The organism is Methylobacterium sp. CM6246 (assembly GCF_054818005.1).
This window is the reverse complement of record NZ_JBTXKY010000001.1, coordinates 1493296-1549829: the sequence shown is the minus strand read 5'-3', so window position 1 is coordinate 1549829 and position 56534 is coordinate 1493296. Positions and strand designations below refer to the sequence as shown.

The 56534-nt window shown below is 68.3% G+C and carries 50 protein-coding genes and 1 pseudogene (2 of these 51 only partly in view); 31 read left to right on the top strand and 20 right to left on the bottom strand.

Annotated elements, in window-relative coordinates:
* Together ACYQPG_RS07730 and ACYQPG_RS07725 are read right to left on the bottom strand one after the other, a co-directional pair.
* On the bottom strand, positions 1-244 hold the beginning of the coding sequence (locus tag ACYQPG_RS07730) for a D-2-hydroxyacid dehydrogenase (RefSeq protein WP_147906351.1). Its footprint begins 701 nt before the window's first position; 244 of the gene's 945 nt are visible here — the first part of the coding sequence; it begins with the start codon at positions 242-244; the stop codon falls past the left edge of the window.
* Positions 245-347: 103 nt separating this feature from the next.
* Positions 348-1556 carry an aminotransferase class V-fold PLP-dependent enzyme gene (locus ACYQPG_RS07725; RefSeq protein WP_147906350.1) on the bottom strand — a complete coding sequence of 403 codons (1209 nt, stop codon included), beginning with the start codon at positions 1554-1556 and terminating at the stop codon, positions 348-350.
* 572 nt (positions 1557-2128) lie between these two features.
* On the opposite strand from ACYQPG_RS07725, the gene ACYQPG_RS07720 reads away from it, so the two are divergent.
* The 3 genes from ACYQPG_RS07720 to ACYQPG_RS07710 are packed head-to-tail and all read left to right on the top strand — an operon-like array spanning position 2129 to position 4664.
* Positions 2129-2926, top strand: coding sequence for a UDP-2,3-diacylglucosamine diphosphatase (locus tag ACYQPG_RS07720; protein ID WP_461232434.1), 798 nt, complete (start codon positions 2129-2131; stop codon positions 2924-2926).
* A gap of 11 nt (positions 2927-2937) precedes the next feature.
* Complete coding sequence (locus ACYQPG_RS07715) at positions 2938-3984, top strand: glycosyltransferase family 4 protein (RefSeq protein WP_461230671.1); 1047 nt, start codon at positions 2938-2940, stop codon at positions 3982-3984.
* A gap of 41 nt (positions 3985-4025) precedes the next feature.
* On the top strand, positions 4026-4664 hold the full coding sequence (locus ACYQPG_RS07710; RefSeq protein WP_147906348.1) for a ribonuclease HII: 639 nt from the start codon (positions 4026-4028) through the stop codon (positions 4662-4664).
* A 127-nt stretch (positions 4665-4791) separates the two neighbouring features.
* Here ACYQPG_RS07710 and ACYQPG_RS07705 read toward each other — a convergent pair whose 3' ends face one another.
* Positions 4792-7149: a membrane-bound PQQ-dependent dehydrogenase, glucose/quinate/shikimate family gene (locus ACYQPG_RS07705; protein WP_461230670.1), complete on the bottom strand. Its 2358-nt coding sequence runs from the start codon at positions 7147-7149 to the stop codon at positions 4792-4794.
* Positions 7150-7426: 277 nt separating this feature from the next.
* Positions 7427-9463 (bottom strand): methyl-accepting chemotaxis protein, encoded by a 2037-nt coding sequence (locus ACYQPG_RS07700; protein WP_461230669.1) that lies wholly within the window; start codon positions 9461-9463, stop codon positions 7427-7429.
* Between ACYQPG_RS07700 and ACYQPG_RS07695 the strand changes: the two genes are divergently transcribed.
* Complete coding sequence (locus ACYQPG_RS07695) at positions 9438-9692, top strand: hypothetical protein (protein WP_419830038.1); 255 nt, start codon at positions 9438-9440, stop codon at positions 9690-9692. The genes ACYQPG_RS07700 and ACYQPG_RS07695 overlap by 26 nt on opposite strands.
* A 204-nt stretch (positions 9693-9896) precedes the next feature.
* Here ACYQPG_RS07695 and ACYQPG_RS07690 read toward each other — a convergent pair whose 3' ends face one another.
* Complete coding sequence (locus ACYQPG_RS07690) at positions 9897-11012, bottom strand: PA0069 family radical SAM protein (protein WP_461230668.1); 1116 nt, start codon at positions 11010-11012, stop codon at positions 9897-9899.
* Positions 11013-11140: 128 nt separating this feature from the next.
* Here ACYQPG_RS07690 and ACYQPG_RS07685 point away from each other — a divergent pair, with 128 nt between their 5' ends.
* Positions 11141-11671 carry a hypothetical protein gene (locus ACYQPG_RS07685; protein ID WP_147906344.1) on the top strand — a complete coding sequence of 177 codons (531 nt, stop codon included), beginning with the start codon at positions 11141-11143 and terminating at the stop codon, positions 11669-11671.
* A gap of 139 nt (positions 11672-11810) precedes the next feature.
* Positions 11811-13265, top strand: coding sequence for an amino acid permease (locus ACYQPG_RS07680; RefSeq protein ID WP_147939030.1), 1455 nt, complete (start codon positions 11811-11813; stop codon positions 13263-13265).
* On the opposite strand, the gene moaB is transcribed toward ACYQPG_RS07680, so the two are convergent.
* A complete protein-coding gene (moaB, locus tag ACYQPG_RS07675) occupies positions 13255-13812 on the bottom strand; it encodes a molybdenum cofactor biosynthesis protein B (protein WP_147939031.1) in 558 nt (185 codons plus the stop codon). The two genes, ACYQPG_RS07680 and moaB, sit on opposite strands and share 11 nt — an antisense overlap.
* A gap of 843 nt (positions 13813-14655) precedes the next feature.
* Here moaB and ACYQPG_RS07670 point away from each other — a divergent pair.
* The 7 genes from ACYQPG_RS07670 to ACYQPG_RS07640 all read left to right on the top strand — a co-directional run bounded on the left by ACYQPG_RS07670 (position 14656) and on the right by ACYQPG_RS07640 (position 19594).
* Positions 14656-15594 (top strand): aspartate/glutamate racemase family protein, encoded by a 939-nt coding sequence (locus tag ACYQPG_RS07670; RefSeq protein WP_419829109.1) that lies wholly within the window; start codon positions 14656-14658, stop codon positions 15592-15594.
* Positions 15595-15752: 158 nt separating this feature from the next.
* Entirely contained in the window at positions 15753-16400 is a 648-nt protein-coding gene (gene maiA, locus ACYQPG_RS07665) for a maleylacetoacetate isomerase (RefSeq protein ID WP_147939032.1), read from the top strand.
* A gap of 123 nt (positions 16401-16523) precedes the next feature.
* Positions 16524-17855 carry an NAD(P)/FAD-dependent oxidoreductase gene (locus ACYQPG_RS07660; RefSeq protein ID WP_147939062.1) on the top strand — a complete coding sequence of 444 codons (1332 nt, stop codon included), beginning with the start codon at positions 16524-16526 and terminating at the stop codon, positions 17853-17855.
* A gap of 145 nt (positions 17856-18000) precedes the next feature.
* Positions 18001-18291 carry a type II toxin-antitoxin system RelE/ParE family toxin gene (locus tag ACYQPG_RS07655; protein ID WP_147939033.1) on the top strand — a complete coding sequence of 97 codons (291 nt, stop codon included), beginning with the start codon at positions 18001-18003 and terminating at the stop codon, positions 18289-18291.
* Positions 18292-18293: 2 nt separating this feature from the next.
* Positions 18294-18575, top strand: a complete 282-nt coding sequence (locus ACYQPG_RS07650) for an addiction module antidote protein (protein WP_147906338.1) — start codon at positions 18294-18296, stop codon at positions 18573-18575.
* 405 nt (positions 18576-18980) lie between these two features.
* A complete protein-coding gene (locus tag ACYQPG_RS07645; protein WP_419829108.1) occupies positions 18981-19292 on the top strand; it encodes an EthD family reductase in 312 nt (103 codons plus the stop codon).
* Positions 19289-19594, top strand: coding sequence for a hypothetical protein (locus tag ACYQPG_RS07640; protein ID WP_147939034.1), 306 nt, complete (start codon positions 19289-19291; stop codon positions 19592-19594). Before ACYQPG_RS07645 ends, ACYQPG_RS07640 begins: the two co-directional genes overlap by 4 nt.
* Before the next feature lie 7 nt (positions 19595-19601).
* Here ACYQPG_RS07640 and ACYQPG_RS07635 read toward each other — a convergent pair whose 3' ends face one another.
* The 4 genes from ACYQPG_RS07635 to ACYQPG_RS07620 all read right to left on the bottom strand — a co-directional run bounded on the left by ACYQPG_RS07635 (position 19602) and on the right by ACYQPG_RS07620 (position 26092).
* On the bottom strand, positions 19602-22925 hold the full coding sequence (locus tag ACYQPG_RS07635; protein ID WP_461230667.1) for a PAS domain-containing protein: 3324 nt from the start codon (positions 22923-22925) through the stop codon (positions 19602-19604).
* A gap of 125 nt (positions 22926-23050) precedes the next feature.
* Complete coding sequence (locus tag ACYQPG_RS07630; protein WP_461230666.1) at positions 23051-24313, bottom strand: O-antigen ligase family protein; 1263 nt, start codon at positions 24311-24313, stop codon at positions 23051-23053.
* A gap of 116 nt (positions 24314-24429) precedes the next feature.
* On the bottom strand, positions 24430-24909 hold the full coding sequence (locus tag ACYQPG_RS07625; protein WP_461230665.1) for a hypothetical protein: 480 nt from the start codon (positions 24907-24909) through the stop codon (positions 24430-24432).
* Between the two features lie 181 nt (positions 24910-25090).
* Positions 25091-26092, bottom strand: a complete 1002-nt coding sequence (locus tag ACYQPG_RS07620) for a CobW family GTP-binding protein (protein ID WP_461230664.1) — start codon at positions 26090-26092, stop codon at positions 25091-25093.
* Positions 26093-26388: 296 nt separating this feature from the next.
* On the opposite strand from ACYQPG_RS07620, the gene ACYQPG_RS07615 reads away from it, so the two are divergent.
* The 3 genes from ACYQPG_RS07615 to ACYQPG_RS07605 all read left to right on the top strand — a co-directional run bounded on the left by ACYQPG_RS07615 (position 26389) and on the right by ACYQPG_RS07605 (position 32561).
* Positions 26389-27702, top strand: coding sequence for an efflux RND transporter periplasmic adaptor subunit (locus tag ACYQPG_RS07615; protein ID WP_147906331.1), 1314 nt, complete (start codon positions 26389-26391; stop codon positions 27700-27702).
* Positions 27703-27717: 15 nt separating this feature from the next.
* A complete protein-coding gene (locus ACYQPG_RS07610) occupies positions 27718-30867 on the top strand; it encodes an efflux RND transporter permease subunit (protein WP_461230663.1) in 3150 nt (1049 codons plus the stop codon).
* 185 nt (positions 30868-31052) lie between these two features.
* Positions 31053-32561, top strand: coding sequence for an efflux transporter outer membrane subunit (locus tag ACYQPG_RS07605; protein ID WP_461230662.1), 1509 nt, complete (start codon positions 31053-31055; stop codon positions 32559-32561).
* Positions 32562-32577: 16 nt separating this feature from the next.
* Here the strand turns inward: ACYQPG_RS07605 and ACYQPG_RS07600 are convergent, their stop codons facing one another.
* The 4 genes from ACYQPG_RS07600 to ACYQPG_RS07585 all read right to left on the bottom strand — a co-directional run bounded on the left by ACYQPG_RS07600 (position 32578) and on the right by ACYQPG_RS07585 (position 36721).
* On the bottom strand, positions 32578-33369 hold the full coding sequence (locus tag ACYQPG_RS07600) for a flagellar hook basal-body protein (RefSeq protein WP_461230661.1): 792 nt from the start codon (positions 33367-33369) through the stop codon (positions 32578-32580).
* Between the two features lie 120 nt (positions 33370-33489).
* On the bottom strand, positions 33490-33957 hold the full coding sequence (locus ACYQPG_RS07595; RefSeq protein WP_461230660.1) for a secondary thiamine-phosphate synthase enzyme YjbQ: 468 nt from the start codon (positions 33955-33957) through the stop codon (positions 33490-33492).
* The gene (locus tag ACYQPG_RS07590) at positions 33954-35669 is read right to left on the bottom strand and encodes a cisplatin damage response ATP-dependent DNA ligase (protein ID WP_461230659.1); all 1716 of its coding nucleotides are present in this window, start codon (positions 35667-35669) and stop codon (positions 33954-33956) included. The genes ACYQPG_RS07595 and ACYQPG_RS07590 overlap by 4 nt, the downstream gene beginning before the upstream one ends.
* On the bottom strand, positions 35666-36721 hold the full coding sequence (locus ACYQPG_RS07585; RefSeq protein WP_461230658.1) for a ligase-associated DNA damage response exonuclease: 1056 nt from the start codon (positions 36719-36721) through the stop codon (positions 35666-35668). The genes ACYQPG_RS07590 and ACYQPG_RS07585 overlap by 4 nt, the downstream gene beginning before the upstream one ends.
* A gap of 69 nt (positions 36722-36790) precedes the next feature.
* Between ACYQPG_RS07585 and ACYQPG_RS07580 the strand changes: the two genes are divergently transcribed.
* Positions 36791-37738: a class I SAM-dependent DNA methyltransferase gene (locus ACYQPG_RS07580; RefSeq protein ID WP_461230657.1), complete on the top strand. Its 948-nt coding sequence runs from the start codon at positions 36791-36793 to the stop codon at positions 37736-37738.
* 81 nt (positions 37739-37819) lie between these two features.
* A complete protein-coding gene (locus tag ACYQPG_RS07575) occupies positions 37820-38614 on the top strand; it encodes a YoaK family protein (RefSeq protein WP_147906324.1) in 795 nt (264 codons plus the stop codon).
* Between the two features lie 103 nt (positions 38615-38717).
* Here the strand turns inward: ACYQPG_RS07575 and arfB are convergent, their stop codons facing one another.
* Both arfB and ACYQPG_RS07565 read right to left on the bottom strand, forming a co-directional pair.
* Positions 38718-39149, bottom strand: coding sequence for an alternative ribosome rescue aminoacyl-tRNA hydrolase ArfB (gene arfB, locus ACYQPG_RS07570; RefSeq protein WP_419829096.1), 432 nt, complete (start codon positions 39147-39149; stop codon positions 38718-38720).
* Positions 39150-39307: 158 nt separating this feature from the next.
* Complete coding sequence (locus ACYQPG_RS07565; protein WP_419829095.1) at positions 39308-39604, bottom strand: BolA family protein; 297 nt, start codon at positions 39602-39604, stop codon at positions 39308-39310.
* A 108-nt stretch (positions 39605-39712) separates the two neighbouring features.
* Here ACYQPG_RS07565 and ACYQPG_RS07560 point away from each other — a divergent pair, with 108 nt between their 5' ends.
* The 4 genes from ACYQPG_RS07560 to cobT all read left to right on the top strand — a co-directional run bounded on the left by ACYQPG_RS07560 (position 39713) and on the right by cobT (position 43997).
* On the top strand, positions 39713-40339 hold the full coding sequence (locus ACYQPG_RS07560) for a J domain-containing protein (protein WP_147906321.1): 627 nt from the start codon (positions 39713-39715) through the stop codon (positions 40337-40339).
* A gap of 248 nt (positions 40340-40587) precedes the next feature.
* Entirely contained in the window at positions 40588-41571 is a 984-nt protein-coding gene (gene cobS / locus ACYQPG_RS07555) for a cobaltochelatase subunit CobS (protein ID WP_147939045.1), read from the top strand.
* Positions 41572-41576: 5 nt separating this feature from the next.
* Positions 41577-42083 (top strand): DUF29 domain-containing protein, encoded by a 507-nt coding sequence (locus ACYQPG_RS07550; RefSeq protein ID WP_461230656.1) that lies wholly within the window; start codon positions 41577-41579, stop codon positions 42081-42083.
* A 6-nt stretch (positions 42084-42089) separates the two neighbouring features.
* Positions 42090-43997 (top strand): cobaltochelatase subunit CobT, encoded by a 1908-nt coding sequence (gene cobT / locus ACYQPG_RS07545; RefSeq protein ID WP_147906320.1) that lies wholly within the window; start codon positions 42090-42092, stop codon positions 43995-43997.
* A 283-nt stretch (positions 43998-44280) separates the two neighbouring features.
* Here the strand turns inward: cobT and ACYQPG_RS07540 are convergent, their stop codons facing one another.
* On the bottom strand, positions 44281-44754 hold the full coding sequence (locus tag ACYQPG_RS07540; protein ID WP_419829094.1) for a carboxymuconolactone decarboxylase family protein: 474 nt from the start codon (positions 44752-44754) through the stop codon (positions 44281-44283).
* 81 nt (positions 44755-44835) lie between these two features.
* Between ACYQPG_RS07540 and ACYQPG_RS07535 the strand changes: the two genes are divergently transcribed.
* Positions 44836-45288, top strand: coding sequence for a MarR family winged helix-turn-helix transcriptional regulator (locus tag ACYQPG_RS07535; protein WP_147906318.1), 453 nt, complete (start codon positions 44836-44838; stop codon positions 45286-45288).
* 99 nt (positions 45289-45387) lie between these two features.
* On the opposite strand, the gene rpmB is transcribed toward ACYQPG_RS07535, so the two are convergent.
* Entirely contained in the window at positions 45388-45690 is a 303-nt protein-coding gene (gene rpmB / locus ACYQPG_RS07530; protein ID WP_147853769.1) for a 50S ribosomal protein L28, read from the bottom strand.
* Positions 45691-46073: 383 nt separating this feature from the next.
* Here rpmB and ACYQPG_RS07525 point away from each other — a divergent pair, with 383 nt between their 5' ends.
* Both ACYQPG_RS07525 and ACYQPG_RS07520 read left to right on the top strand, forming a co-directional pair.
* Complete coding sequence (locus ACYQPG_RS07525) at positions 46074-46937, top strand: DUF3108 domain-containing protein (protein WP_461232433.1); 864 nt, start codon at positions 46074-46076, stop codon at positions 46935-46937.
* Between the two features lie 81 nt (positions 46938-47018).
* Positions 47019-47309: a DUF1330 domain-containing protein gene (locus ACYQPG_RS07520; RefSeq protein ID WP_147939049.1), complete on the top strand. Its 291-nt coding sequence runs from the start codon at positions 47019-47021 to the stop codon at positions 47307-47309.
* 10 nt (positions 47310-47319) lie between these two features.
* On the opposite strand, the gene ACYQPG_RS07515 is transcribed toward ACYQPG_RS07520, so the two are convergent.
* On the bottom strand, positions 47320-47676 hold the full coding sequence (locus ACYQPG_RS07515; protein WP_461230655.1) for a darcynin family protein: 357 nt from the start codon (positions 47674-47676) through the stop codon (positions 47320-47322).
* Between the two features lie 75 nt (positions 47677-47751).
* Between ACYQPG_RS07515 and ACYQPG_RS07510 the strand changes: the two are divergent.
* Positions 47752-47916, top strand: a pseudogene (locus tag ACYQPG_RS07510) (TetR family transcriptional regulator); the annotation flags it as partial.
* A gap of 485 nt (positions 47917-48401) precedes the next feature.
* Here the strand turns inward: ACYQPG_RS07510 and ACYQPG_RS07505 are convergent.
* Positions 48402-49415: a glycosyltransferase gene (locus ACYQPG_RS07505; protein ID WP_461230654.1), complete on the bottom strand. Its 1014-nt coding sequence runs from the start codon at positions 49413-49415 to the stop codon at positions 48402-48404.
* A 1207-nt stretch (positions 49416-50622) separates the two neighbouring features.
* On the opposite strand from ACYQPG_RS07505, the gene ACYQPG_RS07500 reads away from it, so the two are divergent.
* The 5 genes from ACYQPG_RS07500 to ACYQPG_RS07480 all read left to right on the top strand — a co-directional run.
* Complete coding sequence (locus ACYQPG_RS07500; protein WP_461230653.1) at positions 50623-54072, top strand: helicase-related protein; 3450 nt, start codon at positions 50623-50625, stop codon at positions 54070-54072.
* 9 nt (positions 54073-54081) lie between these two features.
* Positions 54082-54375 (top strand): RNA-binding S4 domain-containing protein, encoded by a 294-nt coding sequence (locus ACYQPG_RS07495; protein ID WP_461230652.1) that lies wholly within the window; start codon positions 54082-54084, stop codon positions 54373-54375.
* A gap of 216 nt (positions 54376-54591) precedes the next feature.
* On the top strand, positions 54592-54930 hold the full coding sequence (gene fdxA / locus ACYQPG_RS07490) for a ferredoxin FdxA (RefSeq protein ID WP_461230651.1): 339 nt from the start codon (positions 54592-54594) through the stop codon (positions 54928-54930).
* A gap of 557 nt (positions 54931-55487) precedes the next feature.
* Positions 55488-56087 carry a CarD family transcriptional regulator gene (locus ACYQPG_RS07485; RefSeq protein WP_147906310.1) on the top strand — a complete coding sequence of 200 codons (600 nt, stop codon included), beginning with the start codon at positions 55488-55490 and terminating at the stop codon, positions 56085-56087.
* Positions 56088-56410: 323 nt separating this feature from the next.
* Positions 56411-56534 carry the 5' portion of an RNA polymerase factor sigma-32 gene (locus tag ACYQPG_RS07480; RefSeq protein ID WP_007559662.1) on the top strand. It continues 752 nt past the right edge of the window, so 124 of the gene's 876 nt are visible here — the first part of the coding sequence; the start codon lies at positions 56411-56413; its stop codon lies off the right edge, out of view.

Here is a 56534-nt window from a genome sequence, read left to right as displayed (position 1 = left end):
CCTTGTCGACCACGTCGGTGCCGGTGGCGGCCACCGCGATGAGCTTCAGGTCGGGGAGCTGCTTCAGGGTCTCGGCCCGCATCGGGACCTTGTTGATCAGCGCGATCTCGGCGCCCTGGAGGCGGGACACCGTGTCCTCCGGCGTCCAGGTCGATTCGTGCTCGACGTAATCGTGCGGGAAGTTGAACGGTCGGACCGTCGCGTCGAGGGACTCACGGTCCAGGAACACGATCTTCTTGGTCATAGATCCCCTCTCGGGCAACGGGCGACTTCCTCGGGATTCTTGTTCTTACTTGCGCGCCGGGGCGGGGCCGGCAACCCGGCCCCGCCCCGGCAGCGTGCATCAATCACGCCTTGTGAAGCGGATTCTCGCGCAGGTAGCTGGAGGCGGCGGCGACGCCGGAGCCCGGCGTGACCTTGATGCCGCAATCGATCATGGCCATCTCGGCGCCCGCGATGGCACCCAGCAGCGACAGCTCGTTCAGGTCGCCCAGGTGGCCGATACGGAACACCTTGCCGGCGACTTTCGACAGGCCGGCACCCAGCGAGAGGTTGTAGCGCTCGTAGGCGTGGCTGATCACCTTGGCGGCGTCGGCGCCCTCCGGGACCACGATCGCCGTGACCGTGTCGGAGTTCCACTTCGGCTCCTTGGCGCAGGTCTTGAGGCCCCATGCCGCCACCGCCTGACGAGTCGCCTCGGCGAGCACGTGATGGCGGTGGTAGACGTTCTCCAGCCCCTCCTCCTTCACGATCGCCAGGGCCTCGCGCAGGCCGTAGAGCAGCGGCAGGACGGGGGTGTAGGGGAAGTAGCCGGTGGCGTTGGCGGCCAGCTGGTCCTTCCAGGCGAAGTAGGCGTGGCCGAGCCGGTCGTTCCGGCCGGTGCCGCCCTCGGCGATCTTAAGCGCCTTCGGGCTGATGCAGATCAGGCCGAGGCCGGCCGGGAGCATGAAACCCTTCTGCGAGCCCGCGATGGCGCAGTCGACGCCCCATTCGTCCATCTTGAACGGCAGCGAGCCGATCGACGAAATGCCGTCCACGAACAGCAGCGCCGGGTGGCCGGCGGCGTCGATCGCCTTGCGCACCGCGCCGATATCGCTGGTGACGCCCGTTGCGGTCTCGTTGTGGACCACCATCACGGCCTTGATGGCGTGATCCTTGTCGGCGCGCAGGGCCTCCCCGATCTTCTGCGGATCAGCGCCGGCGCCCCAGTCCTCGTCCTGGACGATCACGTCGAGGCCGAGGCGCTGGGCCATGTCGACCCAGAGGTGGCTGAACTGGCCGTAGCGGGAGGTGAGCACCTTGTCGCCGCGGCACAGGGTATTGGACAGCGCCGATTCCCAGATGCCGGTGCCCGAGGACGGGAACAGGATGACGGTTCCGGCGGTCGAGCCGAACACCATCTTGGAATCCTGCAGCAGCGGCTTCACCAGCTCGGGAAAGCTCGGCGAGCGGTGATCCTCGGACGGCACGTGCATCGCGCGCAGGACGCGATCCGGGATGTTCGTGGGGCCCGGGATGAAGAGATGGTTGCGACCGGGGCGCCGGGTTGCGGCCATGGTGTTTCCTCCAAAAACTCTGTTGCGCCCGGGCGGACCCGCGCTGGTTTGTTCAAACGTTCTCGGCGCCTTCGGCGGCCTTCTCGAGCTTCCTGCACGCGGTGCCGGCGGGCGCGGCACGGGCCGCAACTCCCCCGAACGCCATCCGTGTCATCCGTGGATCGGGGGGCTCAGCGGAGCGGCAGGCGGCGTCTTGCCGCTCGCGTCGCGGCGCGCCCCCGCGCCGGTCGCCTCCGAAATGCCGTCCCGGTCTACGGCGCCTCGTCTCAAGGCACCCTGGCCGCCCTCGCCGCCTTCCTATACGCGTCCGGCCCGGCTCACGCCGATCCACCGGTCGTCTGGTATTATGAGGCGGCGAAGCTGGGAAGCAAAACCGGAAAAACTTCGGGATCTCGGTAAAAAAATTTTTTGTGCATCGCAACGTCAGCTATCGGAACTTGAGAACTTCCGTTGCGGCGCACCAAGGCACCCCACAGCGATTCAGTACCGCGTCATCAAACTGAGACGTGATCGCGCTCTGGATCCCGGCACCGTTCGACCGCCGGGAGGGTGACGTGGCCGAGGATGAGGAGATGCCGGTCCGGGTCCGGACGCTGTTCCTGTCCGACCTGCATCTCGGGACGCGCGGCTGCCAGGCCGGCCTCCTTCTGTCGTTCCTGAGGGATTACGACGCCGACACGGTCTACCTGGTCGGGGACATCGTGGACGGCTGGCAGCTGCGCTCCGGCTGGTACTGGCCGCAGGCGCACAACGACGTCGTCCAGAAGCTTCTGCGCAAGGTCCGCAAGGGCACCAGGATCGTCTACCTGCCGGGCAACCACGACGAGTTCCTGCGGGACTACGTGGGCACGAATTTCGGCGGCATCGAGATCGCCGAGACCGCGATCCACGAGGCGGCCGACGGGCGGCGCTACCTGGTCATCCACGGCGACCAGTTCGACATGGTGGTGCGGCACTCGCCCTGGCTCGCCCATCTGGGCGACGGCGCCTACACCCTGGCGCTGACTCTCAACACCGTGATCAACCGGATCCGGCGGCGGGCCGGCCTGTCCTATTGGTCGCTGTCGGCCTGGGCGAAGCTGCGGGTGAAGAACGCCGTCAGCTTCATTGGCCGGTTCGAGACCATCCTGGCCGAGGAGGCACGCCGCCAGGGCGCGAACGGGGTGATCTGCGGGCACATACACCACGCCGCCGACCGGGCGATTGGCGACCTGCGGTACCTGAACACCGGCGACTGGGTCGAATCCTGCACCGGCCTGATCGAGCATTACGACGGCCGGATCGAGGTGCTGCATTATCCCAGCATCCTGCGGGCCCGCGAGGCCGAAGCTGCGCCGCGGCCGGTGGACGGCCGGCGCGCGGTGGCGTGAGGACCCCACGCGTGAAGCTCCTCATCGCCAGCGACGCCTGGCATCCGCAGGTCAACGGCGTGGTCCGCTCCCTGGAGCAGATGGTCCGCCGGGCGCCCGAGCACGGCTTCGAGACGGCCCTGCTCTCGGTGGCCGATTTCCGCTCCCTGCCCCTGCCGGGCTACCCGGAGATCCGCCTCGCCTTGGCCGGGCGGGACCGGGTGGCGGAGCGCTGGGCGGCCGAACGCCCGAGCCACGTCCACATCGCCACCGAGGGACCCATCGGCTTCGCGGCCCGGCGGCACTGCCTGGCCAACGGCCTGCCGTTCACCACGAGCTATCACACCCGGTTTCCGGAATACCTCGCCGCCCGCCTCCCGGTGCCGAAGGCGTGGTCCTACGCTTATCTGCGCCGCTTCCACGGGGCGGCCCGCGGGACCATGGTCAGCACCGTCTCTCTGCAGGCGGATCTGGAGGCGAGAGGCTTCTCCCAGCTGATGCGCTGGACCCGCGGGGTCGACACCGAGCGGTTCCGGCCGGCCGCCCCGGGCGAGCCGCCGCCGGCGGACCTCGCCGGCCTGCCCCGCCCGCTGTTCCTGTATGTCGGCCGGCTTGCCGTGGAGAAGAACCTCGCGGCCTTCCTGAGCCTCGACCTGCCCGGCACGAAGGTCGTGGTCGGGGACGGGCCGGACCGGGCGCGCCTGCAGGCCCTGGCCCCGGAGGCGCGCTTCCTCGGCACCCGGACCGGGGCAGCGCTCGCGTCCGTCTACGCCGCCTGCGACACCTTCGTGTTCCCGAGCCTCACCGACACGTTCGGCATCGTGCTGCTGGAAGCGATGGCCAGCGGCCTGCCGATCGCGGCCTTCCCGGTGCCCGGCCCCAACGACGTGCTGAGCGGGACCCGGGTCGGCATCCTGGACCAGGACCTGCGTGCGGCGGCCCTCGCGGCGCTGCGCCTGTCCCGGGCCGAGTGCAGGCAGGAGGCGCTGCGCCGCGGCTGGGACGTCAGCGCCGACCAGTTCTTCGGCAACATCATCGAGGCGCATGGCGGCGAGCGGAGCACCCGGAACGCCGCCTGAGCCGTGACGGCGGCGGCGCCAGATGGCAGGACGGCGCCATCATGCCCGTTCAGAAACAGCCGTCCGCGAAACGAACACAACCCGCCCTCACCCCACCGTTCGATCCGGCCCGGGCCGCGGATTACCCCGCGGTGATCGGCTGTGACGAGGTCGGGCGCGGCGCGCTGTGCGGCCCCGTGGTGGTGGCGGCGGTCTGGTTCGACCCCGCGGCGATCCCACCGGCCCTGCTGGCAGCCCTCGACGACAGCAAGCGCGTGCCCGAACCAGTCCGCGCGCATCTGGCGCCGCTGATCCGGACCCATGCCCGGGTCGCCGTGGCGGCGGGCTCCCGGGCCCTGATCGACCGCATCAACATCCGCGCCGCAACCCTCGACGCCATGGCGCGGGCGGTGGCGCGCCTCGGGGTCGCGGCGCCGGTCCTAGTCGATGGCCGGGACGCCCTGCCGGGCCTGCCGGGCCGGGCCGTCATCGGTGGCGACGGCCTCGTGCCGCAGATCGCTGCCGCCTCGATCGTCGCCAAGGTCTTCCGAGACGACCTGATGCGCCGGCTGGCCGAGCGCCACCCGGGCTACGGCTGGGAGCGCAACGTCGGCTACGGCACGGCCCTGCACCGGGCTGGCCTGACGGCGTTGGGCCGAAGCCCGCACCACCGCCTCAGCTTCACCCGCGGGTTCGGCTAGGGTTCAAAAGGTCGAGACCTTGTGCGGGTGCAGGGTGGAACCTTGCGGGCCTCGGGGGCTCCGCCCCCGAACCCAGCCAAAGGACTGAGCCCTTTGGAAACCCCGTCGTGCCCCAGGGCGGACCGGATCACTTCGATCCGGCTTCGGCCGGCAGCGCGTAGGCGACCACGTAATCGCCGCGGTCGGGCGACTGGCGGGCACCGCCGGCCGTGATCACGACGTATTGGCGGCCCGTCTTCGGGGACCGGTAGGTCATCGGCGCGCCCTGGCTGCCCACCGGCAGGCGGCCCTTCCAGACCTCGCGGCCGGTCCCGGCCTCGAACGCCCGCAGGTAATAATCCTGCGTCCCGGCGAAGAAGATCAGGCCCGAGCCGGTCACCAGCGAACCGCCGAGCGAGGGCAGGCCGATCGGGATCGGCAGGTGCATCTTGATCCCCAGCGGCCCGGTATCCTCCACCGTGCCGAGCGGGACCTGCCAGGCGATGCGGCGGGCCTTCAGGTCGATGGCCGTCAGCGTGCCGAACGGCGGCTTCTGGCACGGGATGTTCAGCGCCGACACGAAGCGGTTCCGGAGGGAGACGTAGGGCGTGCCGCGCATGGACGACAGGCCCATCTCGGTGCCGGCGGCCTTGCCGGTCTCGACCTGCTCCCTGGGGATCAGCCGGTTCCACAGGCCCAGCCGCATGTCGTTCACGATCAGGTAGTCCCGCGTCATGTCGATGGCGGTGCTGCCCCAGTTCATGCCGCCGAGCGAGCCCGGCATCTGGAGGGCGGTGTCGAAGCCCGGCGGGGTGAAGGTCCCCGCGTGGCGCATGCCCTTGAACTGGATCCGGCACAGGAGCTGATCGAAGGGCGTCGCCCCCCACATGTCGGCTTCCGTCAGGGTCTCGGCGCCGATCGACGGCATGTCCGAGTGGGGCTGCGTCGGCGCATAGCGCTCGCCGGGCACGCTGCCCTGCGGCACCGGCCGCTCGGTGATCGGCGCGATCGGGGCGCCCGTCTCGCGGTTCAGCAGGAAGATCTGGCCGTGCTTGGTCGCCGCGATCAGCCCCGGCACGGTGCCACCCTTCCCGTCCGGCAGGTCGTACAGGGCAGGCTGGGCCGGGACGTCGAAGTCCCACAGATCCTTGTGCACGAGCTGGACGTGCCAGCGCGGCCGCCCGGTCGCCGCGTCGAGGGCGAAGATCGACGAGTTGGTGGCATCGTCCTGGGCTGTCCGGTGGCCGCCGAAGAAGTCGGGCGTCGCGTTGCCGGTGGGCGCGTAGATCAGGCCCAGGGCCGAATCGTAGGCCATGCTGGTCCAGACGTTCGGCGTGCCCCGCGTATAGGTCTCACCGGGGGGTGGCAGGCGCGTGGTCGCCGGGTTGCCCGGATCCCAGGCCCAGCGCAGCGCGCCGCTCCCGACAGCGTAGGCGCGGACCACGCCGCCGGGCTCCCCGGTCTCGATGTTGTCGGCGACCCGGCCGCCGACCACCACGAGGTCGCCGGCGATCAGCGGTGCCGCGGTCTGCGTGTAGAAGCCGGACTTGACCTCACCCATGTCGGTCTTGAGGTCGACGGTCCCGTCCGCGCCGAAATCGGGGCAGGGCTGGCCGGTGGCGGCGTCGAGGGCGATCAGGCGCGCATCGATCGTGGCGAGCAGCAGGCGGCGGGGGCAGACCTTCCCACCCTCGCCTGCGCCGGCGTCGTGATAGCCGAGCCCGCGGCACCGCTGCCATTGCGGCGCACTCGCCTTCGGGTCGTAGCGCCAGCGCTGCGTGCCGGTGTCGGCGTCGAGGGCGACGACGATGTCGTTCGGCGTGCAGACGTAGACGGTGTCGCCGATCTGGAGCGGCGTGGTCTGGTCCTCCGCCCCGAAGCCGTTGCTGACGGCGATGTCGCCGGTGCGGACGGTCCAGGCCGGCCGCAGCTTGGCGACGTTGGTGGCGTCGATCTGCGTCAGCCCGGCGAAGCGGGTGCCGCCGTTTGTGTTGCCCCAGGCCGTCCAGTCGACCTGCGGCCCCGCCTGCGTGGCCGGGGGCACGTCCGGGATCTCGGTCGCGGTGATGATCGGCACCGGCTGAAAGGCGCGTAGCGTGGCTGCCACCAGGGCCAGCACCAGTGCGGTGGCGAGGCCCAGGGATGCCCGGCGCCACACGCCGCTGCCGGATCGATCGAGCAGCGGTGCGAACAGGGCGACGACGCAGGCGAGGACGGCGAGGGCGAACAGGCGCGAGACCAGCGGCCAGAACGCGAACCCGACCTCCCAGACCGCCCAGATCCCGGTCAGGATGAACGCCCCGCCGTAAAGCAGCGCCCCGGCACGCCGACGTCGAGCAACCAGAACGCCGGAGACGAGCATCGCGGCGCCCATGGCCACGAAGTACCAGCTGCCGCCGAGCCATACCAAGTATGCACCTCCGCCAGCCAAAAACAGACCGATCAAGACTATGATCAATCCAAGCATGACCAGCACCACATCGGACAGGTTTTTTGGTAGACGCATCTAAAATACTCAATCCCGCGATCTTTTTGCTTATTTATCTTGAGTCTTGCGTCGGTCAACGATTATTTTACGATGAAGAATTCTGCAGGACGGCGGCTATTTATCTTCTTGCCGAAGTAAATCAGCGAACCGACAAACGAACCATTGACTCGACCGCAGCGGATCAATGTCCGCTTTACGTCGCCGCGCTGAACACGCCGGTCGGATCAGGTCTCGCAACCTGTGTCCAAGCCCGAGACAAAGACTTCGGCGTGTCGCGACGGCGGCCCGTCAGCAGTCAGGCGGCTCGGACATCGGCCAGGAAGCGAGCCACCTCGGCCGCGAGTTGCTCAGACTGGCGCGACAACCCGGTGGCGGAGGCCAGGACCTGCTCGGCCGCGGCGCCGGTCTGCTCGGCGGCCTGCGCCACCCCGGCGATGTTGCCCGTGACCTCCTGCGTGCCCGCGGTCGCCTGGGTGACGTTGCGGACGATCTCCCGGGTCGCCGCGCCCTGCTGCTCCACCGCCGCCGCGATCGTCGTCGCGACCGTGTCGATCTCCCGGATCCGACCGGTGATCGTCTCGATCGCCCTGACCGCCTCGCCGGTGACGCCCTGGATCCGGCCGATCTGGCTGGCGATCTCCTCGGTCGCCTTGGCGGTCTGGCCGGCGAGTTCCTTCACCTCGGCCGCCACGACGGCGAAGCCGCGTCCGGTTGCACCGGCACGGGCCGCCTCGATCGTGGCGTTGAGCGCCAGCAGATTGGTCTGCGCGGCAATCGAGGCGATCAGCTGGACGACGTCGCCGACCCGGGCGGCGGCGGCGCTCAGCTCGGACACGAGGGTGGCGGTCTGGTCCGATTCGCCGACCGCCCGCTGGGCCAGGACGGTCGAGCCCTGCACATGGCGGCCGATCTCCGCGACGCTGCTGCCGAGTTGCTCGGCGGCACTCGCCACGGTGCTGACGTTGGAGGCCGATTGCTCCGCCGCCGCCGCCACCGCGCCGGACTGGCTCGCGGTCTCCTGCGCGCTCGCAGTCATCTGGGAGGCCGTGGCTTGCAGTTCGGTCGCGGCGGACGAGACCTGGGTGACGATGCCGGAGACAGCCGCCTCGAAGGTCTCGGCCATGCGGGACATGTCCGCGCGGCGCTGGTCTTCGGCGGCGCGGCGAGCCTCGTCCGCCTCGCCCTCGAGCTGGCGGGCCCGGATGAGGTTGTCCTTGAACACCTGCACGGCGGCGGCCATGGCGCCGATCTCGTCTTGGTGCTTCCGAGCCGGGACCATGACGGATGCATCGCCCGCGGCCAGCGCCCGCATGTCATCGGTCATCCTGCGGATCGGCAGCAGCACGCGTCGGACCACGACCAGCGTGCCGACGCCGGTCAGCAGGAGAGCGGCGAGCAGGAACAGCGCGGTCCGCAGCAGGGCGGCGCGCGCCTCGTCGGTCAACGCCGGGGCTCGGTCCACCAGCGCGTCGAGGGCCGTGCCCGCCAGGTCGGCGATCGTGTTGACCTCGGCGGTGTGGCGGATGCGCAGCGCGTCGATGGAAAGGCCGGTCGGCCGGCCCTGCGTGAGTGCCTCCGTGGCGGCCTTGCGGTGCGCCTCGGCCTCACCCTCGAAATTGTCGGCCTTGGCCTTGCGGAAGGCGGCCCGGACCGCGTCCGAGGGTTCGTCGGCCGCGACCGCGACGACGTCGGCCCAGGCGGCGGCCAACCGCCCGCGCTCCTCGGCCGCGGCGACGATGTCGGCCTGGGTCCACGGGGTGCCGGCGGCGATGGCGGCTTCGATCCGGACGACCACGCCGCCGATCAGGGCCCGCGAGGCCCAGGCCGCGCGCTTGAGGTCGAGGTAATGCGCGAGGGTGGCGTCGCCGCGGGGGATGGCAGTGTCGACCGCGTCGTTGGTGGCCAGGAACGCGTCGAGCAGCGCCTGGGAGGCCTCCGCGATGGCGGGCAGCGTGCCGGGGGGTCGCTGCCCCGCCGGGACCGCTAGGGCGGCATCGACCTGCGGGCGGAGCTTGAGCGTGGCCTCGTAGGCTCGCTGCAGCGGCGCGACCTTCGCCACCAGCGAGGGCGCATCCACCGCCCGGGCGAGCGTCGCGAGCCGCTCGAGACCGCCCGCGATGGTGGTGCGCTGTGTGGCGATCAGCGCCACGTCCTTCGCGGGAATGGGGTCGGCGGCCTTCAGGGCCTGGAGCGTGCGGCCCCGCTCCATGCGGATGGCCAGGAGATCCTTGAGAAGCGTCCGGCTCGCCTCGGTCAAAGCCACCACACGGTGGCTCCGATCCGCCTGCACCTGGGCTTCGCGAAGGGTGGACACCTCCGAGGCGATCAGCATGGCGCTCAATGAGAACAAGGTCGCGCACAGGATCTTGCCGATCGTGAGGGTTGTGAGTTCGAACCCGGCAAATGTTAAGGGTTGCCCACGAGACATCGGCGTCGATTCCATCACGGTGTTGATGCGGCGCCGGGCGAATTTCGATCTCGATCTGGAACAAATCCAGAGATCTTACGGCGTAATAGCCTCTCTGGATCCAGAACATGACGTTTTCATCTCGGTTTCATGACACACGTCATCAGCCCGCGTGCCTGGTTCAGGATCATTGTTCGTCACGACTTTCAAATACATCTCGACCGACGCCCGACGATGACGCGGCTGTCGGCCGAGTCCGGCTCTCCGAAGCCTGAAGCCAGCGGCAGGCCGAAGTCATAAACGAAGGCCCCGTTTCGAGCCGCCCGCATCGGTACGGCGATCGCGGAGCCTCCGAGCTTCAGAACAGGGCAAGTTGCGCCCCGGGCTTGCGGAACGCCGCCGTGTTCAGCGCCATGCGCCCGAACGCGAAGCCGAACCGCCCGCCCGCGAGACGGACCCGCCGGCCGATCATCTCGGCATAGGCCCCCTCCCCGCGGAATCTGTGGCCGAAGCGGGGATCGTTCTCGCGGCCCCCCCGGGCCTGCGCCAGCAGCGCGAAGGCCCGGGCCCGGCGCTCGGGGTAATGCTCGGAGAACCAGTCGGAGACGAGGTCGGCGACCTCACCGGGCAGGCGCAGCAGGGCATGGCCGATGCGGCTGGCGCCATGATCGCGGGCTCTGGCGAGGATCGCCTCGATCTCGTGGTCGGTCAGGCCCGGGATGATCGGCGAGACGTTGACCATGACGGGCACGCCGGCCTCGGACAGGCGCCGCATCGCGGCCAGCCGCTTCTCCGGCCGCGGCGCTCTGGGGTCGAGCAGGCGGGCAAGGCGCGGCTCCAGCGTCGGCAGCGACACCGCCACGAGCACGAGGTTGTCCGACGCCATCTCGGCCAGGATATCGAGGTCGCGCAGAACGAGGTCGGACTTCGTGGTGATTCCGACAGGGTGGCGCGCGGCCTGCAGCACCTCCAGCACCGCCCGGGTGATCCGGTGCTCCCGCTCCACCGGCTGGTAGGGATCGGTGGCGGTCCCCAGCGCGATCGTCTCCGGCTGATAGCCGGGCGCGGCGATCTCGCGCGCGAGCAGCTTGGCGGCATCGGGCTTGACGAAGATCCGGGATTCGAAATCGAGGCCGGGCGAAAGGCCGAGCCAGGCATGGGTCGGGCGCGCGTAACAGTAGATGCAGCCGTGCTCACAGCCGCGATACGGGTTCACCGAGCGATCGAACGGGATGTCCGGCGAGGTATTGCGGGCGATGATCCGCGCGGCCCGCTCCAGGGTCACCTGCGTGCGCAGGGTGGCGGGTTCACCGGGCTCCCAATCGGGGTCCTGGAAGACCTCGCGCATCGCCGTCTCGTACCGGCCTGTCGGGTTCGCCGTGGCACCGCGGCCGCGTCGGGCCTCCGGGGGCAGCGTGCTCGATCCCAGTCGCACCGGTGCGACGGGTGTCGAGCCGTTCGGAATCGTAGACATGCGTGCCGCCCCGTGTTTCACGTGGAACATAGCGCGAACAACGCGACGCCGACGCCTTAATTTCAGGCAAACGCCCCGGCGCCCGGGCGAGACGCCGCCGCCCGGTTTACCGCCGCGCAGAATCGTCTATGGGCGCGCAGATGCTCTCCGCGGTGACCTACCTGGCCGACCCGGCCGATCCGGACGCGATCGATCGCCTCGCCGACACGCTCAGCGTGTTGGTGTCGGGCGTGGCCGGCGGTCTGGTCGGCGACGCCGTGATCGTGACCGGCCGGGAGAGCGACGCGGCGGAAGCCATCGCGGACGCGACCGGGGCAGCCCTGGTGCTCCACCGGGGCAGGGATCCCTATGGGGCCGGGGCCGCGCAGGCGCGACGGGATTGGGTGCTGTGCCTGGAAGCCGGGGACGTTCCGGCCGAAGGCTGGATCCGCACCCTCGACCGCTTCATCGGCACCGCCCGGCCGGAGACCGGCCTCGGCCGCCTCCACCGCCCCGCCTCGGGTTGGACGGGCCGGGTCGTCGGCCGGCTCGACGCGCTCATGGGCGCCCGGCAGGCCCGGGCCGGCGACGTGGTGCGGCGCGAGGCGCTGCGGGCCGGCGCGGCATTCGCCCCCCGCCTCAAGGTCCGGCCGCTCATCGCTCGCATCGATAGGCCCTGATCGACAGAATGTCGCAGCTCGACTTATCGATATTGGCGGAAAGTTTTGGAAAACTCCTGGCGCGACAGCAGAAAACTTGCTGAATAAGTGTTTGCCGGCGCATCCGGATCCACTTCGCGCCGCCGGGAGGGATGCGAAGATGGACTCCTCGGGCCTGATGGGGCGGAAGTCCGTCGACGACATCCTGGAGAGCGGCGAGGGCGAGCAGCAGCTCTCGAAATCGCTCGGGGCGCTGTCGATCACCGCGATGGGCATCGGCGCGATCATCGGCGCCGGCATCTTCGTGCTCACCGGCACGGCGGCGGCCCAATATGCCGGGCCGGGCATCATGCTGTCCTTCGTGCTCGGCGGCATCGCCTGCGCGTTCGTCGGCCTGTGCTACTCCGAGATGGCCGCGCTGATCCCGGTGGCGGGATCGAGCTACACCTACACCTACGCCACGCTCGGCGAGTTCTTCGCCTGGCTGATCGGCTGGGACCTGATCCTCGAATACGCCATGGGCGCGGCCACGGTGGCGGTGGGCTGGTCGGGCTACGTCACGAGCCTCCTGAAGGACGTCGGCCTCGTGATCCCGGCCCGGTTCGCGCACGCGCCTGGCACGGCGATCGACGGCGGCGGCACCGCCCTGTTCAACCTGCCGGCGGTGGTGATCGTGGCGCTGATCACGATCCTGCTGATGCGCGGCACCAAGGAATCGGCGCGGTTCAACAACATCATGGTGGCCGTGAAGCTCACCGTGGTGGTGGCCTTCATCGCGCTCGGCTGGGGCCATGTCGACACCGCCCACTGGAGCCCGCTGATCCCGCCCAACGCGGGTACCTTCGGGGAGTACGGCTACAGCGGCATCCTGCGCGGCGCGGGCGTGGTGTTCTTCGCCTTCATCGGCTTCGACGCGGTGTCCACGGCCGCCCAGGAGGCGCGCAAGCCGCAGAAGGACATGCCGATCGGCATCCTCGGCTCGCTGATCGTCTGCACGATCCTGTACGTGCTGGTGGCCGCGGTCCTCACCGGGCTGGTGCCCTACAAGGAGCTGAACGTCCCCGACCCGATCGCCAAGGGCGTCGACGTGATCGGCATCGGCTGGTTCGCCCTGCTGATCAAGCTCGGGGCGCTCACCGGCCTGACCACGGTGATCCTGGTGCTGCTCTACGGCCAGAGCCGGATCTTCTTTACGATGGCCAATGACGGGTTGCTACCGAAGCTGTTCGCCCACGTCCACCCGACCTACCAGACCCCGTATCGCAGCCAGGCGCTGATCGGAGCCGTGGTCGCCCTCGTGGCGGCGCTGGTGCCGATCAACATCCTCGGCGAGATGGTCAGCATCGGGACGCTGGCCGCCTTCATCCTGGTCTGCGGATCGGTGATCTACCTGCGGCGGACCGACCGGCACATGAAGCGGCCGTTCCGGGCCCCCGCCGTGCCGGTGGTGCCGATCCTCGGCATCCTGTTCTGTCTGCTGCTGATGGCCGGGCTGCCCCTGGACACCTGGCTGCGCCTGGTGATCTGGATGGGGATCGGGCTCGTGGTCTACTTCTTCTACGGCCGCAGGCACTCGGTCCTGCGCCGCAAGGAAGGCACCGCGGTCACGCCGTGATGCTGGCGCCCCGCCGCAGGTGCTCGTCGAGCCGCGGCATGATCTCGACGAAGTTGCAGGGGCGGTGCCGGTAATCGAGCTGCTGCGCCAGGATGCCGTCCCAGGCGTCGCGGCAGGCCCCGGGCGAGCCCGGCAGCACGAACAGGTAGGTCGCCTGCGCGACTCCGGCGGTGGCCCGGGATTGCAGGGTCGAGGTGCCGATCTTGTCGTACGAGATCCGGTGGAACACCGCGGAAAAACCGTCCATCCGCTTCTCGAACAGCGGCTCCAGGGCCTCCGGGGTCACGTCGCGCCCGGTGAAACCGGTGCCGCCGGTGGTGATCACCACGTCGACCGCCGGCTCGCGCAGCCAAGCCTCCACCTGCGCGCGGATCGCCGGGATCTCGTCCGGTACGATGGCCCGGGCGGCGAGCCGGTGCCCGGCCTCCGTGAGGCGCTGGCTCAGCGTGTCGCCCGAGCGATCGTCGGCGATCCGGCGGGTATCCGAGACGGTGAGCACCGCGATCCCCAACGGGATGAAGCGGCGTGAGTCGGACTGATCGGCCATCGTGAGGGCTCTCCGGGATGGGCATCCGATATGGGCTGCCGGCCCGGAATTGTCGCCCCCCTCGGGCTGCCGCTCCAGCCGAGCCCGCCTGGAGCGGAAACCACGCCCGGCATGGCAGGCCCGCTCGCGCCGCTCGACCCGGCTGTTTCGTCGCGTGCGCCTCGACAGGCGCCCCCGCGGCAAACGGATCGCGCGCACCCCAGCACCTCAACCAAGGATCGCCAGGTCACGGGATGATCTGATTAGAACGAAACTATTCTAGCCAAGTGAGGGGCACAGCTTCAATCACAGAATCTTGAGAGGCACCGGGATCGCAGATTTCGATGACGAACGTCTTAGACTGATGCGCCGGAATAGACTCAAAACTGTCTCGCCACCGCACCACCTATACAAGCGACATGCCACCTTCGATGCAACTTATCTTTGTATCATTATAAATAAATGAAATAAGGGCCACAAATCCTTTGACTTTTCTTCCATCAAGACCACTGTGGTCAAGCCGGAGCGTTAAAGTTCGTTACGGCTTGTCGCGGGCTGACACGATAGGCAGTCTTTCGCGCGCCGACACAGGAGCCGAGATCCCATCCCGGCTTCGCAACGACATTTCGAGAAGGAGTTTGCGCGCGAATCGAATCGAGGCTTCCGTTCCGCAATCCGATTCATCGAGCCTGTACGGACTGCGTCCAGGTGCGGACATCGATTCTCTTCGCGTCCAGGCGCTCTTTTGCAAATCATCGGCATCGCCCGAAACTCAGCACAGAACAGGCGATGCTCCGCACATGTTCCAGCGCATCCAGGCAGAAGATTTCCTGGATGGCGGACACATCGTCATGACGCGGAATCGTGGAGCGCAAGATGATTTCCGTCTCTCGAAAATTGGGTATCCTCGGTGGATTGAGCCGCCATTCGACGCTCAGACATCACAATCTCGTCAATCGTGAAGTTCTGGATCTGACTCGCAATCGCTCCGCCGCAAATCTTTTCACGTGGAGTCTCGATCCGGATACGATCGTTCATCTCCTCTCACAGGACGGCTGGCCCGCAATCGCGCATCAGGTCGAGGAGGCGGTCACCTATCTTCTTCTGGAGAGCGTCGATGGGTTGATGATCACCAGCGACACCCTTCACTGCGTTCTCGAACGGGAAGCGATTCATCTTGGCGTTCCTGTGCTGCACAGGCGGGACGCCTTGGTCGAGGAGATCCGGCGCATGTCCCTGAAGAAAGTCGGCTTCATCGGGACCTCGGTGACGATGAGCCAATCCTACTACGGGGCTCTGATCGACGGATCGCACAGCGTGGATGTGGTGCTCCCGAGCCAAAAACTGTGGGTCAACATCGACTATTCAGTCTGCAATCGGATCTACAACGGCGAGTGCACCGCGCTCGAACTCGAAACCTACAACCAGATCATCGCTGACTTCGAAGCGCAGAACGTCGATGGAATCGTCGTCGCCTCGCCGGAGATCGACCTGGCCTTCAACAAGCCGAACGCGGTGCCGGTCCTGCACACCGCCCGGATCCACGCCGCGGCGGCGGCTAGGTGGTGTGTCGCCGGACATGACATCGTGCGTCCGGCACTGCCACGACACGACGAGATGCGGCCCGCTCCGGTGGGATCGCGCGACGTGGCCGCCGACGACACGTCAAAAATTCCCGTCACGCTGCCCTATCGCGACAGCTTGCCTTATCCGCACAAGGTCAAGGGCAAAGGCAAAGGCAAGCGAAAGGCTGCCGCATCGCTGCTCGCATCGGTCGGTGGACAGCAGGATCCGCGTACGTAGCGGAAGCCCTGCCGCCGAGGGGGTCTAGCGCCGTGCGATCGGTGCTGTAACGACGCGGCGTCGACCCGTCCCGGTCGTCGCGACTTGCCGTTGGCAACGAATCGCGGTGTCTTCGCGTGTCTTGCGCGGCGAGGACACCGCGCTTCGGAACCCATCCCATGCACATGTACGGCAACTGGCGCTCCGCCGCCGCCTTCCGGGTCCGGATCGCCCTGAAGCTGAAGGGCCTCGCCTACGAGGAGACCTTCATCGACCTCGATGCCGGCGACCAGCACAAGCCCGAGTTCCGCAGGATCAACCCGCAAGGTGCGGTGCCGGCCCTGTTCGACGGCGACGGGCCGCCGCTGACCCAGTCCCTGGCGATCCTCGATTACCTGGAGGAGACGCGGGGCGGCGTTCGGCTGCTGCCGGACGAGCCGCGGGCGCGGGCCCGGGCACGCTCCCTCGCCCAGGTCGTGGCCTGCGACACCCACCCGCTTTACGTGCCCCGCGTCCGCACGTTCCTGATGGAGGAGTACGGGCTGCCCCGGGAGCGGATGCTGGCCTTCCTGCGCAACGCGTTCGAGACCGGCCTGACGACCCTCGAAACCCGGCTCTCCACCGAGCCTGGCACCGGCCGCTTCTGCCAGGGCGACGCGGTGAGCCATGCCGACCTGTGCCTCGTCAGCCTCTGGGTCGGGACCGGCATTTTCGGGATCGACACGGCCGCCTACCCGACGGTCGCCCGGATCGCCGAGGCCTGCCTCGCCCTGCCGGCGGTCGTCGAGGCGCATCCCCTGCGCCAGCCCGGCGCCCCCGCCGCCTGACCGGCGACGCCCGCGCGTGCTCTGGTCACGCGTGCGCTCGGCCGGCAGATGTGGCAAGCGGACCTCCGAGGCGTTTAATCCGGCCGGGGCGTCAATCCCGACCCGTGGGGAGAAAGGGTGTCGATGGTACCCGACGAGAACGAGTCCGGCCTGCATCGCGTCGTCGTGGTCGGCGGCGGGGCCGCCGGGCTCCAGTTGGTGACGAAGCTCGGCGACAAGCTGGGACGCGGCAAGCGTGCGCACGTCACCCTGGTCGACCGCGCCCGCACGCATATCTGGAAGCCACTGCTCCACGAGGTCGCGGCCGGCAGCCTCGATATCGGCCACCATGCGGTCGATTACCTGCACCACGCCCACAAGCACGGGTTCCGATACCGGATCGGCAGCATGACCGGGCTCGACCGGGAGGCGCGCACGATCCGGCTCGCCGCGAGCCACGATCCCGAGGGCCGCGAGGTCACGCCGGAGCGGTCGGTGCCCTACGACACGCTGGTGATGGCGGTGGGCTCGACCACCAACGATTTCGGGACGCCGGGCGTCGCCGAGCACGCCATCGCGCTGGACACCCAGGACCAGGCGGTGCGCTTCCACCAGCGCCTGGTCAACGCGTCCCTGCGGGCCCACACCCAGGCCGGCCCCGTCCGGCCCGGCCAGCTCCATGTCACGGTGATCGGGGCCGGGGCCACCGGCACCGAACTCGCCGCCGAGTTGCACCGGACCTTCCGCCACGTGGTCGCCACCGGCCTCGACCGGATCGACCCAGGCAAGGACATCCGGATCACCCTGGTCGAAGCGGCCGAACGGATCCTGCCGGCGGTGCCGCAGCGCCTTTCGGTGGAGGTGATGCAGCTCCTCCACAAGATCGGGGTGGACGTTCGCGTGAAGGCGCGGGTGACCGAGGTGCGCGCGGACGGCGTACAGCTCGCCGACGGCACCTTCATCCCGTCGGAGCTGGTGGTCTGGGCGGCCGGCGTGAAGGCGCCACCGTTCCTGCAGGGCATCGGCGGGCTCGAGACCACCCGGACCAACCAGCTGGTGGTCGCCCCGACCCTGCAGACCACCCGCGACCCTGACATCTTCGCGATGGGCGACTGCGCCTACCTGGTCGAGGCCGGTTCGGACACGCCGGTGCCGCCCCGGGCGCAGGCGGCCCATCAGCAGGCCAGCCACCTGATCGGCCAGATCCAGGCCAAGATCGACGGCAAGCCCCTGAAGCCGTTCAAGTACAAGGATTTCGGCTCGCTGGTCTCTCTCGGCGAATACTCGACGGTGGGCAGCCTGATGGGCTTCGTCCGGGGCAAGAACATGCTGATCGCCGGGCTGTTCGCCCGGATGATGTACCGCTCGCTCTACAAGATGCACGAGCGTGCCCTGCACGGCAGCGTCAAGACGGCGCTCGACGCCCTGGCCCGGGCGCTCACCCGCCGTACCGAATCACGGGTAAAGCTGCATTGATGTCCCACAGGCACCCCGGCGACACGGGGGCCGCAACAGGAAGGACGAACGGTCGCTGGAATCGCGTGGATCTCGAACGCGTCCTAGGAGGCGGAATGTGAATTATAGTTGACATTTTGCCGCTTTCTGGGTTACGAGACCTAACATGTTCCAAGTGCGCCGCACCGGCGAATTCATCGCTTGGCTGAACGCTTTGCGGGATGTCCAGGCGCGGGCGCGGATCACCAAGCGGATCGACCGTATCGCTCAGGGCAACCTCGGCGATGCCAAGTCCGTTGGCGATGGCGTCAGCGAATTGCGGTTCTCTTTCGGGCCGGGATACCGAGTTTATTACACTCTGCGCGGTGATGTCGTCGTGATCCTGCTGTGCGGTGGCGACAAGGGCTCGCAGACGCAGGACATCGAACGGGCCAAGACTATGGCGCGGGAGGTTTGACAATGGCGATAGAGACCAAGCCCTGGGATGCGGCCGAAGTCCTGAGAACCCCGGCCGACATCGCAGCCTATCTCGATGCCTATCTCGAGGACGGGACTCCGGAGGAATTGCTGGGCGCGTTGAACACGATTGCCCGCTCGCACGGCATGTCTGCGCTGGCCCGCGAGACGGGTATCAGTCGCGAGGCGCTGTACAAAGCCTTCAGCGACAATGGCAATCCGACGCTGGACACCTTGCTGCGCGTCCTGAAAGCCTTGGGTGTGCGCCTCGCCGTGGCGGCGTGATCGATCCCTGAACAGTGTAAAAGGGGGCCAGCGATCCGGCCTGTCTTCACGCTCGACGCGTTCGCCCGGGCGCCTGTCGCGACCGGACTTACCGCGGGCCATGCAGCAGCGGGCGTGACGTTTGGGACAACCGCTTTGTACGAAGCCCTCGCCGGCATCATAGCACCGTGCTTATGATCCGGTCGCTCTCGGAGCAAAAGCCGTTCACGGGCAGATGAATTTCGCCCGGGTGCTCGAGGGGACCGCATTTTCTCAGCCGAACCGGCGCCAACGTCGTCGGAACATGCTCTAAGCCGTCAACACGGCATCATCGTTTTCCGACAGCCGGCATCGCCCGCTCGGAATGATGCGCCCGGATCCACCGGCACCCCGGCGACACGGGGGCCGCAACAGGAAGGACGCCCTATGATCCTCGTGAGCGTGATGTATCCGACCGGCCCGAACTTCGACATGGGCTACTATCTCGGGCACCACATGCCGCTGGTGCGTGAGCGCTGGTCGGCGCTGGGCCTCCACGAAGCGAAGGTGGTCAAGGGTGCCGGCACCCCCGACGGCGGCCCGGCCCCGTTCCAGGTGATGGCGCTGCTGACCTTCGAATCGGCCGACGCGTTCAAGAAGGCCGTGGCGGCCCACGGCGAGGAGATCTTCGCCGACATCCCGAACTTCACCGCGGCGCAGGCCCAGGTGCAGATCAACGACTTTGCGGAGAGCCCGTGATCGATATCGTCAAGGCGGTGCAGCAGGCCGATCCGAGCCTCGGCACCTACGTGGTCGTGCTGCGCGCCGACGCCCGCGCCCTCGATGGCCCGGATCGCCTCACCCCCGAGGCGCAGGCCTGGATCGACGCGAACGCCCCGGGCGGTCGCCTCGCCCGGGTGCGGGTCCTGCTCGCCCCCTATCCGGGGGCGGTGCCGGCCGAGCGCGACGTGAGCGTGGCCACCTTCGCGGATGCCCGGCAGCTCGCCGCCTTCGCGACCACCTGGACCGGCGATCCGCTTTCGGAGGTTGAGGAGCCCTAGAACCGGTTCACGCCGCCCGCAGCTGGCGGATCGCCCGGAGGGTCGTGGCCCGTTGCACCTCCAGGCGCCGGATCAGCGGCACGAGGTCGGCGCCTGCATGGGCGGCGGCCTCGACCTCCCGGCACAGGCTCGACAGCCCGACGAAACCGAGGAGCCCGGCCGCCGCCACCATGGCGTGGGCGTCGTGGGCGATCTGCAGGCGGTCGGTCTCGCTCGGGCGGAAGCGCTCGGACAGCTCGTTGGAGAGCAGATCCAGCAGCCCGCCCACCTGATCCGTACCGAAACTCGTCTCCATGTCGGCGAGCACCGCGGCGTCGAGCACCGCGGGATCGACCGCAACTTTGCGCCGCGGCGTCTCCTGCCGGGCCCGGCGGCGGGCTCCGGGGGCGGTCCAGCGGCTGATCGTGGCGAACAGGTCCGCCCGGCGAAACGGTTTGCCGACATGGTCGTCCATCCCGGCCTCGCGCAGCTCCGCGACCTGCTCCGGCAGGACGTTGGCGGTCATCGCCACGATCGGGACGTCGCAGGCCGGCGGCGCCAGGGCGCGGATCCGCCGCGTGGCGGTGAGTCCGTCGACGCCAGGCATCTGCACGTCCATCAGGACGAGGTCGTACGGGCGCCCCTCGGCCACCGACAGGCCGACGGCCGTGATCGCCTCGCCGCCATCCCCGGCGACCTCGACGGTGTAGCCTTGCGATTCGAGGACGGCGCAGGCGAGCTCCTGGTTGAGCGGTACATCCTCGACCAGGAGCAGGCGCAGCGACGGCCCATCCGGCGGCGGCCGGGATCCGCCGGCCGGACGCGGCGGCGACGGCGCCGTCCCAAGGCGAAGCGCGTCCACGGCCTCGCTGCTGCGCGGCAGGACCAGGCGGAACCAGAAGGTCGAACCCACCCCCTCCCGGCTGTCCATGCCGATCTCGCCGCCCATCAGGGTGACGAGATGCCGGGAGATCGCCAGACCGAGTCCGGTGCCGCCGAAGCGGCGGCTGATCGAGCCGTCGACCTGGCTGAACCGCTTGAACAAGCGCTCCTGCTGCGATGGTGCGATGCCGATGCCGGTATCGGTGACGGCGAACCGGACCACGTCGCCGGGGCCGCCCTCGGGCGCGATGCCCTCGCCCTCCCGGCGCACGGTCACGATCACCGAGCCCTCGGGGGTGAATTTCACGGCGTTGTTGAGCAGGTTGAGCAGCACCTGCCGCAGGCGGCCGGGATCGCCGACCACGACGCTCGGAAGCGCCGGGTCGATCTCGGCCTCGATCCGCAACCCGCTCCGGAGCGCGCTGCCGCGCACGATCGAGACCGTGCTGTCCACGAGCGCTGCCAGCGGGAAGCCGACCGGGTCGAGGGTCAGTTCGCCGGCCTCGATCTTCGAGAAGTCGAGGATGTCGTTGACCACGGTGAGGAGGGCTGCCCCGGAGCTGTGGATCAGCTCCAGCCGCCGCCGATCCTCGTCCCGGATCGCGCTCTCGTCGAGGAGCAGGTCGGCGTAGCCCAGGATGCCGTTGAGCGGCGTGCGGATCTCGTGGCTCATCGCGGCCAAAAACTCGCTCTTGGCCGCGCTCGCCCGCTCGGCATCGGCCCGCGCGGCCTCCGCGTCCCGCGTGGCTTCCCGCAGCGCGGCCTCGGCGGCCTTGCGCTCTGAGATGTCGAGGTGGAGCCCGACCATGCGCTGCGGCTGGCCCTCGGGACCGAACAGCGTGCGCCCGCGCGCGTAGATCCAGCGCTCGCCCGCCCGGAACTCGGCGACGTAGGCGGAGGACGATTCCACGGCGCGGCGAATCTCGTTCCAGACGTCGCCGACGTCCTCGGCGTGGACCAGGGCGGTCCAGTCGGCCGCGGCCATCGTGTGCGCTCGGCCGGTATCGGGCAGGCCGTGCATGCGCGCGCTCTCGGGGCTCAGGGTGGCGAACCCCGTGCGCATGTCCCAGTCCCAGGTACCGGCATCGGCCGCGTCGAGGGCGATCCCCAGGAGCCCGCGCGCCTCCTCGACGGCAAGCCGCGCCGTGACGATGTCGTCGACGTCGAGCGCGGTGCCGAGCCACTCCACGACCTTGCCGTCGTCGGGATCGAGGTAGATCGGGATCAGAGAGATCTTGTGCCACCGGTAGGCGCCGTCGTGCCGCCGGATCCGCCATTGGCCGCCGTAGCCGATCCCGGTCTCGATCGCCTGCTGCCAGGCCGCCTCCATGCCGGCGGCGTCCTCCGGGTGGTTGCGGGCGAGGCGATCCACGCGCTCCAGCCCGATCGGCCCGTAATAGGCGTGGAACTGTGCGTTGGCGTAGGTCGCCTGCCCGTCGCCGACCCGCATGGTCCAGATCAGCAGCGGCAGGGTCTCGGCGAGACCGCGGTAGCGCAGCTCGCTGCGGCGGACATCGTCCTCGGCGCGGCGCCGCTCGGTCACGTCGATGAGCACGCCGATCAGGCCGGTCACCGGTCGATCGCCCCGGCAGACGCCGCGCACGACCACGTCGCGGACATCGCCGTTGGGCCGAAGCAGCCGCGCCTCGAAGTCGAAGCTCGCGCCCCGGGCGATGGCATCCGCGACGATGCCCTCCAGCCGCTCGCGGTCGTCGGGGTGGTAGATCTGTGAGAAGGCGGAGAGCGGCGGCGCCGGCTTCCGCGGATCGCGGCCGGCGATGGCGTACAGGCTCTCCGACCAGACCGGCTGCCCGTCGGCGAGGTCCACCCGCCAGTTGCCCACGCTGGCGAGTTGCTCGGCCATGGTCAGCTGGTGGTTCGCCGCCGCCTGCGCCTCGGAGCGGGCGTTGATCTCGCGATGCTGCTCCCGGATCAGGGCCTCGCGGATCACCGCCTGCGCCATCTCCTGTCTGCGCCGGCCATCGGCCTCCGAGAGCCGCAGATGGGCGATCACGATCTCGGCGAGGTCGCGGAACGCCACTGCGTCGGCCTCGGAGAGCCGGTCCCGAGGCGCCGGGTCGATCAGGCAGAAGGTGCCGATCCTGACGCCCGGCGACAGGCTCAGGGGGATGCCCGCGTAGAACCGGAAGCCGCCCGGGGCGGCGACCCCGGGCAGATCGCGAAACCGGGGATCGGCCCGCGTGTCGGGCACGACCAGCATGGCGTCGCTGCGAATCGTGTGCTCGCACAGGCCCAGCTCCCGCGGCATCGATCCCGGCACGTCGATGCAGGGGGTCTTCAGCCAGAGCTGCGTGTCATCGATGAATCCCACGAACGCGCTGCGCACGCCGAACAGGCGGCAGGCGATCCGGCAGACGGCGTCGAAATGCGGCTCGGGTGGGGTGCCGACGATGCCGAGGGCGTCCAGGGCCGCGAGCCGCGCCGCCTCATCATCCGGATGTACTCTCACCGACCGTCTCCGGGGCCAAATCGCCGTCGGGCATTCCTCAGCGCCTGTTCGGGCCGAGCGGGAGCGTTGCCGCGACTGCGGACGCGTTTCAAGCTGGTCTGGGGTCGCGCACGATCACGTCGCCCTCACGGGCGGCCGGTTCCGCCGATCCAGGGGGTGCGCAGCCGGGCCGCCTCCAGCGCCCAGACCATCCCGAGCATCATGTAGACGTGGCGCCACTTCTCGATGTCGATCTGGAACGCCTGGAGAAAGAACATCAGCAGGGCCGGCCAGACGATCTGGGCATGCGCCCGGACGGGCGATGGCCGCACCAGCAGGCGGAAGCCCACGAAGCTGGTTGCCAGGACTAGACCGATGAACACCACCCCGCCGAGCCAGCCGCCGTTGGCGAACGAGCCGATATAGGAGTTGTGGGGCTCGAGACCGAAGACCAACCGCCAGTGCATCGGCCCCATCCCGAACGGGCGCTCCAGCAGCATCGCCAACCCACGGACCTGGTTGCCGAAACGGCCGGTCTCGCCCTGGTCGTAATCCTGGGTCAGGGCCGCCCGGGTCTCGAACATCTTGTGCACGTGCTCGACCGACAGGAGGCCGATCACGGCGATCGTGGCGAGCACCAATGTGGCGAGCGTCAGGAGCACGATGCGGCGGCGCAGCCGGACGGAGCCGCTGCCGGCGTAGACCGAGCCGACCATCAGCAGCACGGCGACGACGCTGCCGCCCCAGGAGCCGCGCGAGAACGACAGGAAGATGCCGGCCAAAATGATCAGCAGCCCGGCCAGCGCTACCAGTGGGCGCCGGGCGCTGCCGGTGAGCAGGCCGTGCATCAGGTACAGGGCGCCGAGCGTCAGGAACGAGCCGAACACGTTCGGGTCCTGAAAGGTGCCGGAGGCCCGGTCGTACTTGTAGAACAGGTCCTCGATGCCGAGCCATTGCAGGTAGCCGACGATGCCGAGCGCCGCGGAGAACACGCAGCTCACCGTGTAGGCCTTCAGCGCCAGCTCCATGCGGGCGTGCGTGTCCTCCGAGAAGAACATCGCGAAGAACACGCAGGTGATCACGAGGTAGATCAGCTGGATCGTCCAGGTGACCGGGAACTCCTCGTTCAGGTACGGGAACAGCGCCGTGACGATCGCCACCAGGTAGAGCAGCAGCAGCGCGAGCAGCGGCACCGCCCCACGGTGCAGGCGCACGCCGAGGCAGAGCCACAGCAGGATCGTGGGGATCGCCACCGCGTCGTAGGGCGAGGTTTCCGAGAACGCGAAGCAGGCGAAGAAGATGAAGGCGGCAAACAGCGCCATGGCCAGCCCCCGGATGACCCCGAGGAGCGGGATCCCGGCGGGCAATCCCGACGGGACCGGGATTGCGGGCGCTGCGGTCTGAGCCATGGATACGCGGACTCCGCGGGCCGGTTACGCGGGCCCGCACATCCGGTAGCCATGACATCCAATGGTTGAGAATCGGCTGCGCCTCCGGGCGGACCCGTTCCTCTCGGCGGGTGGCGTCAGCCCTTCAGCCGCTTGTTGCAGACCGAGTAGAAGCCGCCGCCCTTCTGGATCCATTTCGCGTCGCCCAGCGTCCCGGCGGCCTTGGCCGCGTTGTAGCTGTCGAGGCAGGTATGCATCCGCGCCTTCCCGGCGGATTCGCTCGCATATTTCGGATCGACGGCGGACGGATAGGCGGCCGTCCCGGCCGGGGCCGCCGTCGGTCTCGCGGCCGGGGCTTGCGGCGCGGGAGCCGGGGCCGCGGACTTCGTCGCACCGGGTGCCACGGGATTCGGGACCGTGTTGGCCGTCGTGTTCGACGCCTCGGCCCCGCATTCCGCCTTGCGGAAGTCGTTCCACTTCTGGCCGTTGAGCGTCCCGGCCTGCTTGGCGGCCTGATACTTGGTCGAGCAATCCTTGGCGGACAGGGCCGCCGCCGGCGTGACGAGCAATCCGGTGCTGCCAGCAAGTATGGCGGCGGTCAGAAGTAGACGTACCATGGCGAAATCCCCCCGCGTCGATATCGATCCGTATCGATACGCTATATCGAGGACATTCGCTCCGACAATCGGTCGCTATACAAGTGCTTGTGAGCGCTGCGCCGTCACCCCGCGGCCGCCGACGGCGCGGAACCGCGACACGCCGGCGAATGCCGCCCGGGACCAGCCGGGCGGCATTCGATCAGGCCCGGCAGGCTTCGAATTCCTGGCGGATCGCCACCGGATCGAGGTTGCGGCCGATGAACACCACCCGGGAGACCCGCTTCTCGTCCGGGCGCCAATCCCCCTGGACGTCGCCGTCGAGGATCATGTGCACGCCCTGGAAGACGAAGCGCTTCGGCTCGTTGGGGAAGGCCACGATGCCCTTGCAGCGCAGGATGTCCCGTCCCTGAACCTGGGTCAGGTTCGAGATCCAGGGCATGAACTTCTCCGGATCGACCTCGCCGTCGATCTTGGCCGAGACCGACTGGATCTCGGAATCGTGATGGTGATGGTGGCCCGACTCCAGGAATTCCGGCTCCACCTCGAGGATTCGGTCGAGGTCGAACGCGTTGCGCTCCAGCACGGCCTCCAGGGGCACGGCGCAGTTCTGCGTGCGGTGGAGCTTGGCCAGCGGGTTGATGCCGCGGATCTCGGCCTCGACCCGGTCCAGATCTTCCGGCGAGACGAGGTCGCTCTTGTTGAGCAGGATCACGTCCGCGAAAGCGATCTGGTTCTTCGCCTCCGGGGCGTCCTTGAGGCGGTCGGACAGCCACTTGGCGTCCGCCACCGTCACCACGGCGTCGAGGCGGGCGGCGTCGCCGACATCCTGGTCGACGAAGAAGGTCTGGGCGACCGGGGCTGGGTCGGCCAGCCCGGTGGTCTCGACGATGATTGCGTCGAACTTGCCCCGCCGCTTGACCAGGCCGTCCATGATCCGGATCAGGTCGCCGCGCACGGTGCAGCAGACGCAGCCGTTGTTCATCTCGAACACTTCCTCGTCCGCGCCGACGACGAGGTCGTTGTCGATACCGATCTCGCCGAACTCATTGACGATCACGGCGTAACGCTTGCCATGGTTTTCCGTAAGGATCCGGTTGAGCAGCGTGGTCTTGCCAGCGCCGAGATAGCCGGTGAGCACGGTGACCGGGATCTTGCCGGCGGTCGAACCGGATGGGGCGGAAGCAGAACTCATGTCGGTCATGGCGGATTCTTCGATCGGATCTGCGGGACGGATCGGGCTTCTGGCCCGGGAGCGTTGTCATATTGTAACAAATCCCGGCGAAGGAAGACGGAGCCACACGGTTTCGCGACCTGGCCCCCCGATCGATTGCGGATCAGCCAAGCTTTGCTCTAGGCACGTGGTGCCGTCCGGGACCTCAGCCCGGATGGCACGCCTCGACAAGCGACTCCGATCACCATGAAACGGCCGGGGTCTGGGCTGAAGCCTGTCCTCATCTGCCATCCCGGTCCCTCGCCCGGACCCAGAAGACCAACCTTATGGACGCCCGCAATCCTCTGGACCAGGATGAGGCCCGCGCCGCATCCGCGCGCCGGCGCCGCACGCCCTGGCCCCTGATCGTCCTCGTGCTGATCGCGGTCGCGGGCGGCCTGGCGCTGGCCGTCTCGGACCGCGCCCGCGAGGCCGTCTCGGGCGTCGTCGCCGGGCTGTTCGGATCGGGCAACCCGGATGCGGGGATCGAGGCCGAGAAGGCCGGGACGGTGGAGCGGGTGTTCCGGCCGAGCAAGGAACAGCGCGCCGCGTTCGAGATCCTGCCTGTGGCGACTCAGATGTTCCGCCCGGAGGGCTCCGCGGAGGGGCGCATCGCGCTCAACGACGATGACAACGTGCCGGTGGTCTCGCCCTACGCGGGTCGGGTGACTAAGGTGCTGGCCCGGGCTGGCGACGACGTGAAGGCCGGCGACGTGTTGCTGACGCTGGAGGCCACCGACATGGTCCAAGCGCAGAACGACTATCAGGCCGCCCTGAACAATCTCCAGAAGCAGCAGGCCCTGCTGAAGCTCGACCAGACCATCGCGGCCCGCCAGCAGGAACTGTTCCAGGCCCACGCGGTGGCGCTGAAGGACTACCAGTCGGCGCAGAACGACGTCATCGCCGCGCAGAGCGACCTGAAGACCGCGGAGGCGTCCCTCGACGCCGTGCGGAACCGGCTGCGGCTTTTGGGCAAGTCCGACGCCGAGATCGTCGCCTACGAGAAGAACGGCCGGCTCAGCCCCGAGACCCAGATCCGGGCGCCGATCGCCGGCACGATCGTCCAGCGCAAGGTCGGCACCGGGCAGTTCCTCTCCGCCTCCAGCGACCCGGTCTTCGTGATCGGCGACCTGTCCACGGTGTGGCTCGTCGCCAACGTGCGCGAGAGCGAGATCCCGAAGATCCGCATCGGCCAGGAGGTCGAGGCGAAGGTGGCGGGCTTCGGGGCGCGGGTGTTCAAGGCGCGGGTCAACTACATGGCCGCGAGCCTGGACCCGGCCACGCGGCGGCTCGCGGTCCGCAGCGAGGTCGACAATCCCGACCGGGTGCTGCGCCCGGAGATGTTCGCAACCTACACGATCATCACCGGCAAGGGTGAGCCGAGCCCGAGCGTGCCGGTCGCCGCGATCGTGTACGAGGGCGACCGTACCCATGTGTGGGTGGCCCGCCAGGACGGCGCCGTGGAGGCGCGCGACATCAAGCTCGGCGTGATCAACGGCGACAACGCGCAGGTCGTCGACGGCCTGCATGCGGGCGATCAGATCGTGACCCGGGGGGCCCTGTTCATCGACCGGGCGGCCTCCGGCGACAAGGCGTCCTGAGCGGGAACCCGGGCGATGAACAGCCTGATCGTCTTCTCGCTGCGCCAGCGCGTGCTGGTCGTGCTGCTGTTCGTGGTGATGCTCGGCATCGGCTACGGCGCCTATACGCAGCTCAACATCGAGGCCTATCCCGACCCGGTGCCGCCGCTGGTCGACGTGATCACCCAGAACCCGGGCCAATCCGCCGATGAGATCGAGCGCTACATCACCATTCCCCTGGAGGTGGCGCTCGCCGGCATCCCCAACGCCCAGGTGGTGCGGACGATCTCGCTGTTCGGCCTGTCCGACGTGAAGGTCCAGTTCAACTACGAGTACACGTACGAACAGGCGCTGCAGCGGGTGCTCAATCGCCTGTCGCAGGCCCCGCCCCTGCCCAACGGCGCCACGCCGCAGATCTCGCCGACGAGCCCGGTGGGCGAGATCATGCGCTACAAGCTGGTCGGCCCGGCGGGCTACTCGCCCATGGACATGAAGACCCTGCAGGACTGGGTGCTGCAGCGGCGGTTCAAGGCGATCCCGGGCGTCACCGACGTGACCGCGTTCGGCGGCAAGGCCAAGGAATACGAGGTCGCGGTCGACCTGAACCGCCTCCAGGCCCAGGGCCTGACCCTGGTCCAGCTGACCACGGCGCTGAACAACGCCTCGATCAACGTCGGCGGCCAGACGCTGAATGTCGGCCAGCAATCCGCGGTGGTGCGCGGCATCGGCCTGATCCGCGACATGGACGACATCCGGGACACGATGATCAGCCTCGTCAACGGCACGCCGGTGCTGGTGCGGGACGTGGCGGAGGTGCGCGTGTCGAACGCGCCGCGGCTCGGCATCGTCGGCCACGACGACCAGTCCGACGTGGTCGAGGGCATCGTGCTGATGAGCCGCGGCGGCCAGAGCCTGCCGACGCTGCAGCGGGTCGAGGCCGAGATCGACAAGATCAACACCTCGACGATCCTGCCGCCCGACGTGAAGATCGAGCGGATCTACGACCGGTCGGGCTTGATCCACACCACGACCCATACGGTGATGCACAACCTCGTCTTCGGGGTCGTGCTGGTGTTCATCGTGCAGTGGTTGTTCCTCGGGTCGCTCACCAGCGCGATCATCGTGGCGGCCACGATCCCGTTCGCCCTGGGCTTCGCGATCCTGATCCTGGTGGTGCGGGGCGATTCGGCCAACCTCCTGTCGCTCGGCGCGATCGATTTCGGCCTGATCGTCGACGCGACGGTGATCATGGTCGAGAACGTGTTCCGGCACCTCGCCGAGCCCGAGCATTCCGAGGGTCAGAAGGCGCCCGGGGAGCTCGAAGGCCGGCTCGGCATCATCGCGATCGCCGGTGTCGAGGTGAACCGGGCGATCTTCTTCTCGGCGATCATCATCATCGTCGGCTTCCTGCCGCTGTTCACGATGAGCGGGGTCGAGGGCCACATCTTCGGGCCGATGGCCAAGACCTACGCCTACGCGCTGGTCGGCGGCCTGCTGGCGACGTTCACGGTCTCGCCGGCCCTCTCGGCGCTCATCCTGCCGAAGAAGCTCGAGGAGCGCGACACCCTGATCGTGCGGGTCCTGCGGGCCGGGCACGAGCGCATCCTGGCCTTCGGCCTCAAGAACCGGGTGCTGGCGCTCTCGGTGATGCTGGTGGTGCTGCTGGCCTCGGGGCTGGCCGCCCGGAACCTCGGCCTGGAATTCCTGCCCCGCCTCGAAGAGGGCAACCTCTACGTGCGCGGCACCATGCCGTCCTCGATCTCGCTGGAGGCCGGCAACGACTACGTCCAGCGCCTGCGCAAGATCTTCCAGGAGGTCCCGGAGGTCGTCACGGTGATCTCGCACCAGGGCCGGCCCAACGACGGCACCGACGCCACCGGGTTCTTCAACGTCGAGATCCTGGCGCCGCTCAAGCCGATCGACCAATGGCGCAAGGGCCTCGAAAAGGACAGCCTGATCCACGACCTGAGCAAGAAGCTCGACGCCGAGTTTCCGGGGATCGAGTTCAACTTCTCGCAATATATTGAGGACAACGTCCAGGAGGCGGCCTCGGGCGTGAAAGGCGAGAACTCGGTCAAGATCTATGGCAGCGACCTCGCCCAGCTCACCAAGACCGCCAACGCGGTCAAGGCGGCACTGGCCACCGTGCCCGGCATCACCGACCTGGCGGTGTTCGAATCGCTCGGCCAGCCGACCGTGCGGATCGACGTCGACCGCCACAAGGCCGCCCGCTACGGCCTGTCGATCGGCGACGTGAACACCACGATCCAGGCGGCGATCGGCGGCCAGACCGCGGGCGACCTCTACGAGTACGGCTCCGACCGGCACTTCTCCATGCGGGTGCGGCTGGCCAAGGAATACCGCTCGTCGCTGGCCGGGATCCGCAACATCGCGGTGGGCGCCCAGAATCCCAACGGCGGTGTGATCCAGGTGCCGCTCTCCGAGATCGCCGATGTCGACCTCGTCTCGGGCGCCTCGTTCATCTACCGCGAGGACCAGGAGCGCTACATCCCGGTGAAGTTCTCGGTGCGCGGGCGCGACCTCGGCAGCGCGGTGATCGAGGCGCAGCGCAAGGTCGCCGAGGCGGTGGACCTGCCGCCGGGCTACCGGATGGAGTGGGTCGGGCAGTTCACCAACCTGAAGGACGCCGCGACCCGCCTCAGCCTGGTCGTGCCGGTCACCCTGGTGCTGATCGCGCTGCTGCTGTTCATCAACTTCTCGTCCGTGGCGGACATGCTGCTGACCCTGTCGGTGATCCCGATGGCGATGATCGGCGGCATCTTCGCGCTGTCACTGACCGGCACGCCGTTCTCGATCTCGGCGGCGATCGGCTTCATCGCGCTGTTCGGCATCTCGACCATGGAGGGCGTGATCCTCCTGGCCTACTACAACCAGCTGCTCGACGAGGGCTGGCAGCGCAAGGACGCGGTGTGGAACGCTGCGATCGTGCGGATGCGCCCGGTGATGATGACCTGCGTGGCCGCCTGCGTCGGCCTGCTGCCGGCGGCGATCTCCACGGGCATCGGCTCGCAGGTGCAGAAGCCCCTGGCCCTGGTGGTGGTCGGCGGCATCATCCTGGCGCCCAACCTGATCCTGGTGGTGGTGCCGGTGCTGATCTCGCTGTTCTCGCGGCGGCACCCGAATCCGAACGGGCGGGCCGTGACCGGGCACCGGGTGGCGGCATGAGCCGGGCGAGAGCGACGCGTGCCGGGCATCGTCACGTGGCCCGGGCGCCACAGCGCGGCTCCGGCGCACAGGATCGCGGCACCGTCGGATTGACTTGGTCGTCCGCCGGGACGCTCTACCGAGGGAGGGGTTTCGGGGGCATGATGGTGGCGTTGGCGCCGAATCGGTGCGGTCGTGCGGCCATCATGCTGGCGGCGGCCGTGTCCCTATCGGCTTTGTCCCTGTCGGCTTGTGCGGTCGGCCCGAACTTCGTGCCGCCCGAGGCGCCCCCGGTGGGCCGCTACACCAAGGAGCCGCTCCAGAATCCCTCGGCTGCCGACAACATCCGCACCCGGCAGGGCGGATCGGCGGACCAGAGCTTCGTCTCCGGCGCCGACATCCCGGGCCAGTGGTGGACCCTGTTCCACTCCAAGGCGCTGAACCAGCTGGTCGAACAGGCGCTGGCGAACAACCCCAACTTGGAAGCCGCGCAGGCGTCGCTGCGGATCGCGCAGCAGAACGTGCTGGCCCAGAAGGGCACGCTCTATCCGAGCCTGTCCGCGACCCCGCAGGCCCAAGGCGTCCTGGCACCGGGCCTCGACCTGCAATCGCCGCTCAACAACGAGAGCCGGTACCTCTACAGCCTGTACACGCCGCAGGCCGTGGTCTCGTACAATCCCGACGTGTTCGGCGGGAACCGCCGGCAGATCGAATCGCTTGAGGCGACCACCGAGAACCAGCGCTTCCAGCTGGAGGCGGCCTATCTCAGCCTCACCGGCAACGTCGTCGCCGCCGCCATCCAGGAGGCGGCGCTGCGGGCGCAGATCGACGCCACCCGCAAGGTTATCCAGGCACAGACCGAGGTGCTGCAGCTGTTCAACAAGCAGCTCTCGCTGGGCCAGATCGCCGGAGCCGACGTGGTCCAGCAGCAGGCCGCCCTGGCCCTGTCGCAGCAATTGCTGCCGCCGCTGGAGAAGCAGCTGGCGCAGCAGCGAAACCTCCTCACGGCGCTGGCCGGGCGCCTGCCCTCCAACGAGATCGCGGAGACCTTCCAGCTCTCGGCCCTGCGGCTCCCGACAAGGCTCCCGGTCAGCCTGCCCTCACGCCTCGTGCAGCAGCGCCCCGACGTGAAGGCGGCCGAGGCCTTGGTGCAGCAGGCGAGCGCGAGCGTCGGCGTCGCCGTGGCCAACCGCCTGCCGCAATTCACTCTGACCGCCACCGGCGGGTCCAGCGCGGTGCGGCTGGCGCAGGTCGCCAATCCCGGGGCGGCGTTCTTCACGATCATCGGCCAGGCGACGGCGCCGATCTTCGACGCCGGCACCCTGTTCCGCCGCCAGAGGGCAGCCGAGGAGACGCTGACCCAGGCCCAGGCGCAGTACAAGGCGACGGTGATCACCGCGTTCCAGAACGTCGCCGACGCCCTGCGGGCGCTCCAGTCCGACGCCAAGGCGGTGGCCGCCGCCGATGCCGCGGTCAGCGCGACCAACCAGAGCCTCGGGCTGATCCGCAAGCAATACACGGCCGGCGCCGTCACCTCGACCCAGGTGCTGATCGCCCAGCAGGGCTACCTCTCGGCGCTGGTCACCTCGGCGGCCGCCCGCGCCACCCAGTACGGCGACAGCGCGGCGTTGTTCGTGGCGCTCGGCGGCGGCTGGTGGAACCGCAACGACGTGGCCCCGCCCCCGCCCGAGACCGACCCGCTGAAGTTCCTGTGATGCGCGCCCTCGAGCCTCACACATCCATCGCGATGGCGTCCTGCAGCATCTGGTCGGCGGCGCTCATGACCTTCGTGTTGGCCGTGTAGGCCTGCTGGGTCTCGATCATCTTCGAGAACTGGTCCGAGATGCCGGCATTCGACTGCTCCACCGACCCGGCCGCGATGGTCGCGCCCGCGAACCCGAAGCTCGGCGCGCCGGACTGGCCGCTGGCCACGTAGGTGCCGCCGTCGAGCGAGGTCAGAGTGTCCTGGCCCCCGAACTGCGCCAGCGTCAGCGACCCGAGCGGCACCGTGCCGCCGTCCGCGCCGGTACCGGTGAGGGTGCCCGCGGGCGAGACCGTCAGGCTCGCCAGGGTGTCGGTCCCGGTCGGAACCTGCACGGGCGCGGTCGCGGACGGGCCGGCGAACAGGTAATAGCCCGCGCCGTTGACGAGGTAGCCGTTCGCATCCGGATCGAAATCGCCGCGGCGGGTAAAGCCGGTCTCGCCGGTGAAGCTCGGACTCTGCGGCGTGCCGGTGTTCGACCGGACCACGAAATAGCCGTTGCCCGAGATGGCGAGGTTGGTCGTGACCCCGGTGGACTGGATCGTGCCCTGGAGCCCCAGGGTGTCGCGCGTACTGGTCGCGACGCCGCCGCTCGACTGCGCCTTGGCGGTGGTCTGGGCCAGCATGTCGGCGAAACTCGTCTCAGTGGTCTTGTATCCCGCAGTCTGGGTGTTGGCGATGTTCCCGGAGATGTTGTTGAGCGCCAGGGACTGCGCCGAGGCGCCGGACACCGAATTCGAGAGCGCGTCGAACAAGCCCATCGGGGTCCCCCTTCGCGAGACCGGCGCAGAAGCGGATCCCAGGGCGTTCTTGCCCCCGGCATGGTTAAGCCGCCGTGTGTCAGCGAATGTTGCTGCCTGCACCGGGCCAAGCGCCCCGATTCACGCGCCGATCACGCTCACGACGATCTCCCGCCGATGCGGCCGGTCACGGTGCTCGATCAGGTAGATCCCCTGCCAGGTGCCCAGGGCCAGACGGCCCTCGACCAGCGGGATGCTCAAGGCCGAATCGGTGACCAGCGTGCGGATATGGGCCGGCATGTCGTCCGGTCCCTCGGAACCGTGGACGTAGGGGACGCCGCGCGGCGCGAAGCCGTCGAGGGCCGTCATCAGGTCGGTCTGCACGTCCGGGTCGGCATTCTCCTGAATGGTGAGAGAAGCGGAGGTGTGCCGGCAGAAGACCGTGACGAGCCCGTCCCGGATCCCGCTGCCGCGCACGAACTCCGCGACCGCGCCGGTGAAATCCGTGAACCCCTGCCCCGGGGTCGCGATGGTCAGGCGGCCGCTCGCATGGCGCTCCACCGCGCCGGAGGCCAGCGGCTCCACCGGACCGATTGTCCCCTGTCTCATGTCCCCGACTCCATCAACGCTGCCCCGGGCGCGATCTCGCGCTCGCCGCGGGCCAGGATCCGCTCCAGCACGTCGATCCGGTCGGCCTCCGCGGCGGGCTTGTCCCACCGGATCCGGCTGACCCGGGGGAAGCGCATCGCCACCCCGGACTTGTGCCGGGTCGAGCGCTGCACGCCCTCGAAGGCGATTTCCAGCACGAGCCCGGCCTCATGCCCGTGGGTGACCTCGCGAACCGGGCCGAACCGCTTGGTGGTGTTGTTGCGGACGTAGCGGTCGAGCTTGGCGAGTTCCGCGTCCGTGAAGCCGTGATAGGCCTTGCCCACCGGCACCAGCTCGTCCCCGCCCTCGGGGGCCTCCCGCCAGACCCCGAACGTGTAGTCCGAGTAGAACGACGAACGCTTCCCGTGGCCGCGCTGTGCGTACATCATCACGGCATCGACGACATGGGGCTCGCGCTTCCACTTCCACCAAGGGCCTTTCGGGCGGCCCGGCAGGTAGGGGCTGTTCAGGCGCTTGAGCATCACGCCCTCGATCGCGTCCGCGTCCTCGCCGGCTCCCACCGCGGCCGGATCGGCCCGGGCAGCGGCGAGGGCCTCCCAATCCGCGAACGGCACCAGGGGCGAGATGTCGATCCGCGCGTGGTCGAGGCGTGTGACCAGGGCCTCCAGCTTCTCCCGCCGGGTCGCGAACGGCTCGGCCCGCAGATCCTCGCCGTCCAGCGTCAGGAGGTCGTAGGCCCGGACATGGGCGGGGAACTCCTCCAGGAGCTTGGCCGTGACGGCCTTGCGGTTCAGGCGCTGCTGCAGGACGTTGAAGCTCTGGACCCGGCGCTCGCGCAGGATCAGCAGCTCGCCGTCGACCGTCCCCGTGAAGCCGATCGCCTCGGCGAGGTCGGGGAACGCACCGGTGATGTCCTCGCCGGTGCGGGAATAGACCTTCGCGACCTGCACGCCCGCCTGGTCGCGCCCGCCAACGAGTTGGACGCGGATGCCGTCCCACTTCCACTCGGCCGAGAACGCTTCCGGCTCGAGCTTCTCGAAATCGCTCTCCTCCTCGATCGGATGCGACAGCATCGGCGGCCGGAACGGGGCCGGGTTCAAGGTCTCGGGGCGCTCGGCCCGGCCCTCGACCCAGGCGAACAGGCTCTCGAACGGCGGCGTGAGGCCATGCCAGACCTCCTCAACCGCATCCGCCTCATGGCCACCCAATGCGCCCACCGCGGTCTTGGCGAGCCGGGCCGAGACGCCGACCCGCAGATTTCCGGTGACGAGCTTCAGGAGAGCCCAGCGCCCGGTCTCGTCGAGGGCGTCGAGCCACTCGGCAAGGTGGCGGGGCAGGTCTTTCTTCGGGATGGTCGCCAGGGTCTCAACCACCTCGGCGAGGGTCGGAACGTGGGGCGGTGGGTTGTTGTGTCCGAGTCCGGGCTCATGCGGCGCCACCGGCCCCGGCCAGATCAGCGCCGTAGTCTCGGCCAGATCGCCGACGTAGTTGTGCGACAGCCGGAACAGGACCGGGTCGATGCGCGCCTCCACCAGGCCGCGGATCAGCGCCGGCTTGGCCTCGCGGAAATTCAGCGTGCCGGTCATGGCCCCGAGCGCGTAGCCGCGCTCGGGGTCGGGCGTGCGGGCGAAGAAGTCCTGGATCAGACGCAGCTTGGCGTTGCGGCGCGGCTCATAGGCGAGGCGGTCGAGGAGGTGGGCGAAGTCGTTCACGCGGCCACCTCCGGCTCGGCGACGCCTGCGGGGACCGGCTCCGCCTCACCGTCGTCCCCGTAGCCCAGCATGTGCAGCGGCTTGGCCTTGATCCCTTGCGTCCCGCACCAATGGACCAGCGCATCCTCCTGCCCGTGAGTGACCCAGACCTCCCCGGCGCCGGTGTCCCGGATCGTGCGGCACAGGTCCGGCCAGTCGGAATGGTCGGAGATGACCAGCGGCAGCTCGACGCCCTTCTGGCGCGCGCGGGCGCGAACCCGCATCCAGCCGGACGCGAAGCAGGTCACCGGGTCGGGAAACTTGCGCGACCACAGGTCCTGCATCGCGCTGGGCGGACAGATCACGATGGCCCCGTGCAGATCCTTGCGGTCGGCGGCCACGACTTTCGGGGTCTCGCCCAGGGGGATGCCCTCGCGCTTGTACAGCTCGGTCAGCTTCTCCATCGCGCCGTGCAGGTGGATCGGCCGGTCCCAGCCCTCCTCGCGCAGCAGCGCCATCACCCGCTGCGCCTTGCCGAGCGCGTAGGCGCCGACGATGTGGGCGCGCTCCGGGAACAGGGCCACGGAAGCCATCAGCTTGCGGACCTCGTCCCGCGTATCGGGATGCGTGAAGACCGGCAGGCCGAAGGTCGCCTCGGTGATGAACACGTCGCAGGGCACCACCTCGAACGGCAGGCAGGTCGGGTCCGGCGCCCGCTTGTAGTCGCCCGAAACCACGACGCGGACGCCGTCCCGTTCGATGGCGATCTGCGCCGAGCCGAGCACGTGGCCGGCGGGGGCGTAGCGCACCGTGACGTCGCCGACGCGCAGGGCCTCGCCGAGCCGGGCCTCCTGGCGCTGGCGGCAGAAATCCTCGCCGTAGCGCACCGCCATGATCCGCAAGGTCTCGGGCGTCGCCAGCACGTGTCCGTGGCCGGCCCGGGCATGGTCGGCATGGCCGTGGGTGATCAGCGCGCGCTCGACCGGCCAGGTCGGATCGACGTGGAAGCCGCCGAGCGGACAGTAGAGGCCCTCGCGGGTCAGGGTGAGGAGATCGCTCGCGCGTGTCGGCATCGGGCCCGCTGCTGCCGGTGGAGTCCGCCGGTGGCCCCGGTATATAGGCGCCTCCGACCCGGCAGACGCATGGCCACGCAACACAGTTCCGGTGACCTCCTCGCCGACCGCCGCTATCGCTACGCCGAGGCCTGCCTGGCGGATGGCGACCATGCCGGGGCGGCCGACCTCGCCGAGCAGGCGCTGGAGATCGCACCCCGCTACGCGCCGGCCTGGCTGGTGCTGGGCCGCGCCCGGGAGGGGCTGGCCGTCCGGGGCGACGACCCGGCCCTGCGAGCGGCCGCGACCCGGGCCTATGCCTGTGCCCTCGACATCGACCCCGACGATACCCTCGGCGTGCGGGCGCACCTCGTCCGCCTGGGGGAAGGCGGCGACCTGCCGGCCCTGTCGCCGGCCTATGTCCGGGCCCTGTTCGACGGCTACGCCCCGCGTTTCGAGCGCCACCTGGTGGACGGGCTGGGCTATATCGGCCCCCAACTGGTCCACGACGCCCTGCCGCCGGAGCCGGAGCGGTTCGATGTGGCGCTCGACCTCGGCTGCGGCACAGGCCTGATGGGCGCGGCGATCCGCGACCGGGTCGGGCACCTCACCGGGGTCGATCTCTCGCCCGGCATGCTGGCGCTGGCGCGGACCAAGATGCAGAACGGCCAGCCGCTCTACGACCGCGTGGCCGAGGGCGACCTGGCCGCCTTCCTGGGGGCCGAGCCGTCGGAATCCGCCGACCTCTGCCTGGCGGCGGACGTGCTGATCTACGTGGCGGATCTCGCGCCTGTGTTGAAGCAGGTCGCCCGCGTCCTTCGGCCCGGGGGCCTGGCCGCCTTCACGGTGCAGTCTCATGACGGCGACGACGGCGTCCTGGGGGCGGACGGGCGCTACGCCCACGCCGACGCCCACGTCACCGCGGCGGCCTCCGGTGCGGGCCTGGAGGTCTTACGGCTGTACGAAGCCGATGTGCGGCGCGAAGGCGGCCGGCCGGTGCAGGGCCGAGTCGTCGTGCTGCACCGCACACGCCGATGATTCCCCCGGCATGAAACTGCTTGGCTGTTCGTCCATTGTCTGTCGGCCGCATGACCTGCGGCGATGGGATCGGGGATTGGCATGGCGGATTTCGGCGGCAGGGACGATGGGCGCGCACCGGAGCGCAAGCCCGACCTGCCAGCGGACCGGTCCTTCCCAGCGGATCCCCGGACGCGCATCTCCTTCGCCATCGCGCTGGCGTTGCTGGCGGGTTGCGCCGATTCCATCGGCTTCCTGGAATTCTCGCAGCTGTTCATGTCGTTCATGTCGGGCAACACGACCCGATTCGGCGTGGCGGTTTCCAACGGCGACTGGGAGAACGTCACCCGCGTCGCCAGCACGATCAGCCTGTTCTGCTTCGGCGCCTTCCTGGGCACGCTGATCGCCGCCTGGGTCGGGCGCTGGCGGCTGGCCGTCCTGCTGACGCTCCAGGCGCTGCTGCTCGCGGGCGGACTGCTGATGCCCTGGGGCACCTTCGCTTATCCGCTGCACGCCTACCCGATCGTGCTGGCTCTGGGCCTGCAGAACGCGACGCTTCAGGATGAAGGCGGCCGCTCGCTGGCGCTGACCTACGTGACCGGCGCGGTGGTGCGGTTCGGGACGGGCTGCGCCAACCTGCTCCTCGGCACGGTGGCCCCGTCGTTCTGGATCCAGGCGCCGCTCTGGGCCGGTCTCAGCACCGGCGCCGTGCTGGGCGGCCTGCTCGATCTCCGCTACGGCGAATCCGCCTTCCTGTTCCCCGCCGGCCTCGCGGCCATCCTGGCGCTGATCGCGATCGCGCTCACCATCGCCAAGCCGGGAAGCACCCTGGTCGCCGGCTCGTCGCCCGCCCCCGACGCGAGCCCGAAGGCGGAGGTGATCGACGCGATCCACTAGATCGCTCGCCGCGGAGGCCGCGGCTCGCTCGGCGTGAGCGAGCGCGGCACGTCAAGGACGTGAAGCCGCCCCAGCCGCTCAGCCTGACCGGCAGCGGGCCGGCTCAGCCGTCGGAATCCCGATAGCTGCCGCGCCCCTGCTTGACCACGGCACGGCTCTTCTTGGCGCCGATGCGCCGCTCCTTCGAGCCCTTGGTTGGCTTCGTCGCGCGACGGATGGGCGGCGGCGGCTTAGCCGCCTCGGTCACGAGATCGACCAGCCGTTGCAGCACGTCGGCCCGATTGCGCTCCTGGGTCCTGTGCCGCTGCCCGGACAGGATCAAAACGCCATCCTTGGTCAGGCGCCGGCCGGCGAGCTTGTACAGGTTCGCCTTGACCCGCTCGTCGACCGAGGGGGAGGCCAGGACCGACCAGCGCAACTGGACCGCGGTCTCGACCTTGTTGACGTTCTGTCCGCCCGCCCCGGAGGCACGCATGAAGGACAGCTCGATCTCGTCGTCCGCGATGGCGATCCGTGCGTTCACCCGCAGGGACATGATGAACTCCGGTACGAGGCTGGCATATGGCAGCGGCCTGTGTGCCAGCGCACCCGCGCACGTGGGAAACCGGTGATCTCTCGGATGCGCACCGGAACCACGGTCGCCATATCCCTCGTACCGTCTTATCGACCGCGCCGGACCGGCGACACCGGGCTTCAGCCGGCCTCGGCCGGGGTCCGGACGCGCAAGGCCAAGGCGTGCAGCCCACGCTTAAAGGCGTCGTCCATGAGCGCGTTGACCAAGCGGTGCCGCTCCACACGGCTCTTGCCCTCGAACGCCGATGCGACGATGTCGAGCCGGTAATGGGTCTCGCCCCCGGGCCGCGCGCCGGAATGGCCCGCATGCAGGTGCGATTCGTCGATTACATCGAGGTGCGCCGGCGCGAGTTCCGCGCGCAGCTTCGCCTCCATCCAGCCCCGAAGGGTGCCGTCCTCACCAGTCCCGTCAGTCATCCTGCCCTCACCTCACGTCGCCGGCATCCGTCAAGCCCGATCCCACGCATGCGTCATCAGGCCCGGTGCCCTTGTGTCTCCGGTTTGCCCCCTCATAATCGGCCCGTCATGGATCTCAACTCGCGCCTGTTCGACAGCATCCGGATCAGGAAACCGTCTTGCGACGAGCCGAAGCCCGCGGCCGAGGCCCTGTGCGAGAGCCCGGGCTGCACCCGGCCGGGCCCGCACCGCGCCCCGAAGGGCCGGAAGGCGGAAGGCCAGTACTGGCGGTTCTGCATCGATCACGTCCGCGCCTACAACGCGAGCTATAACTACTTCGACGGCATGAACGATGCCGCCGTCCAAGCCTACCAGAAGGACGCGATCATCGGGCACCGCCCGACCTGGGCGATGGGCGTGAACCCCGCGGGTCAGGGAAAGCCGGCCGAGGAGCCGACCCGGGACTGGGCCTACGTCGATCCGCTCGGCATCCTGCGCGGCGCGGGCGTCGGCGACGGACGTCGGCGCAACAGCCAGCCGGAGCCGGAGAAACCCCGCCGCACAGCCACGGTACGCCGCGCCCTCGACGTCATGGGCCTCGAGGAGGGGGCGGACGGGCCGGCCATCAAGGCGCAGTACAAGGCGCTGGTGAAGCGCTTCCACCCTGACGCCAATGGCGGCGACCGCTCGTTCGAGGAGCGTCTGCGCGACATCATTCGCGCCCATGACGTCTTGCGCGCCGCCGGACTCTGCTGACAGCGGCACGAACGATGCAATCCTGAGCGCCGTGAGGCCCCACAGGCATCCCCTTCGACGGTGATCGCTCTAGGATAAGGCAAATTGCCGGGCGGGACCCTATATGGGGTTCATGCCGGTTGGTGGCGCCGCACCGCGCCGCCGTTTAAGGATTGAGTCCGCCCCGCGGCGGATGCCCGGCTCGACGTTCTTCCGCGCGGATGCTCCCTTCCTTCGGGCCGGAGCCGCCGCGCCTCACGAGGTTCCGAATGCTCTCTGACGACACGCCCGCCGCGCTGCCCGATCGCACCGTCTCCGTCCGCGAGGTCTTCGGCATCGACCTCGACCTCAAGGTCCCGGCCTATGCCGAGCCCGAGGAGCATGTCCCCGATCTCGATCCGGACTACATCTTCGACCGGGAGACGACGCTGGCTATCCTGGCCGGCTTCGCGCGCAACCGCCGCGTGATGGTCACGGGCTACCACGGCACCGGCAAGTCGACCCATATCGAGCAGGTCGCGGCCCGGCTGAATTGGCCCTGCATCCGGATCAACCTCGACAGCCACGTCTCGCGCATCGACCTCGTCGGCAAGGACGCGATCGTGCTCAAGGACGGCAAGCAGGTCACCGCCTTCCAGGATGGCATCCTGCCCTGGGCGCTCCAGAACAACGTCGCCCTGGTGTTCGACGAGTACGATGCCGGCCGCCCGGACGTGATGTTCGTGATCCAGCGCGTGCTGGAGTTGTCGGGCCGGCTGACGCTGCTGGACCAGAAGCGCGTGATCCGCCCGCACCCGGCCTTCCGGCTGTTCGCCACGGCCAACACGGTCGGGCTCGGCGACACCTCGGGCCTCTATCACGGCACCCAGCAGATCAATCAGGGCCAAATGGATCGCTGGTCCATCGTGACCACGCTGAACTACCTGCCGCACGACCGCGAGGTCGACATCGTGCTCTCGAAGGCGCTGCACTACCGCAGCGACCAGGGCCGGGACATCGTTAACCGGATGGTGCGCGTGGCGGACCTGACCCGCAACGCCTTCATGAACGGCGACCTCTCGACCGTCATGAGCCCGCGCACGGTGATCACCTGGGCCGAGAACGCCGACATCTTCAAGGATGTGGGCTTCGCGTTCCGGGTGACCTTCCTGAACAAGTGCGACGAGCTGGAGCGGACCCTCGTGGCCGAGTTCTACCAGCGGGCCTTCGGCAAGGAGCTGCCCGAGAGCGCGATGAACGTCGCCTTGAGCTGAACCGCATGGGGGACACGATGGCGCATCCGGCATGGACACGCGAAGACGCTTCGGCGGCTTCGCATGCCAAGGGTCGGGCGTGCCATGCGGACGATGTCTTCATCTGGTTTCAGGGGCGGGTCGCACTGCTCCGTTCCCGCCAAGTGGACGTACTCGACCTCGACGACGTCGCCGAGGCGTTGCGTGAGGTTGGCTTGGAACAATCCGATAAGCTCGAGAGCGCGATCGAGGTATCGTTGGCCCACGTGCCCAAATGGGGCCATGGACCCGAAAAGCGCAGCTTGAGTTGGTCGCGCACGATCGCCGAGCAGCGGATGCGGATCAACACGCAGTTGCACAGGAACTCGGGCCTTGAGTCGCGCATCGTCGAGGCTGTCGCTGATCGCTATCGGCTTGGTCAGCTCCGGGCCGCGCGCACGATGAAGCGCTCGCTCGAAACACTGCCCGCGGAGTGTCCCTACAACGGGGACGCCATCGTGAATCGCCCCTTCGAATTCGAGGCCGACCGGTAGCCCCGCATGTCCATCTCTAACCGCAAGCCCGGCGAGCGCCGCGAATCCGTGGCCGAGCCCCTGAAGCGCTCGGTGGCCGGGTGCCTGCGCGCCATCGCCCGCCGGTCGGAAGTCGAGGTCACCTACGCCACCGACCGGCCGGCGCTCACCGGTGACAAGGCCCGCCTGCCAGAGCCACCCCGCAAGCTCTCGGCGCAGGACGTGGCGGTGCTACGCGGCAATGCCGACGCCATGGCGCTGCGGCTCGGCTGCCACGACATCGCCGTGCACCGCAGGCTCGCTCCCGAGAACGCCGCCGCCCGCGCGGTCTACGACGCGGTCGAGCAGGCCCGCGTCGAGGCGATCGGGTCACGGCGGATGACCGGTGTCGCCAGCAACCTCACCGCGATGCTGGAGGACCGCTACCATCGCGGCGGCAAGTACGAGACCATCACGGACAGGGCCGACGCGCCGATGGAGGACGCCGTCGCCCTGATGGTGCGCGAGCGCCTCACCGGGCAGCAGCCCCCCGAGGCGGCCGCCAAGATCGTCGAGCTGTGGCGTTCGCATATCGAGGCCAAGGCCGGCCCCAACCTCGATGGCCTGATCGGGTCGATCGAGGACCAGCGCAAGTTCGCCCGTTCGGTGCGTGACCTGCTGACCTCCCTCGACATGTCGGACGAGACGCCGTTCGACTCCGAGGATGACGAGAACGACGACGAGAACGACGCCCAGGACGACGAGCAGAACCCGAGCGAGGGCGATTCCGAGGAGAAGAGCCAGGGCGAGCGTGCCGAGATCGAGACCTCGGAGGAAGCCTCCGACGAGATCGAGGAGGGCGCTCAGGAATCCGCCGACGCGCCGTCCGGCGAATTACCCGACGAGGCCGAGGATGCGGAATCCGAGGAAGCCTCGGAGGCATCGAAGCCGCCCCAGCGCCAGGGTAACGAGGCCCGCGGGCCGGAATACCGCGTGTTCAACCCCCGCTTCGACGAGATCATTCACGCCGAGGAGCTGTGCGACGCCGAGGAGCTGTCGCGTCTGCGCAGCTACCTCGACAAGCAGCTCTCGCACCTGCAGGGCGTCGTCGGCCGCCTCGCCAACCGGCTGCAACGCCGCCTCCTGGCGCAGCAGAACCGGGCCTGGGACTTCGACCTCGAGGAGGGCCAGCTGGATCCGGCGCGGCTCGTCCGCGTCGTCATCGATCCCTACCAGCCGCTCTCCTTCAAGCAGGAGAAGGACACCAACTTCCGCGACACCGTGGTCACGCTCCTCCTCGACAATTCGGGGTCGATGCGCGGGCGTCCGATCACCGTGGCTGCAACCTGCGCCGACATCCTGGCGCGGACGCTGGAGCGCTGCGGCGTCAAGGTCGAGATCCTGGGCTTCACGACCCGGGCCTGGAAGGGTGGCCAAAGCCGCGAGGCCTGGCTCGCCGCCGGCAAGCCGCCGAACGCCGGCCGCCTGAACGACCTGCGCCACATCGTCTACAAGTCCGCGGACGCGCCGTGGCGTCGGGCCCGCAAGAATCTCGGGCTGATGATGCGCGAGGGTCTCCTGAAGGAGAACATCGACGGCGAGGCCCTGGACTGGGCGCATAAGCGCCTGCTCGGCCGCCCCGAGCAGCGCAAGATACTGATGGTGATTTCGGACGGCGCGCCGGTCGACGACTCGACCCTGTCGGTCAATGCCGGCAACTACCTGGAGCGGCACCTGCGCTGGATGATCGAGGAGATCGAGACCCGTTCGCCGGTGGAGCTTCTGGCCATCGGTATCGGCCACGACGTGACCCGCTACTATCGTCGGGCCGTGACGATCATCGACGCCGAGGAGCTGGGCGGCGCCATGACCGAGAAGCTCGCCGAGCTGTTCGAGGAGAACGGATCGCCGGCCCCGGTAGGCCGCGCCCTGCGTGCGGCCGGCGGACGGCGCTGACGGGAGGGCGTCGGGGTAAGGCCCCGACTCCACAGCCATCTCGTCTGGCCGTGTTTGGATTCCGGGACGGGGTAACGGACTTTCGGCTTCCGACCGGCGCCACGGGGTCCGGTAGGTTCGATCGGTAACAGCGATGTTGGCGCGGAGCGCGCCGGCGACGAGGCCGTGGCGATAGAGTCTTGGGTCTGGCGTCGTCAGCGCGCGACGAGGTCGTCGGGTCCGGACAGAGGTGTGGCCGCAAAATACGTCAGCTGTTCGGGAGCAAGGCGAATCGGCATGGCCCTCAGCTCATCGAACGGGCGAGCGGCGCGAAATGCAGGCCCCCCGCGATGCGGTTCCAGGCGTTGATGTTGGCGATCGCGACGGTCAGGAGCAGCATCTCGTCCCGGCTGAACAACGGCGATTGTTCGGCCATGGGTGCCGCCCCATCGGCCATGCGTGTGAGATGCTCGGCCCAGGCCAGGGCGGCGCGCTCACGCGGAGAGAAGACCGGACTGTCGCGCCAGACCGCAACCAGATCGAGGGTGTGCTCGGCAAGGCCGAGCCGGCGGGCCGTGTCGAGATGGAAGCCGACGCAGAACGCGCATCCATTAATCTGCGACACGCGGATCTTCACGATCTCGCTGAGGCGCTTGTCGAGACCCGCCTCATCGACGGCCTTGCCGAGGGCGAGAAGCGCGGCGTGAGCCGCCGGTAACCCGGTCCTGAACAGGTCGTACGAAAAGCCCGCGTCGTCAGACGGTTCGACATCGGACATCGTGCGCCCTCCCACCATTCGCGCTAAAATCAGAGCACGAACAACATATCAGAACTCTGATAAGCGCCAAGAGGCTGGGTCATGGGTGAGCTGCCGCGGGCAGGCGAAGGCAAGCGCGGCCTTGATGGGCATCTCGGCTACCTCTTGCGGCAGGCGGCCCACGCACACAGGCAGCGTGTCGAGCAGCGGTTGAGCGGCATCTGCCTGACGCTGCCGCAGTTTTCAGTCCTGACGATCTTGGCTGCTTATCCAGGCCATAGCAGCGCGGATCTCGCCCGCCTCGCACTCGTGACGCCGCAGACCATGAGCGTCATCGTTGCGAATCTGCTGAAGGCCGGCCTCGTCGTACGGGAGCGGCACCGGGTCCACGGCCGCATCCAGACCCTGACGCTGACCGCGGCCGGTGAGGCGATGCTCGAAGCCGCCAAGCGGCACGTCTACGCGCTGGAGGCCGAGATGCTGAACGACCTTACGCCCACGCAGCAGACGGAGATCCGCCAATGGCTGACACGAATTGCGCGTGCACCCGGATAGGCGATGACGCCCCCGCGCAGGCAAGCATAAACCGCCGCGGCATGGCCTGCCGCGGCGGTTTATGTCGTCCGATCGGTGAAAGGCGCAGCGCGCCCGAAATCAGGCCGCGACGGCCGTGGTCTCGGCGAGCTTCTTGTGGATCTCGCGCTTCAGCAGGCGGGCGGTCTGCGACAGGTCGCCCTCGCCGGCCTTAACCAGGAAGGCGTCGAGGCCTCCGCGGTGCTCCACCGAGCGCAGAGCGTGCGCGGTGATGCGCAGGCGCACCCGCTTGCCGAGCGCGTCCGACTGGAGCGTGACATTGCACAGGTTCGGCAGGAACCGGCACTTGGTCTTGTGGTTCGAGTGGCTCACGAGGTGGCCGACCTGAACGGCCTTGCCGGTGAGTTCGCAGCGGCGCGCCATGATGACTAAAATTCCCGTCTCGTTCCGCCTGAGAAGACCCGATCGCAAGCGGCGCGATCATCGTCGCAGCGGGCGTCGCCCGATACGTATTCCAGGTCCAGCGGAGTCCCGTTGAAGGCGCGAGCCTATAGGCGACCTGCACCCGTTGCGTCAAGCTCCGTACCGCCTGGACATGTCCGGGGCGGCCGCCCAACGGTCTGTTAACCACGAGGCCGGGATATAACAGGCATCTGCTCGAAGAAGGCCAGCGCCTCGCCTGCACCGAGCGTCGAGAGCCTGTCGTACGGGATCGTCCCGCGCGGCACCCTTGGCCCAAGTTCCCCTGGGATGCGATCCGGATCATGAGCGCCACGCCTGTCCGTCGGACGATCAAGCCGCTGACGATGCGCATTCTCGGGACCGTGCTCGCCGTCGCGACGCTCGGTGCCCCGGCCGAAGCCGCCCGGCGCGCGAAGCGGAACGCCGCAGCCGCCCCCGCCACGGTGACGGTCGATTACAGCATCAACCTCGCGGGCCTGCCGATCGGCACCGCCCGGCTCGCCGGCAGCTTCGAGCGCGACCATTACCTGATGGATGTCTCCGCGACGCTGACCGGGCTGGTCGGGGCGATCACCGGCGGCAGGGGCTCGGCCCGGGCGTCAGGCACCTTCTCGGCGGCGCCGCAGCCCGGCGCGTTCTCGATCGCCACGCACACGGCGAGTTCCGGGATCGCGGTGCGCATGGCGCTGGCGCACGGCAACGTCGTGCAGGCCGAGATCACGCCCCCCCTCGTCGACATGCAGGACCGGGTGCCGATCACGGCCGACCACAAGCGCGGCATCATGGATCCGGTGAGCGCTCTGCTGATGCCAGCACAGGGCCGGGGCGAGTTGCTCGATCCAGCCAATTGCAATCGTAGCCTGCCGGTGTTCGACGGTGCGACCCGGTTCAACGTGGTGCTGAGCTACGCCGAGACCCGCGCGGTGCAGAAACCTGGTTATGCCGGCCCGGTTCTGGTTTGCACGGCCCGCTATCAGGCGGTGGCCGGCCACAGGCCGGATCGACCCGGGGTGAAGTTCATGGAGGACAACCGCGAGATGTCGGTCTGGCTCGCCCCGGTCGAAGGCACGCGGGCGCTCGTCCCGCTGCGCATCTCGGTGCTCACCACCATCGGTACCAACATCATCGAGGCGACGCGCTGGACCCAGGGCGCTGCCGCCGGGACGGCCGGGGCCAGCGTCGCGCAGGCGAGTTTGCCCGGGCAATAGCGCCAAACACCGCGATCCATCTTTGACCGGCGGCCTCTTTCCGGGCACCCCGTGCGCCCGCGGCAGAGAGGATGCAGAACCATGGCGAAGGGCTACATCATCGTCCGGATGACGGTCACCGATCCGGAGACCTACGCGGCGTATGCCGAGATGGCCTCCGCGGCAATGCGGCTTCACGGCGCCAGGCCCCTGGTGCGGGGCGGACGTAGCGAGGCGCTGGAGGGCGAGGCCCGGCCGCGCAACGTCGTGCTGGAATTCGATTCCTACGACGCCGCGCGGGCCTATTATTTCTCGCCGGAATACCAGGCGGCCAAGGCGAAACGCCTGCCCGCCGGTATCGGCGAGGTCGTGCTTGTCGAAGGTGCCGACTGAAGCTGCCCGCTCACGCGGCCAGGGGCGCCCGGTCGTAATGGGTCGCATAGGCGTTCTCCACCGCCGGGATGATCTCGACGATCGTGAACCACCGGTCCCAGAACGGCGTCTCGCGCAAGGCTTCGACGACGCTTTCGTAGGCATGATGCTCGCTGGCCTCCCAGACCCAGAGGTCGGTGACGCGAGCCGTGTAGAATTCGGCGTCGTAGAAGCGCAGCGTCACGGAATCCGCGTGGCGGCGCAGGATCGGCTCGAACACCTCGCGCAACCGGGCGAAGCGATCGTCGATCGACATCGCGAGCCATTCGGGCGAGGTCTTCACCAGCATGAAGACGGTGAGTTTGGGGTTGAAGGTCTGGTGGGACATGCGTTCTTTCATTCCGCGGGTCGGTTGGGACGCGGCGATGATGCCCCCGGGCGGCTCAGCGGCGAACTCGCGTTCATGACCGCCCGGACGGCGCGCGGGCCGCTGCTCAAGCCCCGGAAAAACCCGGAACAATCGCGGTCTGCCGAGACGGTGCGGACGATCCTCGAAGGCGCGGCTCGCGTTCTGGAGGAGCGCGGGCTGGCCGGCTACACGACCAATGCCGTGGCCGAGCGGGCCGGCGTCTCGGTCGGGTCGGTCTACCAGTACTTCCCCGGCAAGGACGCGCTGACCGCGGCCCTGGTCGCGCGGGAGACCGGCCTGCTGATCGCCGCGGTGCACGCCGCGGCCGAGGCGGCGACGCCGGAACTCGGACTGCGGCGCATCGTGCAGGCGGCCGTCGCCCATCAGATGTCCCTGCCACGTCTCGCGTTGCTGCTCGACCGCGAAGAGAACCGGCTCCAGCCGGCCGACAGCCTTGACGCGGTCCACCGGGCGATCTCGGACGCGTTCCTGACCCTGCTGGCACGCCTCGAACCCGGACCCGCCCGTCGCGATCGAGATTGCCGCGGGCGACCTGTTCGCGCTTGTGCGGGGCATGGTGGATGCCGCCGGGGAGCGGGGCGAGCAGGCCGGCGATGCGCTCGAACATCGGGTCCTGCGCGCGGTGTTCGGCTATTTAGGATTGCCCGCGGTGCTGCCGTAACCCGCGGGTCCGGCAGCGCCGCCTACGACCGTATCGCGCAGTACTTGAGATCGCGTGCGATCGAGCGCCATCGAATGTCATCGCGGTGGACGGACCGGTAAACCCCCGATCGGATGTTACCGACCACGGCCAACAAACCCCGGCGCCTGTTGCGCGAGATGTAAACCCGCTTGCGCTGCTCGAGCTGATGAAGTGCCCGTTGGAAAAAATCGATCGCTTTCCTGCGGTCGAAAAGCGGAAAGGTGACCTCGGTCTCAGTTGGGAGATTGCGGATCACTTCGACCATATCGGCGGTCGCAGAGATATAAACGTCGAATTCTTTGATTGGGTCGTAGCCTCTCGTTTTTTGACTGCGTCGGCCATCGCCAAATAGATTTGTCGAATGTTGGCGGTACGTCACGAGCGGCTTATCGAACTCGGCAGTCTCGCCCACGACTTGGCCGAGAAAAACGATCCATCTGTCGTGTGCAATCTTTTCTTTGGGGACTATGAAGTCGCGGAATCGGCCCTCGATATTGGCTAGGCTCAACAATTCCCGACGAAACACGATCGAGAAGCCGAAGAATGTCAACCAGGGATCGTAACTCAGCGGCGGCTTCACTCCCGTGCGCTCGATGCCCTGAGTAAATTTTACCAGCTTACCAGTTGCTTGATCGAGACTTGAAGCGGCGTGAACGATCAACGAAATATTCTTGTTGTCAAAATGGTGCGCTGCGCAAGCAAGTTTCTCCAGATCCCAAATATCATCCTGGTCACAGAAGGCTACGAAGTCCCCTTTGGCGGACAAAGCCGCCATCAGAAAATTGTCGCGAAATCCGAGATTGCTGTCGTTGATCTTGATTTTGATGGCCACCGCCGAACGAGCCGCAATCGACCTGACGATGTCTAGCGTTTCGTCGCTCGACCCGTCATCGGCGACGATAATCTCAATCGGCTTGATGGTTTGATTGATGACGCTTTCAAGCTGCTCGCGGATAAACGCCGAGCCGTTATAGGTGGCTATAACGACCGAAACAGTTTTCCCTGCAGTACTCATTCCCGCCGGCCTCGACATCTTAGATTTTAGAATTCAAAGCTCGATCCACCTATGAACCCAGCACACTCGCCACAGAGCGAGAAATATAGCGTTTCATTAATAGAGCACGCCCGTCGAAAGCGGAAGCGCGTATAATTCCGGCAGCGCTTGCGCGCTCCGGTGGCTCTGGCAGGCCTTCATTCGAACAAATGGCGGATAAAATTCTGTCGTATTTGTATAATGAGCCCTATGCTCACCATTGGCCGCTCGGCGGCAACTATTCAATCGATAATCTATGCATGTCGGAAGGGCGCGCCACTCTTTTCCGCGGTTCGATCAAGGCGCGGAAATGTCAGCCGCGGCATTCACGATTTACGCACGGATCGTTCCCATTTCGAATAGTGCCCCGTTTATCGACATCGGCGCGCGAAGCCGAATAGGATGAAATTTCATCGTAAAGTCACAGCTCAGATGGCGCTATTGAGAACTCATATCACACTTCATACCTGCATATATCGGGACTATAATTATAAATTTGAAAATCTTTATCGATAAAATCAGCCTGCTTGGACCTGATCATTTGATCGTAGTGGCTGGTGCATTTCCGGTTAGCCCCTATGGCTTTGACGGCTTGGCTGTTCCTTGCCGGGCGTCTCGAACCTGCCCGCGCTTTGGCTGGGCGACCTGGCGTGTCCGGTCTGGAATCCGTGAGTTCCCGTCCCCGAGTGAATCAGTTGCAGCCTTCGAAACGCGGCTGAGGATTGTGGTCTGGCGTTTCGAGGGCGTTCCAGGATGGGTGGGATTGTGCGGCCTGCTAACCGGCTGGCCGCCGCACACGAATTGTTTTGATGTTCCCACGATGATCGGCCCATGGCCCTACACCGCTTTCAAGTCACCCTGATTGTCGGGGCCGTGGCCCTCGTCGGACCGGCGGCGGCCCAGCCCCTGAGCGCCGGATCAGGCGATCCCGGCTGCGGCGGCGATGCCTTCTCGTCGGCGCAGGTGATCAAGCACCGGCCGCCGCGGCATGGCCCGTTGGTCTCGGTCCCCGACACCCTCTGCGCGGATGTCGCGCCCCAGCCTGGATCGCCAGCCATGCAGATCGTGGTCGATCCGCTGATTATGCCGCAGGTTGGCAGCGACCCAGGTGATATCCCATATGGGGGAGGACCGAGGCGGCCCTATCGTCCATGACGCGACCGGCCGTACGAGACCTCCAGCCCGCGCCATGACGGCGCCGCGCCGGCCTTCCCGTCCGAAGGAACCGCCGACCATCGACGCGCCGCTCCGCCCCCTCCCCCGCCGGTCCCTGCCGCGCGACGCCCGTGCCCGCGGCGTGACGGCGGTCCTCGGACCGACCAACACCGGCAAGACGCATCTCGCGATCGAGCGGATGCTTGCGCACCCGACCGGCATGATCGGGTTGCCCCTGCGGCTGCTCGCCCGGGAGGTGTACCTGCGCGTGGTCGCCAAGGTCGGCCCCGAGAAGGTCGCCCTCGTGACCGGAGAAGAGAAGATCAAGCCAGACCGGCCGCGCTACTGGATCTGCACGATCGAGGCGATGCCGCGCGACCTCGACGTGGCCTACGTCGCCATCGACGAGATCCAGCTCGCAGCCGACATGGATCGCGGCCACGTCTTCACCGACCGCCTGCTCTACGTGCGCGGCCGTGAGGAGACGCTGCTGATCGGCTCCTCGACCATGCTGCCGCTGGTCCAGGCACTGATTCCGAACGTCCACACCACGACTCGGCCGCGGCTATCGAAGCTCACCTTCGCGGGGGAGAAGCGGCTGTCGCGCCTGCCCCGGCGCACCGCGATCGTCGCCTTCTCGGCCGAGGAGGTCTACGCCATCGCAGAGCTGATCCGACGCCAGCGCGGGGGTGCCGCGGTGGTGCTTGGGGCGTTGTCGCCCAGGACCCGCAATGCCCAGGTCGAGATGTACCAGGCCGGGGACGTCGACTACCTCGTGGCCACCGACGCGGTCGGGATGGGGCTCAACCTCGATGTCGACCACGTCGCCTTCGCGGCGAACTGGAAATACGACGGCACCCGGTTTCGCAAGCTGACGCCCGCCGAGATGGGCCAGATCGCCGGCCGCGCAGGACGCCATCTCTCGGACGGGACCTTCGGCTCCACGGGGCGCTGCCCGCCCTTTGAGCCCGAGATGGTCGAGCGGTTGGAGAATCACGATTTCGACCCGCTGCGCATCATGCAATGGCGCAACCCTGACCTCAGCTTCGGCACCCTGGAGGCGCTCCAGGCGAGCCTCGACGAGCATCCGCGCGAGTCAGGTCTGACCCGGGCGCCGATGGGCCAGGACCAGCAGGCCCTCGAGATCCTGATGCGCGAGGACGATATCCGCGACATGGCGCGGAGCGCTTCCACCGTGCGGCGGCTCTGGGACGTCTGCGGCGTTCCGGATTACCGCAAGGTCCACCCGCAGGTGCATGCCGACCTGGTGGCCCAGCTCTACCGTTTTCTCATGAAGGGCATGGCCGGACGCATCCCCGACACGTGGTTCGCCGAGCAGATGGCGATGATCGATCGCACCGACGGCGACATCGATACGCTGTCCCGGCGGATCGCCCAGGGACGCACCTGGACGTTCGTGGCCAACCGCCCCGATTGGCTGCGCGACCCTGAACATTGGCAGGGCGAGACACGTCGGGTAGAGGACAGGCTGTCAGACGCCCTGCACGAACGCCTCGCGAGCCGCTTCGTCGACCGGCGCACAAGCGTCCTGATGCGGCGCCTGAGAGAGAACACGATGCTCGAAGCCCAAATTTCCGCCGACGGTGACGTCACCGTCGAGGGTCAGCATGTCGGTCACCTGCATGGATTTTTATTCGTTCCGGATGCCAGCGCAGAGGGGCACGAGGCCAAAACTCTGAGGAGTGCCGCCGAGAAGGCGCTCTCCGGGGAGATCGAGGCCCGGGCCGACCGCTTCGCGGCGACAGCCGATTCCACCCTCGTGCTCGCGCATGACGGGATGATTCGCTGGACCGGTGCCCCGGTGGCGAAGCTGACCCCCGGCGAGAAGCTGTTCGCGCCGCAGATTCGGCTGCTGGCCGACGACAGCCTGACTGGCGCGCACCGCGAGAAGGTCGAGGCGCGCCTCGATGCCTGGCTCAAGGCCATGATCGTGCGCCTGCTCGGCCCGCTGATGGAACTCGAGACCGCCGGCGACCTCACCGGCCTCGCCAAGGGTATTGGCTATCAGGTGGTCGAGGCTCTGGGCGTGTTGGAACGCTCCAAGGTCGCCCAGGAGATGCGCAGCCTGGACCAGGAGGGGCGCGGGGCGCTCCGCCGGCACGGCGTGCGATTCGGCGCCTACCACATCTTCCTGCCGGCCCTGCTGAAGCCGGCGCCGCGGACGCTTGCGGCACAGCTGTGGGCCCTCCGTAACGGTGGCCTCGACCAGCGCGGCCTGGACGAGATCGCGCATCTCGCGGGCTCGGGCCGGACCTCGATCAAGGTCGATCGCGAGATCGCCAAGGGCCTCTACCGGGCGGCCGGCTTCCGTGTCAGCGGTGAGCGGGCGGTGCGGGTCGACATCCTCGAGCGTCTGGCCGACCTGATTCGGCCGGCGATCGCCTATCGCCCCGGTACCACACCGGGCGCGGCGCCGGAGGGTACGGCCGACGGTGATGCCTTCGTGGCCACGGTCGGAATGACCTCGCTGGTCGGCTGTTCGGGCGAGGATTTCGCCTCGATCCTGAAGTCTCTGGGTTACTCGCTGGAGGCCCGCCCCGGACCCGCGATCACGGTGCCGCTGGTACCAGCGGCCGCGACTGCGCCGGTCGTCGTGACCCCACCATCTGAAACTGCACCGGCAAGCGAGACCGGCGAAACCGATCCCGGCTCCCTCGGCGAGGCGACCGGAGACGAGGCCGACGCCGCCGCGCAGGCTGCGACCGCGGAGACCTCCGTCGCGGAGACTTCGCTCTCCGAAAACGCTGAGTCTGACGCCGCTCCAGAGACCGGAACGGAAGCCGAAGCCGAAGCCGCTCCCGAAGCCATGGCGGAGGCTGAGCCCGTCGAGGCTGCTGCCGACACCTTGCCGGAAGCGGCTGACGCACCGCAATCCGAGGTGGAAGCGATCCCAGCCGAAGGCGCGCAGGCCGCCGAGGCACCCGAATCCGAGACCCGTCCGACCACCGAGACTCACGAGGTGGTGGAAGCGAACGAGACCGTATCCGAGACCGCCGGGAATGAATCCGCGGCTGTGGAGGGTGAGACCCCGGCGGAGCCGGTGCTGATCGAGGTGTGGCGCCTGCAGCGCCATCAGCGGCCGGCCAATCCTCGGCCGCAGAACCGCCCGCGGGGCGCGGGGCGTGGACGCGATGGCGCTCAGCCGGGGCAGCCGGGTCAGCATCAGGGTCCGGGCCGCCCGGAGGGCGGGCGTCCCGAACACCGGCGGGCCGAAGGCGGCGAGCGCCCCGGCAACGAGGGCGGTCCCCGCACCGGACGCGACCGCGGCCCTCGCCGTGATCGCTTCGAGGGCGGCCGGCCCGAGCGCCGGGACGACCAGCGCAGCGCCGAGCAACGCCACGCGGCGCCGCGGCCCGACCAGCGTCCGCCGCGGCGCGAACGGGCTCCGGATCCGGATTCGCCCTTCGCCAAGCTGGCGGCGCTCAAGGCGCAACTCGAAGCCGGCGACGGCGGGAAGCGCTGACGCCCGCGGATGCGGGAGGGTCGGCAGCGGCTCGACAAATGGCTGTGGTTCGCGCGGTTCGCGCGGACCCGCTCCCTGGCTGCGCGCCTGTCCGAAGACGGCTTCGTGCGGGTGAACGGAACCCGAGCCGAGAACCCGGCCAAGGGCATCGTGATCGGCGACGTGGTGACTGTGGCCGCTCCCCACGCGACCCTGGCCGTGCGCGTACTCGCCCTCGGTGAGCGGCGGGGACCTGCCCCGGAGGCGCGGGCTCTTTACGAGGACTTGGCTGGCGTACAGACGGTGATCGAGCCACCCGAGTGATGAGCTGGCGCCACAGCCGTGCGTCGCGGATCGGGTCGCAGGCCCCTGGGACACCCGTGCGCTTGTCAGCCTGGAAGGCAGGGTCTAGAGCCCTTGGCTTCCGAAAGACTTGGTTCGACGCGAGGTTTTGCGGCGCACCATCGAAGCGCCGCCTGGGCGTGCGGGCCTTCCAGGCTCCGCCCGGGCTGAACAGAATTTTTAGGACGAAGACAGCCGATGACCTACGTCGTCACTGACAACTGCATCAAGTGCAAGTACATGGACTGCGTCGAGGTGTGTCCGGTGGACTGCTTCTACGAGGGCGAGAACATGCTCGTCATCCATCCGGACGAGTGCATCGATTGCGGCGTCTGCGAGCCCGAGTGCCCGGCTGAAGCGATCAAGCCTGATACCGAGTCGAACCTCGAGACGTGGTTGAAGCTGAACGCCGACTACGCCAAGAGCTGGCCGAACATCACCCAGAAGAAGGACGCGCCGTCGGACGCGAAGGAGTGGGATGGCGTCTCGGGTAAGCTCGAGGCGCATTTCTCCAACAACCCTGGCTCGGGCGACTAGAGCCTGATGCCCTGCGGAGGTCGCCCAGGACCAGGGCGGATCGAAACGCGGACACGGGCGGGCAGAACTAGGATCACGGATCGCCTCACGATGTTGCGATCCAGCCTCGGCCCGTTCGGCGCTTGTGGATCATGGCCGAAACCGCATTTGACCTGCGTCAAGCGAAGCCCTGAGCCGCGATCAGGTCATTCCTCTCCGGCTTGGCCGGTGTAGAACTCTTTCGAGGCTGCGTCCGGATGGCGCGCGCTTCTTCAGGGATGCTTTGATCTGTGCGCCGGATTGTGATACACAATCCGCCTGCCGTCGCTTGCGCCAGACGTGCTCCCTCAGGCCGAAATGCCTTTCGCTTTCGTGAATTAGAGGAGTGGCACGCGAACGACCGCCGAGGGTGACTTCGGCGGGTGTTCCGGTGTTTGCACGGCCGCGCCGGGGAACGCCCGGATCTGTGCCTGGTGGGCACGGATCCCGGGAACGGCGAGGCAAACCGGGTATCCCGCCCGGAAGAACACGGTTTTGCGCGGTGCGGAGCATCGCGCGCCAGTGGAGGCCCTTCTCGCATGACCACAGCCAAGAAGACGACGACCGTTGGCCGGCAAGGCTTCAAGACCGGTGAGGCCGTCGTATATCCGGCCCACGGCGTCGGTCGCATCACCGCGATCGAAGAGCAAGAGATCGCGGGCTACAAACTTGAGCTGTTCGTCGTCTCGTTCGAGAAGGACAAGATGGTTCTGCGCGTCCCGACCGCGAAGGCCAACTCCGTCGGCATGCGCAAGCTCGCCGAGCCGGACCTGGTAAAGAAGGCGCTAGACGTGCTGACCGGCCGCGCTCGGATCAAGCGCACCATGTGGTCGCGTCGGGCTCAGGAATACGAGGCCAAGATCAACTCTGGCGACCTGCTGGCCGTCACCGAGGTGGTGCGCGACCTGTTCCGCTCCGAGGCGCAGCCCGAGCAGTCCTACTCGGAGCGCCAGCTCTACGAGGCTGCCCTGGACCGGATCGTGCGTGAGATTTCCTCGGTCAACCGCATCACCGAGACCGAGGCGCTGAAGCTGATCGAACAGAGCCTGGCCAAGTCCCCACGCCGCGCCAAGAGCGAGGCCGAGCCGGAGGCGGAGGCCGAAGGTGAGGGCGATGACATCCAGGAAGTCGCTGCCTGAAGCGCCCCTGTTTCTTCGATGAGAAAAAGCCCGGCCCCTTGGGGTCGGGCTTTTTCGTGCCGGCACGCCGGATCGGTCGCGTCTCCCGCTTTTCCACGGCAGCTCGGAAGACAGGGGACTGGACGGCGCGACGTTAGATCCCATGTTTCTTAGTGAAACACGAAATCGTGGCCATCGGCCTGTCGCACTGCGAAGGCACGTGGCGGAACTTTCGTGATTGGCCTTCCGTTGTCGGTTGCCTGGCGCCGCCGTTCGGTGACGCCCTGCGGGTTGGACGCTCCGTTCGGCGCCGCGACAGCACTCGGCAACAAGAGGCAGGCGGGATGGCTGATATCGCTGGAATTCGACGGCAGTTCATTCGGACTGCCATGGAGGCGCCCTTCCTGGCCCGGGAGGAAGAGCGCGGCCTCGCCGTCCGCTGGAAGGACAACCGCGACGAGCGGGCGC

Excerpts from the sequence above, each read along its gene's own strand:
- ACYQPG_RS07725 (WP_147906350.1), bottom strand. The coding sequence starts at position 1,556 with ATGGCCGCAACCCGGCGCCCCGGTCGCAACCATCTCTTCATCCCGGGC.
- ACYQPG_RS07720 (WP_461232434.1), top strand. The coding sequence starts at position 2,129 with ATGCCGGTCCGGGTCCGGACGCTGTTCCTGTCCGACCTGCATCTCGGG.
- ACYQPG_RS07710 (WP_147906348.1), top strand. The coding sequence starts at position 4,026 with ATGCCCGTTCAGAAACAGCCGTCCGCGAAACGAACACAACCCGCCCTC.
- ACYQPG_RS07705 (WP_461230670.1), bottom strand. The coding sequence starts at position 7,149 with ATGCGTCTACCAAAAAACCTGTCCGATGTGGTGCTGGTCATGCTTGGA.
- ACYQPG_RS07700 (WP_461230669.1), bottom strand. The coding sequence starts at position 9,463 with ATGCTGATCGCCTCGGAGGTGTCCACCCTTCGCGAAGCCCAGGTGCAG.
- ACYQPG_RS07690 (WP_461230668.1), bottom strand. The coding sequence starts at position 11,012 with ATGTCTACGATTCCGAACGGCTCGACACCCGTCGCACCGGTGCGACTG.
- ACYQPG_RS07685 (WP_147906344.1), top strand. The coding sequence starts at position 11,141 with ATGGGCGCGCAGATGCTCTCCGCGGTGACCTACCTGGCCGACCCGGCC.
- ACYQPG_RS07680 (WP_147939030.1), top strand. The coding sequence starts at position 11,811 with ATGGACTCCTCGGGCCTGATGGGGCGGAAGTCCGTCGACGACATCCTG.
- moaB (WP_147939031.1), bottom strand. The coding sequence starts at position 13,812 with ATGGCCGATCAGTCCGACTCACGCCGCTTCATCCCGTTGGGGATCGCG.
- maiA (WP_147939032.1), top strand. The coding sequence starts at position 15,753 with ATGCACATGTACGGCAACTGGCGCTCCGCCGCCGCCTTCCGGGTCCGG.
- ACYQPG_RS07660 (WP_147939062.1), top strand. The coding sequence starts at position 16,524 with ATGGTACCCGACGAGAACGAGTCCGGCCTGCATCGCGTCGTCGTGGTC.
- ACYQPG_RS07655 (WP_147939033.1), top strand. The coding sequence starts at position 18,001 with ATGTTCCAAGTGCGCCGCACCGGCGAATTCATCGCTTGGCTGAACGCT.
- ACYQPG_RS07650 (WP_147906338.1), top strand. The coding sequence starts at position 18,294 with ATGGCGATAGAGACCAAGCCCTGGGATGCGGCCGAAGTCCTGAGAACC.
- ACYQPG_RS07645 (WP_419829108.1), top strand. The coding sequence starts at position 18,981 with ATGATCCTCGTGAGCGTGATGTATCCGACCGGCCCGAACTTCGACATG.
- ACYQPG_RS07630 (WP_461230666.1), bottom strand. The coding sequence starts at position 24,313 with ATGGCTCAGACCGCAGCGCCCGCAATCCCGGTCCCGTCGGGATTGCCC.
- ACYQPG_RS07625 (WP_461230665.1), bottom strand. The coding sequence starts at position 24,909 with ATGGTACGTCTACTTCTGACCGCCGCCATACTTGCTGGCAGCACCGGA.
- ACYQPG_RS07620 (WP_461230664.1), bottom strand. The coding sequence starts at position 26,092 with ATGACCGACATGAGTTCTGCTTCCGCCCCATCCGGTTCGACCGCCGGC.
- ACYQPG_RS07615 (WP_147906331.1), top strand. The coding sequence starts at position 26,389 with ATGGACGCCCGCAATCCTCTGGACCAGGATGAGGCCCGCGCCGCATCC.
- ACYQPG_RS07610 (WP_461230663.1), top strand. The coding sequence starts at position 27,718 with ATGAACAGCCTGATCGTCTTCTCGCTGCGCCAGCGCGTGCTGGTCGTG.
- ACYQPG_RS07605 (WP_461230662.1), top strand. The coding sequence starts at position 31,053 with ATGCTGGCGGCGGCCGTGTCCCTATCGGCTTTGTCCCTGTCGGCTTGT.
- ACYQPG_RS07600 (WP_461230661.1), bottom strand. The coding sequence starts at position 33,369 with ATGGGCTTGTTCGACGCGCTCTCGAATTCGGTGTCCGGCGCCTCGGCG.
- ACYQPG_RS07595 (WP_461230660.1), bottom strand. The coding sequence starts at position 33,957 with ATGAGACAGGGGACAATCGGTCCGGTGGAGCCGCTGGCCTCCGGCGCG.
- ACYQPG_RS07585 (WP_461230658.1), bottom strand. The coding sequence starts at position 36,721 with ATGCCGACACGCGCGAGCGATCTCCTCACCCTGACCCGCGAGGGCCTC.
- ACYQPG_RS07580 (WP_461230657.1), top strand. The coding sequence starts at position 36,791 with ATGGCCACGCAACACAGTTCCGGTGACCTCCTCGCCGACCGCCGCTAT.
- ACYQPG_RS07575 (WP_147906324.1), top strand. The coding sequence starts at position 37,820 with ATGGCGGATTTCGGCGGCAGGGACGATGGGCGCGCACCGGAGCGCAAG.
- arfB (WP_419829096.1), bottom strand. The coding sequence starts at position 39,149 with ATGTCCCTGCGGGTGAACGCACGGATCGCCATCGCGGACGACGAGATC.
- ACYQPG_RS07565 (WP_419829095.1), bottom strand. The coding sequence starts at position 39,604 with ATGACTGACGGGACTGGTGAGGACGGCACCCTTCGGGGCTGGATGGAG.
- ACYQPG_RS07560 (WP_147906321.1), top strand. The coding sequence starts at position 39,713 with ATGGATCTCAACTCGCGCCTGTTCGACAGCATCCGGATCAGGAAACCG.
- cobS (WP_147939045.1), top strand. The coding sequence starts at position 40,588 with ATGCTCTCTGACGACACGCCCGCCGCGCTGCCCGATCGCACCGTCTCC.
- ACYQPG_RS07550 (WP_461230656.1), top strand. The coding sequence starts at position 41,577 with ATGGGGGACACGATGGCGCATCCGGCATGGACACGCGAAGACGCTTCG.
- cobT (WP_147906320.1), top strand. The coding sequence starts at position 42,090 with ATGTCCATCTCTAACCGCAAGCCCGGCGAGCGCCGCGAATCCGTGGCC.
- ACYQPG_RS07540 (WP_419829094.1), bottom strand. The coding sequence starts at position 44,754 with ATGTCCGATGTCGAACCGTCTGACGACGCGGGCTTTTCGTACGACCTG.
- ACYQPG_RS07535 (WP_147906318.1), top strand. The coding sequence starts at position 44,836 with ATGGGTGAGCTGCCGCGGGCAGGCGAAGGCAAGCGCGGCCTTGATGGG.
- rpmB (WP_147853769.1), bottom strand. The coding sequence starts at position 45,690 with ATGGCGCGCCGCTGCGAACTCACCGGCAAGGCCGTTCAGGTCGGCCAC.
- ACYQPG_RS07525 (WP_461232433.1), top strand. The coding sequence starts at position 46,074 with ATGCGCATTCTCGGGACCGTGCTCGCCGTCGCGACGCTCGGTGCCCCG.
- ACYQPG_RS07520 (WP_147939049.1), top strand. The coding sequence starts at position 47,019 with ATGGCGAAGGGCTACATCATCGTCCGGATGACGGTCACCGATCCGGAG.
- ACYQPG_RS07515 (WP_461230655.1), bottom strand. The coding sequence starts at position 47,676 with ATGTCCCACCAGACCTTCAACCCCAAACTCACCGTCTTCATGCTGGTG.
- ACYQPG_RS07505 (WP_461230654.1), bottom strand. The coding sequence starts at position 49,415 with ATGAGTACTGCAGGGAAAACTGTTTCGGTCGTTATAGCCACCTATAAC.
- ACYQPG_RS07500 (WP_461230653.1), top strand. The coding sequence starts at position 50,623 with ATGACGGCGCCGCGCCGGCCTTCCCGTCCGAAGGAACCGCCGACCATC.
- ACYQPG_RS07495 (WP_461230652.1), top strand. The coding sequence starts at position 54,082 with ATGCGGGAGGGTCGGCAGCGGCTCGACAAATGGCTGTGGTTCGCGCGG.
- fdxA (WP_461230651.1), top strand. The coding sequence starts at position 54,592 with ATGACCTACGTCGTCACTGACAACTGCATCAAGTGCAAGTACATGGAC.
- ACYQPG_RS07485 (WP_147906310.1), top strand. The coding sequence starts at position 55,488 with ATGACCACAGCCAAGAAGACGACGACCGTTGGCCGGCAAGGCTTCAAG.